This is a genomic window from Pseudomonas sp. RW407, from assembly GCF_003176655.1.
GTDB classification, from domain to species: Bacteria; Pseudomonadota; Gammaproteobacteria; order Pseudomonadales; family Pseudomonadaceae; genus Pseudomonas; species Pseudomonas delhiensis.
Window position 1 is genome coordinate 32,081 of the sequence record NZ_QGSL01000106.1, and the last position, 56,430, is coordinate 88,510.

Here is a 56,430-nt window from a genome sequence, read left to right on the forward strand (position 1 = left end):
CGAACCCCAAGCAGGAGCCACCCCATGCAAGCACGCATCCGCAACCGCCACGGCCTGAACATGCCCAGGCTCGGCCTGGGCACCTGGCCGATGACCGGCGCCGAGTGCACCGCCGCCGTGCTCCAGGCCCTGGAGCTGGGCTACCGGCACATCGACACGGCAGCCGGCTACCACAACGAGGATGCCGTCGGCCAGGCGCTGGCCGACAGCGCCGTGCCCCGCGAGGACGTCCACGTCACCAGCAAGGTCTGGTGGGACCGCCTGGCCCCGGCCGACCTCGCCCAGTCCCTGGACGACAGCCTGCGCGCGCTGCGCAGCGACTACCTGGACCTGTTCATGATCCACTGGCCGGGCCGCAACGGCAGCCTGGCCGGCGACGACCTCAAGCGCAGCGTCGAGGCCCTGGTGGCCGCCCGCGACAGCGGCAAGGCGCGCGCCATCGGCGTGGCCAACTTCCCCCTGGCGCTGCTGCGCGAGACCGTGGAAACCCTGGGCGCGCCGCTGGCGGCCATCCAGGTGGAGTACCACCTGATGCTCGACCAGCAGCCACTGCTGGACTACGCCCGCGCCCACGACATGGCCCTCACCGCCTACACCCCGCTGGGCCGCGGGCGCATGCTGGAAGAGCCGGCGATCCAGGCCATCGCCCGGCGCCACGGCGTGCTGCCCAGCCAGGTGGCCCTGGCCTGGCTGCTGGAGCAGGACGGCGTGGCCGCCATTCCCAAGGCCGCCAGCCTGGCCAACCAGCGTTCCAACCTCGCCGCCCTCGACCTGCGCCTGGACGACGCCGACCGCGCGCAGATCGCCGCCCTGCCGAAGAACGTCCGTCTGGTCAGCCCGGAATTTGCCCCACAATGGGACTGACCGTTCGCTGATCGCACACTTCCGCCCACCCCAGCAGTCGCCCGGCCCGGTCCAGAAGCCGCGCCGGGCCTTGCTGCGCCCGGCTTACAGGGCTTTCGACAGGCGTCGCGGGGGGCGATTGACGAAAGTAACTGTTTAGTACATTTTCTGATGACCGCACTCCAGCGGCGACAAGACCTACAAGAGACACCCGCATGCCCCTCCCGATCCTGATCCTCAACGGCCCCAACCTGAACCTGCTCGGCACCCGCGAACCGGCCACCTACGGCTACGAGACGCTGGCCGACGTCGAGGCGCTGTGCCACGCCCGCGCCGACGAACTGGGCCTGCAGGTGGACTTCAAGCAGACCAACCACGAGGGCCAGCTGATCGACTGGATCCACGAGGCCCGCGGCCGTTGCGCCGGCATCGTCATCAACCCGGCGGCCTGGACGCACACCTCGGTGGCCATCCGCGACGCCCTCGCCGCCGTGGAGCTGCCGGTGATCGAGGTGCACCTGTCCAACGTGCACAAGCGCGAGGAATTCCGCCACCACTCCTTCGTCTCGGGCATCGCCGTGGGTGTGCTGGCCGGCTTCGGCAGCAACGGCTACCGCCTGGCCCTCGACCACTTCGCCCACCTGCTGCGGGGTTGACGCCATGAGCCAGAAAGCCTCCATCCTCGCCGGCCTGATCGGCGCCGGCATCCAGGCCTCGCGCACCCCCGCCCTGCACGAGCACGAAGGCGACGCCCAGAGCCTGCGTTATCTGTACCGGCTGATCGACCTGGACCAGTTGAAGCTGAACCTGGACGCCCTGCCCGAACTGCTCGACGGCGCCCAGCGCCTTGGCTTCACCGGGCTGAACATCACCTTCCCGTGCAAGCAGGCGATCATCCCGCTGCTGGACGAGCTGTCCGAGGAAGCGCGCGGCATCGGCGCGGTGAACACCGTGGTGCTGAAGGACGGCAAGCGCGTCGGCCACAACACCGACTGCCTGGGCTTCGCCGAAGGTTTCCGGCGTGGCCTGGCGGACGTGAAGCGCAACCGCGTGGTGCAACTGGGCGCCGGCGGCGCCGGCGCGGCGGTGGCCCACGCGCTGCTCAGCGAAGGCGTCGAGCAGCTGAGCATCTTCGAGGTGGACGCGAGCCGCGCCCAGGCCCTGGTGGACAACCTCAACGCCCACTTCGGCAACGGCCGCGCCCTGGTCTGCGAGGACCTGCCGGCCGCCATGGCAGTGGCCGACGGCCTGGTCAACACCACCCCGGTGGGCATGGCCAAGCTGCCCGGCACGCCGCTGCCGGTGGAACTGCTGCGCGCCGAGCTGTGGGTGGCGGAGATCATCTACTTCCCGCTGGAAACCGAACTGCTGCGCCACGCCCGCAGCCTCGGCTGCCGCACCCTCGACGGCGGCACCATGGCGGTGTTCCAGGCGGTGAAGGCCTTCGAACTCTTCAGCGGCCGCCCGGCCGATGCGCAGCGCATGCAGGCCCACTTCCGCAGCCTGGATTGAGCGTAGGGCGTATAACCGTTCGCGGTTATACGCCGCTACACCTAGCGGAGCCCTGTTCTACAGCCAGCGGGCGCTCGACCGTGGTCAGGCGGCGGATAACGCGGAGCGTTATTCGCCCTACGTCCAACAAGTCCCGTGGTGTTTGCCCAGAAGAGCGCCCTCTCCCTAACCCTCGGCTGCGCGCCCCGCCCTGAAGGGAGAGGGGACCGTTGGGCAGGGTTGGATGTCATGGTGTTAGCCGGCAATCTCGGCGATATCAGGCTGAAACCATCACTTATCTCGGCACGGACTAGCCCCCTCTCCCTTCAGGGAGAGGGCTGGGGAGAGGGTTGCGGCCTCCAGCCCAGCTCCGGAGTCTAACCTGGCGTCATTGTTCGCGAGCAAGCTCGCTCCTACGAAAAACGCCCCCTATCCCCGCCAGTTCTCCCACACCAGCTGCACCCCGGTCGCCAGCAACCCCAGCCGCGCGATGCGGTAGAACCACACATGGTTGACCTTGTCCTGCAGCCAGATCCCCAGCCACACGCCCAGCACCACGATGGGTGCCAGCAGCAGGCTGGTGCCCAGGTTGCTCCAGGTGAACTGGCCGAGCAGCGCGTAGGGCACCAGCTTGATGGCGTTGGTCAGCAGGAAGAAGCAGTTCACCGTGGCGATGTAGCGCATCTTCTCCAGTTGCTGCGGCAGCAGGTACATCATCACCGGCGGGCCGCCGGCGTGGGCGACGAAGCTGGTGAAGCCGGCGATGCCCGAGAGCACCACGCCCTTGCCTACCGCCGCCGGCTTCGGCTGGGCCACGGCGCGGGCCATCAGGGCGTTGAGCAGCACGAAGGCGATGGCGATGCCGCCGATCAGCAGGGCGATGAAGCGCTCGCTGAGCAGGCCGAAGCTCAGCGCGCCCGCCGCCACGCCCAGCAGCGCGCCGGGCAGCATGATCTTCAGGTTGCGCACGTCCCACTTGCCGTAGAAGCGGCGCAGGCCGGTGACGTCGGCCATGCAGAGGATCGGCAGCATCAGCGCGGCGGCCTGGGTCGGCGGCATGGCCAGGGCCATCAGCGGCACGGCGATGCCGCCCAGGGCGCCGCCGAAGCCGCCCTTGGAGACGCCGGTGAGCAGCACGGCGGGGATCGCCACCAGGAGGAATTCGAGGGTCATCGTGGAACTCGTTGGCAAGCGGAGCCGCCGATTATGCCGCGTCAGCGCGTCTGCGCCAGGCCTTTGGGGCGATCAGCGCCCGCTCAGTCCAGCACCGGACGCAACAGCGCCTGGGCCTCGTACAGCGCCGGCAGGTAGCGCAGGCGCATCTCGTCCAGGCCCAGGCGCGAGGCGTGGGTGGTGATCGCCAGGCTGGCGCGCAGGCGCCCGCTGCGGTCCGGCAGCGGCACGCCGATCACGCGCATGCCGATCTCGTATTCCTGGTCCACCAGGCAGTAGCCCTGCTGGGCGACCTTGGCTATCTCCGCCTTCAATGCCGCCAGGTCCGTCAGCGTATAGGGCGTCAGCGCCCGTGGCGGGTTGCGCTCGAAGTAGGCATCCAGCGCCTGCTCATCCAGCGCCGCCAGCCACAGGCGGCCGCTGGCGGTGCAGTACATGGGCACCCGCGAGCCGGGGCGGATCGACAGCGAGGCGATGTGACTGTAGCGGCTGCGCACCACGTGGACGATCTCGTCGCCGTCGCGGGTGCCCACCGAGACGTGCTCCTGGGTCTGCCGCGCCACCTGCTCGACGATCGGCCGCAGCATGCGCGGCAGCTGCGCCGAGTCGACGTAGGCCTGGCCGATGCGCAGGGCCTTGGGCGTCAGCCAGTAGTGGCGGCTGTCGGTCTCGGCGAAGCCCTCGTGCACCAGGGTCAGCAGGAAGCGCCGCGCGGCACTGGGCGTGAGGCCCGACAGGCGCGCCGCCTCGGGCACGCTCAGGCGCGGGCGCTCGGCGCTGAACAGCTGCATCAGCGCCAGGCCCTTCTGCAGGCCGGCGATCAGGTCGCGGGGGTGGATGCCGGGGGTTTCCAAGGTGTGGGCTCCAGGTAATTCGGCCGAATATTGCGATTATCGCATTACTACTGCGAATAGCGCACTAAAGCGCCGTCAATCGCATTGAGCGCAAGAGCCCGCCGCCGCACCCTGGCCAGCAGAACAACGCCAAGAACCCTGGAGGTCAGCATGATTCGTGGTTCGACCGAACTGGTCGCCATCGTCGGTACGCCCATCGCTCAGGTGAAATCGCCGGAGAACTTCAACACCTGGTTCGCCCACAACGGCCAGGACCTCGCGATGATCGCCATCGACCTGGGCGCCGATGCCCTGGATGCCTTCGTCGCCACCCTGCGTGGCTGGCACAACCTGCGCGGCTGCGTGGTCACCGTGCCCTACAAGCAGGCCCTGGCGCCGCGCCTGGACGGCCTGAGCGCCCGCGCCGAGGCACTGGGCTCGGTCAATGTGATCCGCCGCGAGGCCGACGGCCGCCTGCTGGGCGACAACGTCGACGGCGCCGGCTTCCTCAACGCCGCCCGGCGCCATGGCCTGCAACCCGCCGGCAAGCGTGCGCTGGTGGTCGGCACCGGCGGCGTCGGCAGCGCCATCGCCTATGCGCTGTGCGAAGCCGGCATCGGCGAGTTGCGGCTGCGCGACCTCGACCAGGTCCGCGCCGGCGCGCTGGCCGAACGCCTGGGCGCCCTCTTCCCGGACGTGCGCATCGGCGTCGGTGGCGACGACATCGCCGGCCTCGACCTGTTGGTCAACGCATCCCCCGTGGGCATGGGCGACATCGGCGAGCTGCCGCTGCCGGGCATGCTGCTCGACGGTCTGCAGGCCCACACGCTGGTGGCCGACGTGGTCACCAAGCCCGAGATCACCCCGCTGCTGGAGCGTGCCCGCGAGGCCGGCTGCCGCATCCAGACCGGCGCCGAGATGGCCTTCGCGCAACTGGGCAACCTGGGCGCCTTCATGGGCGTCACCCCGCTGGAGATCCAGCCATGACCAGCCTCGCCACCCCGGCCTGGAGCCGCGAGTGCGATGTGCTGGTGCTGGGCAGCGGCGCCGCCGGCTTCGCCGCCGCGGCCACCGCCGCCTGCCAGGGCCTGCGCGTGCTGATGCTGGAGAAAGCCGAGAGCTTCGGCGGCACCTCGGCCATCTCCGGCGGCGCGGTGTGGATCTACGGCACCGACCAGGCCCGCGCGGCCGGCGCGAAGGATTCCGAGCAAGCCATGCGCACCTACCTGCAGCGCACCATCGGCCGGGGCTACAAGCCCGAGCTGGTGGACAGCTTCATCGGCAACGGCCACGCGGCGCTGCGCTGGCTGGAGGCCAACACCGAGCTGCGCTACGCCCTGCGCCCGCATTCGCCGGACTACTACCCCGACGAGGAAGGCGGCACCGAGTTCGGCCGCGCGCTGGAGATGGTCGAGTACGACGGCCGCCGCCTGGGCGAGCGCTTCCGCTACCTGCGCATGCCGCCGCCGGGCATGCTGCTGTTCGGCGGCATGATGGTGAACCGCGTCGACATCCAGCACTTCCTCAGCTTCCGCCGTTCGCCGAAGTCGCTCTGGCACTGCCTCAAGCTGCTGGCCCGCTACGGCATCGACCGCCTCGGGCACCACCGCGGTACGCGCCTGACCACCGGCAATGCGCTGATCGCGCGCCTGGCCACCACGGCTTTCGACAAGGGCGTGGAGCTGTGGCTGAACAGCGAGGCGCAGCAACTGCTCGTCGAGAATGGTGCCGTGGTGGGCGCGCAGGTGCTGCACGAAGGCCGCATCGAGCGCATCCGCGTGCATGGCGGGGTGGTCTGCGCCATGGGCGGTTTCGCCGCCGGCAAGCTGGCCGAACGCTTCCGCCCGGCCAGCAACACCGGGCACCTGAGCATGTCGCCGGAATGCAACGACGGCGCCGCCCTGCGCCTGGGCGAAGGCGTGGGCGCGGCGGCCGGCGAAGGGTTGGCGGCGAACTTCTTCTGGGCGCCGGTCTCCGAACTGCGCCACGCCGACGGCAGCCGCGAGCGCTTCCCGCACCTGGTCACCGACCGCGCCAAGCCGGGCGTCATCGCGGTGAACCGGGCGGGCGAGCGCTTCGTCAACGAATCCAACTCCTACCACCACTTCGTGCAGAGCATGTTCGCCACGGGCAACACCGAGTGCTGGCTGGTCTGCGACGCCACCGCCATGAACCGCTACGGCCTGGGACTGGCGCGGCCGAAGCCGGTCGACAACAGCGCGCTGATCGAGGCCGGCTACCTGCACCGCGCCGACTCGCCGCAAGCCCTGGCCCACGCCATCGGCGTGGACGTCGGCGGCCTGCGCCAGACCCTGGAGCGCTTCAACGCCAACGCGCGCAACGGCGTCGACCCGGACTTCGCCAAGGGCGGCAACAGCTACAACCGCTACATGGGCGACCCGGACCACCGCCCCAACCCCTGCCTGGCGCCGCTGGAGAAGGCGCCCTACTACGCCATCCGCCTCCACACCGGCGACCTCGGCTCGGCCCGCGGGCTGGTCACCGACGGCCAGGCGCGGGTGCTCGACGCGGCCGGCCGGCCCATCCCCGGCCTCTACGCCGCCGGCAACGACATGAACTCGCTGATGGACGGCACCTACCCCGGCCCCGGCATCACCCTCGGCCCCGGCCTGACCTTCGCCTGGCTGGCCGCCAACCATATCGCCGCGCGCCTCGCCACGCCGGCCTCGAAACAAGCAACCCTGGAGCACTGACGATGTACTACGAACTGCGCACCTACAGCATCGACCCGCTGAAACTGGCCGACTGGCTGGCCCTCTACCACAGCCACGCCTACGCGGTGCAGACCGAGCACCTGGGCAGGCTGGTGGGCTTCTTCACCACCGAGTTCGGCGAATGCAGCCAGGTGGTGCACCTGTGGGCCTACGAGAGCCTGGACGAGCGCATGCAGCGCCGCGCCAGCATGGCCGCCGACCCGCGCTGGGCCGAGTTCGGCAAGCGCAACAAGGAACTGGGCGCGGTGCTCAAGCTGGAGTCGCGCCTGCTGCGACCCACCGGCTTCTCGCCGCTGCAGTGAGCCCCATGGCGCGCGGAGCCGTTCCGCGCGCTCCATGACGACAAGAGAAACCCCATGCCCACCTTGCAACCCCTCGACTGCGACCTGCTGGTGGTCGGCTCTGGCGCCGCCGGCCTGGCCGCCGCGGTCACTGCCGCACACCATGGCCTGCGCGTGGTCGTCGCGGAAAAAGCAGCGCAACTCGGCGGAACCAGCGCCTGGTCCGGCGGCTGGCTGTGGATCCCGCGCAACCCGCTGGCCATCGCCGAAGGCCGCATCGAGCCGGAGGATGCGCCGGAGCGTTACCTGAAGGCCCAGGTCCATGCCGAGCAGCTGGACGAGCGCCAGGCCGCCTTCCTGCGCCACGGCCCGGAAATGGTCGACTTCTTCCAGCGCCATACCGCCGTGCAGTTCTTCTCCGGCACCCGCATGCCGGACATGCGCGACGGCGAAGGCGCCGCCGCCGGCGGCCGCTCGCTGTGCGCCCTGCCCTACGACGGCCGCGAACTCGGCCCCTGGCTGCACCACCTGCGCGAGCCGCTGGACGTCGTCAGCCTGGCCGGCATGGGCATCGCCGGCGGCGCCGACCTGGCCAACTTCCTCGACGCCACCCGCTCGCCCAGGGCCGCGCTCTACGTGCTCAAGCGCATCGCCCGGCATTGGTACGGGCGCCTGCGCCACGGGCGCGGCACGCAGCTGGTCAACGGCAACGCCCTGGTGGCCCGCCTGCTGCGCAGCGCGCTGGATTTGAAGGTGCAACTGCTGACGCAAACGCCGATCCACGAACTGCTCCACGAAGGCGGCCAGGTCACCGGCGCCCGCAGCGACACCCTGGAAATCCGCGCCCGCCGTGGCGTGGTCCTGGCCTGCGGCGGCTTCCCCCACGACCACGCGCGCATCGCCCAGCTGATGCCCCACGCCCCGGACGGCTGGCAGCACCGCTCCGCCGCACCGCCGCAGAACAGCGGCGACGGCCTGCGCCTGGGCGAAGCCGTGGGCGCCCGGGTGGCCGCCGACCTGGCCCACGCCGGCGCCTGGGTGCCGGTGTCGCTGGTGCCGCGCCGCGACGGCAGCGTCGGCCACTTCCCGCACCTGGTCGAACGGGCCAAGCCCGGCTTTCTCTGCGTGCGCCGCGACGGCCGGCGCTTCGTCAACGAGGCCGACTGCTACCACGACTTCATGAACGCCCTGTTCGCCGCCACGCCAGCGGGCGAGCCCCACGAGGCCTGGCTGATCGCCGACGTCCGGGCGCGGCGGCGCTACGGCATCGGCTGGGTGAAGCCCTTCCCCTTCCCGGACCTGCCCTACGAGCGCCGCGGCTACCTGGTGAAGGCCCGCAGCCTGGCGCAGCTGGCGGCGCGCTGCGGCATCGACGCCGCGCAGTTGCAGGCGACGGTGAAGCGCTTCAACGAACACGCCGCCCTCGGCGAGGACGCGGACTTCCAGCGCGGCCGCTCGGCCTACAACAAGGCCCAGGGCGAAGCGCGGCAGCGGCCCAACCCGTCGCTGCGGCCCCTGGGGAAAGGCCCCTTCTATGCGGTGAAGCTGTTGCCCGGCAGCCTCGGCACCTTCGCCGGGCTGCGCACCGATGCCCGCGCGCGGGTGCTGGACGGCAGCGGCGCGGCCATCGGGGGGCTGTACGCGGTGGGCAACGACATGGCCAGCGTGATGGCCGGCCACTACCCCAGCGGCGGCATCACCCTGGGGCCGGGCATGACCTTCGGCTACCTCGCCGGCCTGGAGCTGGCCGGGCTCAGCGCTGGATGTAGCGCAGCACCGCCTCGCAGATCATCTGCTTGTGGCGTTGCTTGACCTGCTCGTCGGTCAGGTCGATCTGGAAGATTTCGCCGAAGGTGTGCCGGTTGGAGATGCGGTAGAAGCAGAAGGAGCTGATGAACAGGTGCAGGTCCAGCGGGTCGATGCCGTCGCGGAACAGCCCCTGTTCAGCGCCGTGGCGGAGGATCTCGGCCAGCGACAGCAGCATGTTGTTGCTCATCGAGCGGATCGCCGAGGACTTCTTCACGTACTCGCCGTGGTGGATGTTCTCGATGCTGACGATGCGCACGAAGTCGACGTTGCGGTCGTGGTGGTCGAAGGCGAACTCCACGGTGCGGCGGATCGCCTCCAGTGGCGCGAGCTCCGCCAGGTGCAGCTTGTCCTCGGTGTTGCGGATGTCGCCGTAGAGCTTCTCCAGGACTTCGACGTAGAGCTGCTCCTTGCTGCCGAAGTAGTAGTAGATCATGCGCTTGGAGGTGTGCGTGCGCTCGGCGATGGCGTCCACCCGGGCGCCGGACAGGCCCTGCTGGACGAACTCGGCGATGGCCGCCTGGAGGATGCCCTCGCGGGTCTTTTCGGGATTGTTCTTGCGCCCCTTGCCGCGCACTTCCGTGACGCGGTCCAGGGGTTCGGCGAGATTCGGCATGGTTGGCTCACTGCCCTTTGGAATCCGCCGATTATGGGCCGTGGCGCGCGGCGGGGGAAGGCACCGCGCGCCTGCCCCCGCCGCTGCCCCTCAGAGCTTGGGCTTGCGCGCCGCGCCGCTGCGCGCCTGGGCCATGGCGGCCAGGCGCACTGCGACGTTGGCCGCGCCGTAGCCGACGTAGCCATTCCTGCGCTGGAGGATCTCGAAGAAGAAACGTCCCTCGAACGGCTCGGTGTACACGTGGAACAGCTCGCCGCCCTGGGCATCGCGGTCGTAGAGCACGTTGAAGTAGGCCAGCTCGCTGAGGAACTCGTCGTCGAAGTCGAAGCGCGCCGCCAGGTCGTCATAGTAGTTCAGCGGGATGTCCAGCAGCGGCACCCCGGCCTCCTTGGCGCGGGTGACCTCGGCGAAGATGTCCTCGCAGGCGAAGGCGATGTGGTGCACGCCCGAGCCGCGGTAGCTGGACAGCGCGTGGGAAATGGCGGTGTTGCGGTTCTCCGAGATGTTCAGCGGCAGGCGCAGGCTGCCGCAGCGGCTGCGGAGGGCGCGGCTCTTCACCAGGCCGTAGGGGTCGGGCAGGACCACTTCGTCGTCGGCCTCGAAGTCGAACAGCGCCTTGTAGAACAGCACCCAACTGTCCAGGCTGTCGGCCGGCAGCGCCATGGCCATGTGGTCGATGCGCTGCAGGTTGCCGCTGGCCTGCGCCTGGGCGTCGAGGCGGAAGTCGCTGTCGTAGATGGTCTGCCCCGGCTCGCCCTGCTCCACCAGGTAGATCAGGCTGCCGTCGGGGGCGCGCACCGCGGGGACTTCGCGCTCGTTGGGGCCGACCAGGCCGCGGAACGGCTGGCCCCTGAAGGCCTGGGCGCGCTCCAGGGCGCGGTTGCCGTCGCGCACCCGCAGCGCGGTGGCGCACAGCGAGGGGCCGTGGGCCTCGAAGAAGTTGTGGGCGAAGGAGTACGGCTCGGCGTTGAGCACTATGTTGATGTCGCCCTGGCGCAGCAGGCTCACCGCCTTGGAGCGGTGCTCGCCGGCGCGGGCGAAGCCGAGTTTCTCCAGCCAGCCGCCCAGGCGCGCGCCGAGGTTCTCGTCCACGGCGAACTCGAGGAACTCGATGCCGTCGTAGCGGCTGGCCGGCGGCGGCGCGAAGAGGATGCCGGGGTCGCCGGCGGGCGCGGCGTCCTGCTCCAGCAGGCGGCGCGTCTTCTCCTCCAGGTAGAGCAGCGAGCGCAGGCCGTCGGCGGCGTTGGAGCGGGTCGGCGCGGCGCGGAAGCCGTCGTTGAAGATCTCCAGCGACAGCGGGCCCTTGTAGCCGCTGCGCAGGATGGGCGCGAGGAAGCCCGCCAGGTCGAACTCGCCCTGGCCGGGGAAGCAGCGGAAGTGCCGGCTCCACTCCAGCACGTCCATGGCCAGTATCGGCGCGTCGGCCATCTGCACGAAGAAGATCTTCTCGCCGGGGATGTCGGCGATGCCGCGGGGGTCGCCCTTGATCGACAGGGTGTGGAAGCTGTCCAGCAGTACGCCCAGGGCCGGGTGGTCGGCGGCCTTCACCAGGTCCCAGACCTGCTGCCAGGTGTTGACGTGGCGGCCCCAGGCCAGGGCCTCGTAGCCGATGCGCAGGCCGCGCTTGCCGGCGCGCTCGGCCAGCTCGCGGAGGTCGTCGACGAGGATGTCGCGCTCGCCCAGGGAATCGGCGGCGGTGTTGCTGCACACCAGCACCAGGTCGGTGCCCAGTTCCTGCATCAGGTCGAACTTGCGCTCGGCGCGCTCCAGGTTGCGCCCCAGGCGGTCGCGGCGGCAGCCCTCGAAGTCGCGGAAGGGCTGGAACAGGGTGATCGCAAGCCCCAGGTCGGCGCACATCTGGCGCACGTCGCGGGGGCTGCCGTCGTAGTACAGGAGGTCGTTTTCGAAGATCTCCACGCCGTCGAAGCCGGCGGCGGCGATGGCGTCGAGTTTCTCGGGCAGGGTACCGCTCAGGGAGACGGTGGCGATCGAGCGCTGCATGCTGGGGCTCCTGTGCTGCTGGCTTCTGCGAGCCATGGCCTGGCCGCCGGCTGTCGGCGACCTTCGGAAATAGCGCCAGCCGTGGGACGCACGGCTGGTCATTGGATTATTCGCAGGGTATTTTCCAGCGGCAAGGCAAATTGTACGAACCAGTTAGTTTTGTGTTCGATCACCGAACAAAAGGCCGATCAGCGAATTGACGGTTTTTCGTCCAGTGGCCGACCATGGATTCACCGCGACACACCAGGGCCATGCCTCCCCTGGCCCGCGAGACGCCTTGCCCCATAACAATTTCAACAAAGAGTCCCTGCCCATGTTGACTGCACGCCCCCTCACCGCCGCCGTCTCCAGCCCACCACGAACGCCGGCTCGCCCGCTGCCCTGAGCCGCGTAGCCGAGCGCGACAGGCCCCCGCGAAGACTTCCAGTGCCCCGACCCGACCTGCGCACCACGCCCTGCGGCGCGGCGGCGGCGGGCAGGCACCGACTACAACAAGAAACGGAGACAACGATGGCAACTCCCTCCAGCTCCCAAGCCAAGAAAGCCACCGCCAGCGGTTGGATCGGCTCGGCTCTCGAGTACTACGACTTCTTCATCTACGCCCAGGCCGCGGCCCTGATCTTCCCGCAGCTGTTCTTCCCCTCCGCCGACCCGAAGATGGCCATAGTCGCGTCGCTTGCGACCTACGGCGTGGGCTACCTGGCCCGCCCGGTCGGCGCCTTCTTCCTCGGCCACTGGGGTGACACCCGCGGGCGCAAGAACGTGCTGCTGCTGTGCATGTTCATGATGGGCCTGTCGACCATGGCCGTGGGCCTGCTGCCGACCTACCACGACGTCGGCTTCCTCGCCCCGGCGCTGCTGGTGGTGCTGCGCCTGGTGCAGGGCTTCGCCGTGGCCGGGGAAATCTCCGGGGCCAGCTCGATGATCCTCGAACACGCCCCCTTCGGCCGCCGCGGCTACTTCGCCAGCTACACCCTGCAAGGCGTGCAGGCCGGCCAGGTGATGGCCGCCGCGGTGTTCCTGCCGCTGGCCTACTTCATGCCCAACGACGCCTTCAACGCCTGGGGCTGGCGGATTCCCTTCCTGCTCAGCGCCGTGGTGCTGATCGCCGGCCTGATCATCCGCCGCGAGGTGCACGAGACCCCGGCCTTCGTCAACGAGGAAGCCAAGCAGCAGGTGGCCAGGTCGCCGATCGCCGAGGCCTTCCGCAACAGCTGGAAGCAGATGCTGCTGGTCATGGTCATGTCGCTGATGAACGTGATCCCGGTGGTGGCCACCATCTTCGGCGCGGCCTACGCGGTGCAGCCGGCCTACGGCATCGGCTTCGACAAGAGCGTGTACCTGTGGATCCCGGTGGTGGGCAACATAGTCGCGGTGCTGGCCATTCCCTTCGTCGGCAACCTCTCCGACCGCATCGGCCGCCGCCCGACGATGATCGTCGGCGCCCTGGGCTCGGGCCTGCTCGCCTTCGGCTACCTGTACGCCATCAGCATCCAGAACGTGCCGCTGGCCTTCCTCATGTCGCTGCTGATGTGGGGCCTGGTGTACCAGGGCTACAACGCGGTGTTCCCGTCCTTCTACCCGGAGCTGTTCCAGACCCGCTACCGCGTCTCGGCCATGGCCATCGCGCAGAACATCGGCACCATGCTCACCGCCATGCTGCCGGCGCTGTTCGCCGCCGTCGCCCCGCCCGGTTCGGACAACATCCCGTGGGTGATCGGCAGCCTGGCCTTCCTCATCACCTGCCTGTGCGCCTTCGCCGCCTACCTGGCCCCGGAAACCCACCGTCTGCCGATGGAAGACCTGGGAAAGCCTGACGCCAAGCCGCTGGAAAAAGCCGAGTACGACAATGCGCGGCAGAACAGCCTGCGGGTGGCCAGCCACTGAAGGGGGTTGAACGCCTGAAATGAAGAAGGCCCCATGCGGGGCCTTTTTCTTTGCTTCTTCGTGGCATCAGCTGCTGTGCACCACCCGCACCTGGAATTCCACCCCCAGGTTGCGGCGGATGGCATCGAAGATCGCCGCCAGGTTGTCCATGCCCGGGTTGCCCGCGGGCGAGAGCATGCGATGCAGGCTCTTGCTCGGCTTCTCGGTTTCGACCGCCAGGCGCTCGAAGCCCAGGGTGGCGTTGACCAGATCGCGAAGGATCAGGCGCGCGGCGTCCGGCTCGCCGTTGAGGAACAGCGAAGCGGCCTCGTCGAGCAGCGCGGTGGCGAATGCCGGTTCACGCTGTACGCGCGCGACGACGGTCTGTTTGAAATCCCTGGTCAGTGCCATTGGAATCACCCTCTCATCTGCGGCCCGAGCCGGGCCTTCTTGCGTTGCTTGTACTCGGCGTGCAGCGCCTTCGCCTTGCGGATATCCGCTGCCTGGCCGGCCTTGCTGCCACCACCGAACAGCACGATGAGCGCCTCACCGTCCCTCGCCAGGTAGATCCGGTAGCCCGGCCCCCAGTCGATGCGGTATTCGCCGATGCCATCGAACCATTTGACGTTGGAGGTGTTGCCCACCGCCATGCGCACCTTGGCGGTGGCAACCTTGGCCGCCGCCTGGAAATGCAGGGAGTCGAACCACTCCTGATAGGGGCAGGACGCGTCTTCCCGGACATACTCGACCACCTCTATGGCCGCCATAGTAACCTCCTCGTTACCATTTACCAATAGGTATCAGACGAGGCGAGTACTGCTTCAGGAATGGAGTCCCCCTCGCCGACGTCTGTGCGAGGGAGAGAAAGTACGGTTGCCGGGCGCCCGCCCGGGGTGCGCTGCTGCACACCTGGCTATCACCCTGGAGAAAAACCGGAAATTGCCTACATCGCGAGAGCCCAGGTCAGACACCCATGACCGCCCCGCTCGCGAAAACGACGGAAAATCGCGGACAGAGTCCTACGATTCCAGGAAGCACGGACGTAGGAGCAACTGTCTATTGGGTTTGGGTGTAGCGCGCCGCTCCGAGTGCGTGGATGTCTCTCGTTTCGCCCCCTCGGGCGAGTCACTTCTTTCAAACGTCGGGAAGCCGAACCTCAAAGAAGTAACCAAGAAGGCTTGCCCCGCATACGGGCCCGATGGAGCCGGGCTACCCTCGCGAACTCCCCCGCCACGGAGGCCCGCCCCGAGGGTACGTCCCTGTAGCCCATCGGGGCTCTCGCGACATCCATGTCGCATGACCTCCTGAGCGCCGGTTTCGCTCGGCCTTCTGAAGGGGCGTTCCGGTGCGCTCGGTTGTTTCTCTGGAAACCCGTAGGGCGCATAACGCCTACGGCGTTATCCGCCAAATCGCGGACAAGGTCCGCTCCTACGGTTCCAGGAATCACGGGCGTAGGAGCGGACTCCGTCCGCGATTGGATTCACCGGCCACGCCGGACACCCCGGTGGCACGGTCAACGGCGGATAACCGCGAACGGTTATTCGCCCTACGGCCTTGCCGGCTGACGTTGTGTTATTCGCTTGCTCGGGACAGCCCCCTCTCCCTTCAGGGCGGGCCGCGTAGGCGAGGGTTGGGGAGAGGGGCGCTCTTGAACCCAGCACCTAAAGCTCTCGGAAAACCCGTAGGGCGCATAACGCCTACGGCGTTATCCGCCGAATCGCGGACAGAGTCCGCTCCTACGGTTCCAGAAAAGCACGGGCGTAAAAGCGGACTCCGTCCGCGATTGGACTAACCGACCACGCCAGACGTTCCGGTGGCACGGACAGCCCCCTCTCCCGCTTGCGGGAGAGGGTTGGGGAGAGGGCGCTCTGAAACCCAACACCTACGCCCCCGGAAAGGGACGCTTAGTCCTTGCCCAAATGAACCGCACCAGGCACCCCGAGCCGGGCCTCCCGGGCCGGCTCGGCCGCCGCGCCGGGGATAGGCGTCAGGCAGCGCAACGGGCTGTTGCCGTTGCGCACCCGGCGCATCTTCGGAGCGCCGCCGAGCACCACCGCCAGGTAATAGAGGTACGCCAGCGGCCGCGGCATGCCGGCGTCCAGCAGCATCCGCTGGAACAGGCGGTCGGCGCAGGCCTTGTCCAGCGGCGAGACGTTGAGGAACTGGTAGAGCGCGTCGTGCACCAGGCTGGCATGGTGCGCCAGGGGCCAGAACACCTGCTTGCGGCGGACCTCGCCGTCGCGGATGCAGGCCAGGTCCTCCAGGTGCTCCCACCAGTCCGGGGTGCCGAAGATCGCCAGCCAGTAGAAGGGCACCTTCGGCGAGCAGCCGTCCCAGGCGTAGGTGCGCGGCCGGTCGAAGTGGTAGCGCACCTCGCCGCGCGCCAGGTCGACCTCGCTGTGCCCGGGGTTGACGATGATGCGCCCGTCGTGGACCACCAGCCATTCGCTATAGAAGAAGCAGCCACGGGCTTCCTCGCAGGCCACCGTGAGCGGGAAGTCGATGTAGTTGACCCAGGGCCCGGGGCGGTCGCGGCTGCAGAAGCCCCAGCGCTCCACCGAGGCCGCCCGCGCGGCACGGATGCGCCGCAGGCGCTCGCGGCGGCCCACCAGTTGCGGCAGCAGCACGCCCAGGTACACCGGCAGCGCGCCGGCCAGCAGGTACTGCACCAGCAGCGGCTGCAGCAGCCAGGCCAGGCCCAGCAGCACCAGGCCCAGGGCGGTGACCAGCAGGTTGGCGAGGTGGCGCAGCAGCGGGCGGTTCAGCGGTGGGGCGGCTTGCATGGCATCCTCCGTGATGTCTGGAGGATGCCATTGTGCCATTGCTGCTCGCCGGCTTCAGTCGACCTGTCGCCATTGCGCCAACAGGCGCCGGTGCGCTTCCAGCGCCGCGGGCTGCACGCTGGGCCGCAGGCGCAGCTCGGCGCCCGGCAGGCATTGCGCCAGGCGCGCCAGGGCCCTGGGGCTGAGGGCGCCCAGGCGCGGGTAGCCGCCGATGGTCTGGCGGTCGTTGAGCAGCACGATTGGCTGGCCGTCCGGGGGCACCTGCACGGCGCCCAGGGGGATGCCCTCGGAAATCATCGGCCTGCCCAGGTAGTGCAACGGCGGGCCGAGCAGGCGCATGCCCATGCGGTCGGCGCGCTGGTCGAGGCTCCAGGTGGCCTCGAAGGCGTCGAACAGGCTCTGCCCGGCGAAGTCGCCGGCCTGGGCGCCGAGGATCAGTTCCAGGTGCGCCGGGCCGTCGTAGCACGGCCGCTGGTGGGCCTGCATGTGGCGTTGCGGGGGCGTTCCGCCGGCGGCGCGCAGCGCGTCCCCGGCCGCCAGCGGCTTGCCCTGGCCGTCGAGGCCGCCGAGCCCTTCGCGGACCACGGTGGCGCAGCTGCCCAGCACCGCTTCGCCGAGGAAGCCGCCGGGGGCCGCCAGGTAGGCGCGGGCGCCGCTGCGCGGCTGGTGGAAGCCCAGGCGCTGGCCGGCGCGCATGGCGAAGGCCTGCCAGGGGGCCAGCGGCTGGCCGTCGAGTTCGGCGGCCAGGTCGGCGCCGGCCAGGGCCAGCTGTGTGTCGGCGTTGGCGCGCAGGACCACGCCGCCCAGGGGAATCTCCAGCACTGCCGCGTCCAGGCGGTTGCCCAGCAGCCAGTTGGCCCAGGCCTGGGCTTCCCAGTCCAGGGCGCCGCCCTGGGTCACGCCCAGGTGGCGCACGCCGAAGCGGCCGCCGTCCTGCAGCTGGGCCAGCGGGGTGCTCTTTTCCACGTGCAGCACGGTCATGCCAGGCCCTCCTCGGCGGGCATGGGCGTGTCGTCGCCGCCCAGGCGGATGAATTCGGCGCGGTCGATGGCCTCGAAGCGCACCCGGTCGCCGGGTTGCAGCAGGCTGTAGCCGTCGCGTTCGCGGTCGAACAGGCGCGCCGGGGTGCGCCCGATGAGGTTCCAGCCGCCGGGGGAGGCCAGCGGGTAGGCGGCGGTCTGGCGCTCGGCGATGCCGACGCTGCCGGCCGCCACCCGTTGCCGCGGGGTGGCCAGGCGCGGGCAGGCCAGGGCCGGTTCGACCAGGCCCATGAAGGCGAAGCCCGGAGCGAAGCCGAGGGCGAACACCTGGTAGGCGCGGCCGCTGTGGCGGCGGATCACCTCGGCCGCATCCAGCCCGCTGTGCCGCGCCAGGCGGGCCAGGTCGGGGCCGACGCCGGGGTCGTACCACACCGGCAGCACCTGCTCGCGGCTGCTCTCGCCGGGCAGCGGCTGCAGGCCGTCGAGGGCGGCGAACAGGCGTTCGCGGAGCGCCAGCGGCTCCAGCCGCAGCGGGTCGAAGCGCAGCATCAGGGTGGTGTAGGAAGGCACCAGCTCCAGCAGCTCGTCGCCGAAGACCTCGTCCAGGCGCCGCGCGGCGGCCAGCAGCCAGGGCATGTTGGCTTCGTCGATGGCGTCGAACAGGCGCAGCATGTAGCTGTCCAGGGCGACCACTTCCAGGCGCGGCCTCATGCCGGCACCAGGGCGTCCAGGGCCGCGCGCAGCTGGCGCACGGCCTCCACCGAGCCGGGGTTGTCGCCGTGCACGCAGAGGGTGTCGGCGCGCAGGCGCAGCGCGCCGCCGTCGCTGGCGGTGAGCGCCTCGCCGCGGGCCAGGGTCAGCGCCTGGGCGATCACCTGGCGGCTGTCGTGGTGCACCGCGCCGGGCAACTGGCGCGACACCAGGTGGCCCTCGGGGGTGTAGGCACGGTCGGCGAAGGTCTCGAACCACAGGCGCAGGCCGAACTCGGCGGCCATGGCCAGGGCACCCTGGTTGTCGCGGGTGGACAGCAGCATCAGCGGCAGCTCGCGGTCGTAGGCCGCGACCGCGCGCATCACCGCGCGCAGTTGCTCGGGCTTGCGCATCATGTCGTTGTACAGCGCGCCGTGTGGCTTGATGTAGCTCACGCGGGCGCCCTGGGCGCGGCAGATGCCGTCGAGGGCGCCGACCTGGTAGTGCAGCATGTCCTCGACCTCCTGCGCGCTGCACTCCAGGGAGCGGCGGCCGAAGCCGAGCAGGTCGGGGTAGCCGGGGTGGGCGCCGATGCGCACGCCGTGTTCCAGCGCCAGGGCCACGGTGCGGCGCATGCTGCCGGGGTCGCCGGCGTGGTAGCCGCAGGCGATGTTGGCGCAGTCGATGTGCGGCATGACCTCGGCGTCCAGGCCCATCTTCCAGGCGCCGAAGCTTTCGCCGATGTCGCAGTTGAGCAGGGGAAGGTGCATGGTCGTCCTCGGTCCGGTGGCGGTAGGACGAAATTCTTCGAGGCCGCCGGGCGCGCGTCCAACTAATAAATGCGGTCGCCGGTGACAGGTTTTTCCGATACCGGCGCCTGACCGCCGTGCACGTCGGGGTTATGCTTGCGCATCGCTGCGCGGTACTGGCCATGAACCTGAAATTCCTCGAAACCTTCGTCTGGGTCGCCCGCCTGAAGAGCTTCCGCCTCACCGCCGAGAAGCTCTTCAGCACCCAGGCCTCCATCTCCAGCCGCATCGCCGTGCTCGAGGGCGAACTGGGAGTGAAGCTGTTCGTCCGCGACTCGCGTGGGGTGAGCCTGACGCCCCAGGGCCAGCAGGTGCTCGAGTACGCCGAGCGCATGCTCGATACCGCGCAGGCGCTGCGCCAGGCCATCGACGCCGGCCGCGTCGGCCAGGGGCGGGTGCGCATCGGCGCCATGGACACGGTCGTGCATACCTGGCTCAGCCCGCTGGTGGCGCGGGTGACCGAGCGCTTCCCGGAGGTGGAGGTGGAGCTGATGGCCGACACCGCGATCAACCTGGCCGAGCAGTTGCGCAAGGGCTACCTCGACCTGGTCTTCCAGACCGACCCGATCCGCCACGAGTCGGTGCTCAACCTGGAACTGGGCAGCTATCCGCTGCGCTGGGTGGCCGCGCGCGGCTCGGCATACGAGCGTGGCTATGCCGGCCTGGAGGAACTGGCCGGCGAGCGCGTGGTGACTTTCTCCAAGCATTCGCGCCCGCACCTGGACCTGTTGACCATGCTGCAGGCCCGGGGCGTCAGCCTGCCGCGGCTGAGCTGCATCAACTCGGTGGCGGCCATGACGCGCCTGGTGCGCGACGGCTTCGGCATAGGCGCGCTGCCGCCGGCGCTGGTGGCCCGGGAACTGGCGCGTGGCGAGCTGGTCGAGCTGTGCGTCGAGCCGCCGCCGCCGGACCTGCCGCTGCTGGCTTCCTGGCGCGGCGGCAGCGGCCTGGAACTGGTGGAGCAGGTGCTGGAGATGGGCCAGGCGGCGCTGGCCGACTACGCGCAGCAGGCTGGTGGCACCTGCTTCGCGCTGCCGTCCGCGGCCGCTCGCTGAGCCTTGCCGAGCCGGCACGGCGCCCTCGGCCTTGCCGTAGTGTTACCGATCGCCCTCGGCCGCGCGGCCGGCTGCCCGCCTGGCTTGCCGCTGTTCCCGCCGGGGCGCTGGGTAGCCTTTCGATAGCACGCTGCTCCATTTGGTAACGCCTGCCCCGTAACAGCGCACGTGGACGCGGGAACTTCCTCCGAGAGAACGGATTTTTTCCTGCCGAAGGCCATTTTCAGGCGGCCTTTTTCTGAGTTGGCATCAAGTTTGATTACTCATAATGGAAAGATTGTTGAACAATCACTCTGCGAGGGCATCACCATGAAACAGCGAATTGTGGGCAGGAAGGCGGGCTGGCTGGCGGCACTGGCGTTGCCCGGCGTGCTGGCGCTGGCCGCGCCGGCCATGGCGGCGGTCACCGGCACCCTGGAGGAGGGGCGGCTGAGCGTCGGCTCGGACCTCACCTACCCACCCTATGCCTACCTCGAACAGAGCCAGCCCGCGGGCTTCGACCCGGAGTTCATGAAGGGCCTGGGCGAGCACCTGAAGCTGCAGACGGAGTTCCGCGACACCCGCTTCGCCAACCTGGTGATGGGCGTCAACGCGCGGCGCTTCGACGTGGTCGCCTCGGCGCTCTACGTCACCCCGGAGCGCGCCCGCCAGGTGGACTTCCTGCCCTACCTGAAGAGCGGCGCCTCGCTGCTGGTGCGCAGCGACGACGACTTCCGCCCGCAGCGCGCCGAGGATCTGTGCGGCAAGCGCGTGGCCTCGATCAAGGGCGGCTCGTGGATTCCCCGGCTGCTGGAGGTCTCGCGCGACTACTGCGTGGCCCAGGGCAAGCCGGCGATCCAGTCGCGCGAGTTCCCCACCTCGCCGGAAGCCGCCCAGGCCCTGCTGGCCAAGGCGGTGGACGTGCAGTTCGAGAACGCCGCGGTGGCCAAGATCACCGCCGAGAAGCTGCAGGGCCGCCTGCAGATCGCCTCCCGCGAGCTGATCTACCCGGTGGTCATCGGCCTGGCCGTGCGCAAGGGCAATGGCGAGCTGCTCGACGGCCTGCGCCAGGGCTTCGAGGCCATGAAGCAGGACGGCGAATACCAGGCCCTGCTGCAACGCTACAACCTCGCCGAGCCGACCGCGGCGGACGTCGCCCAGGCGCTGGGCAACTGAACCGACGGCCGGCCAGCCGGCCGGCCGAGCAACACGGAGCACGAACATGCATTTCGACTGGCACTATGCCCTGGGCCTGCTGTGGAACGCCGACTTCTGGCGCGCGGTGGGCACCGTGGTGGAGCTGAGCCTGGAGACCTGGCTGCTGGGCATCGCCCTCGGTTTCCTGGTGGCCCTGGCCCGGCAATCCTCGCGGCGCTACCTGCGCGACGCGGCGGCGCTGTACATCTGGTTCTTCCGCAGCCTGCCGCTGCTGGTGCTGCTGATCTTCGTCTACAATCTGCCGCAGGTGTTCCCCGGCACCAGCGCGCTGCTGTCCAACCCCTACGGCGCCGGGCTGATCGCCATGGTCCTGAGCGAGACGGCCTACATCGCCGAGATCCACCGCGGCGGCCTGCTGGCGGTCGCCAAGGGCCAGCTGGAGGCGGGCAAGGCGCTGGGCATCGGCTACCGCGGCGTGCAGTGGCTGATAGTGATCCCCCAGGCGCTGCGCGTGGCGCTGCCGACCCTGGCCAACGAATACATCACCATCGTCAAGCTGACCTCGCTGGTCTCGGTGATCTCCCTCAGCGAGATCCTGCTGGTCGGCCAGCAGCTCTACACGCAGAACTTCCTGGTGATGGAGACCATGCTGGCGGTGGCCTTCTACTACGTGCTCATCGTCACCCTGTTCAGCTACCTGCTGCGGCGCCTGGAGAACCACCTCGACGTCACCCGCCGCCAGCCGCGCCCGGTGCCGGTGGGCGACCTGCCGGCGGTGCTGCCGCGGCGCAACGAGGGCGCCGCGGGGCAGGGCGCCTTCGCCCTGCAGGTGCGTGGCGCGCGCAAGCACTACGGCGAGCTGGAAGTGCTCAAGGGCATCGACCTGGACGTGCGCTGGGGCGAGGTGGTGTCGATCATCGGCCCCTCGGGCTCCGGCAAGACCACCCTGATCCGCACCCTCAACGGCCTGGAAGCGCTCGACCAGGGCGAGGTGACCCTCTGCGGCAAGCCGTTCCTGCGCGGCGCGCGCGAACCGGGCGGGCCGTTGGGCAACAAGGTGCACATGCAGGGCATCGTGCAGGTCGGCATGGTGTTCCAGGGCTTCAACCTGTTCCCGCACAAGACGGTGCTGGAGAACGTCATGCTCGCCCCGCACCACCACAGCCACGCCAATGCTGCCGAACTGCGCCAGCTGAGCCTGGCGCTGCTGAACAAGGTGGGCATGCTGGCGCACGCCGGCAAGTACCCGCACCAGCTCTCCGGCGGCCAGCAGCAGCGCGTGGCCATCGCCCGCGCGCTGGCCATGCGCCCGGCGGTGATGCTGTTCGACGAGCCGACCTCGGCCTTGGACCCGGAGCTGGTCGGCGACGTGCTGGCGGTGATCGAGGAGCTGGCGAAGGAGGGCATGACCATGGTCATCGTCACCCACGAGATGAACTTCGCCTTCCGCCTGTCCGACCGCGTGGTGTTCATGGAGGCCGGGCGCATCGTCCAGGCCGGGCCGCCGCGTGAGCTGCTGGAGCAGCGCAGCGAGCGCATGGGGCGCTTCCTCAAGGACGTCCAGCTGGCCTGAGGAGGGCCGTAGATGAAAAGCAAAGACGCCGGCGGCCTGTCGCTGTCGGCCCAGGTGGCCAACGAACTGCGCGAGGACATCATCGGCGGGCGCCTGCTGCCGGGCATGGCGCTGGTCGAGAGCGAGCTGGTCAAGGCCTACAACGCCTCGCGCAACACCATCCGCGAGGCCCTGCACCAGCTCGGCCGCGAGGGCCTGGCCACCTACGTGCGCAACAAGGGGGTGATGGTGCGCCGCCTGGGCCTGGCCGAGGTGCGCGACATCTTCCTGGTGCGGCGCACCCTGGAGCTGCAGGCGATCCTCGCCAGCAAGCCGCTGCGCGAGTACCAGTCCGACCGCATGCTCGAGGCCATAGAGGCCGCCGAGCTGGCCCAGGACCGCGAGGACTGGCAGGCCTTCGGCACCCACAGCCTGCACTTCCACCAGCACATCGTCGGGCTGATGCGCAGCCCGCTGTTCGACGAGTTCTTCGCCAACGTCGCGGCGCAGATGCGCCTGGTGTTCTCCCTCGCACCCAACGAGGAGAACTTCCAGCGCCCCTGGATCGACCGCGACCGGCACATCCACGACCTGCTTGGCGCCGGTCGCAAGCACGAGGCTGCGGAGGCCATGGCCAGCTACCTCGAGGATTCCGAAAACGCGCTGCTGGACCTGCTCAGCACGCCCCATTCCCTCTGAACCAGGAGACACCGAACATGTACAAGGACTATCCCGCCGCCTACCAGGCCAACAAGGGTTCCGCCCTGCAGGTGGACAAGGCGTTCTACGACCGCCTGCGCGAGGACAAGGGTGCGCGCACCCTGATCGAGCAGTTCGAGGTGCCGATCCGCACCGGCCGCGCCTGGAAGGTGCCGGCCGGGCACCTGTTCCGCGTCACCACCCCGGTGGGCCCGCAGGTCGGCGACTTCAACGTGTGGAACGCCAACGACCCGCGCGAGCGCATGTGGGCCGCGCGCACCCGCCAGCTGCAGGGCGCCCACGTGACCACCTACGACCGCCTGTGGTCCAACCTGCCGTTCCTGCGCCCGCTGCTGACCATCACCGACGACAGCCTGGCCGCCTACGGCATCGACGAGCACGGCGGACGCCTCCACGACCTGCTCGGCACCCGCTGCGACCCCTACGTCAACAAGATGCTCACCGGCGAGGACTTCCACCACCACTGCCACTCGAACCTGACCCGCGCGGTGCTGCCCCACGGGCTGACCGAGTTCGACGTGCACGACGTGCTGAACATCTTCCAGTGCACCGGCCTGAACCACGACGACATGTACTTCATGAAGGCCTGCCCGGCGAAGCAGGGCGACTACCTGGAGTTCTTCGCCGAGATCGACGTGCTCTGCGCGCTGTCCACCTGCCCGGGCGGCGACCTGTCGCTGCCGATGTGGGGCCCCGAGGCCCAGGACCCGCTGAGTGTCTGCCGCCCGCTGGGGGTGGAGATCTACCGCGTCGAGCGGGCCCTGCTCGAAGGCTGGCAGCCGCCGCAGCGTGCGGCCTACGACGGCCTCCACGGCCTGCGCCTGCAGAAGCCCGACTGGGAGCGCTGAGCCGGCGACGGGCGTGCCGGCCGCCGGCCGGCACGCCTCCGGGCAGGGCCGCCGCTACCCCTGCATGAACGAATATGTCGCGGCGTGGTAATCCCATCGCCCCGCCGTCTCGTTAAGCTCCGCAAGTGAATCGTGACCGGGCGGTCCGGCCGCCATCCTGGATGCTTCCCCTGCCTGGATTAATGCCCAGCATCTGCTGAACTTCATCGGAAGACGGCGGCCCGGCGCCGCCCCCGGGGCGATTCGCAGCTCGAGAAAGCCCTTGCTTCACCCAATGACAAGCCAAGCGGAGCATTGACCATGGCGTTCTTCACCGCGGCCAGCAAAGCCGATTTCCAGCAGCAACTGCAATCGGCGCTGGCGCAGCACGTCGGCGAAAAGGTGCTGCCACAAGTAGCCCTGTTCGCCGAACAGTTCTTCAGCCTCATCTCCCTCGACGAATTGACCCAGCGCCGCCTGTCCGACCTGGTCGGCTGCACCCTGTCCTCCTGGCGCCTGCTGGAGCGCTTCGACCCGGCCGAGCCGGAAGTGCGCGTGTACAACCCCGACTACGAGAAGCACGGCTGGCAGTCCACGCACACCGCCGTGCAGGTGCTGCACCCGGACCAGCCGTTCCTGGTCGACTCGGTGCGCATGGAGCTGAACCGCCGCGGCTACAGCATCCACACCCTGCAGACCACCGTGGTCAGCGTGCGCCGCAATGCCAAGGGCGAGCTGCTGGAAGTGCTGCCGAAGAACAGCCAGGGCAAGGACGTGGGCCATGAGTCGCTGATGTACCTGGAGATCGACCGCGCCTCCCACGTCGGCGAGCTGCGCACCCTGGAGAAGAGCCTGCTGGAGGTGCTGGGCGAAGTGCGCCTGGCGGTGGCCGACTTCCCGGCCATGCGCGGCAAGGCCGAGGAACTGCTGGCCTGGCTCGGCAAGTCGAAGGCCAAGGCCCGCGCCGAGGAGACCGCCGAGGTCCGCGCCTTCCTCGAATGGCTGCTGGACAACCACTTCACCTTCCTCGGCTACGAGGAATTCACCGTGGTCGACGAGGGCGACGGCGGCCGGGTGAACTACGACGAGAAGTCCTTCCTCGGCGTGACCAAGCTGCTGCGCACCGGCCTGAGCAAGGAAGAACTGCACATCGAGGACTATGCGGTGGCCTACCTGCGCGAGCCGCTGCTGCTGTCCTTCGCCAAGGCCTCGCACCCCAGCCGCGTGCACCGCCCGGCCTACCCGGACTACGTGTCCATCCGCGAGATCGACGCCAAGGGCAAGGTGCTGCGCGAGTTCCGCTTCATGGGCCTGTTCACCTCCTCGGTGTACAACGAGAGCGTCAACCACATCCCCTCGATCCGCGGCAAGGTCGCCGAGGTCGAGCGCCGCTCCGGCTTCGACGCCAACGGCCACCTGGGCAAGGAACTGGCCCAGGTGCTGGAGGTGCTGCCGCGCGACGACCTGTTCCAGACCCCGGTGGACGAGCTGTTCAGCACCGCCATGGCCATCGTGCAGATCCAGGAACGCAACAAGATCCGCCTGTTCCTGCGCAAGGACCCGTACGGCCGCTTCGCCTACTGCCTGGCCTACGTGCCGCGCGACATCTATTCCACCGAGACGAGGATCAAGATCGAGCAGGTCCTGCGCGAGCGCCTGAAGGCCAGCGACTGCGAGTTCTGGACCTTCTTCTCCGAATCCACCCTGGCGCGGGTGCAGTTCATCCTGCGGGTGGACCCGAAGACGCGCATCGACATCGACACCAAGCTGCTCGAGGAAGAGGCCATCCAGGCCTGCCGTTCCTGGCAGGACGACTACGCCGCGCTGGTGGTGGAGAACTTCGGCGAAGGGCAGGGCACCAACCTCCTCGAGGACTTCCCCAAGGGCTTCCCGGCCGGCTACCGCGAGCGCTTCGCCCCGCACTTCGCGGTGGTCGACCTGCAGCACCTGCTCAGCCTGTCCGACGCCCGCCCGCTGGTGATGAGCTTCTACCAGCCGCTGGCGCAGAGCGAGCAGCAGCTGCACTGCAAGCTGTACCACGCCGACGCGCCCCTGGCGCTGTCCGACGTGCTGCCGATCCTGGAGAACCTCGGCCTGCGCGTGCTCGGCGAGTTCCCCTACCGCCTGCGCCACGCCAACGGCCGCGAGTACTGGATCCACGACTTCGCCTTCACCTACGCCGAAGGCCTGGACGTGGACATCCAGCAGCTCAACGAGGTCCTCCAGGACGCCTTCGTCCACATCGTCAACGGCGACGCCGAGAACGACGCCTTCAACCGCCTGGTGCTGACCGCCAGCCTGCCGTGGCGCGACGTCGCCCTGCTGCGGGCCTACGCGCGCTACCTCAAGCAGATCCGCCTGGGCTTCGACCTGGGCTACATCGCCAGCGCGCTGAACGCCCACGTGGACATCGCCCGCGAGCTGGTGCGGCTGTTCAAGACGCGCTTCTACCTGGCCCGCAAGCTCGCCGCCGAGGACCTGGAAGACAAGCAGCAGAAGCTGGAGCAGGCCATTCTCGCGGCCCTGGACAACGTCCAGGTGCTCAACGAGGACCGCATCCTGCGGCGCTACCTGGACCTGATCAAGGCCACCCTGCGCACCAACTTCTACCAGCCCGACGCCGCCGGCCAGAACAAGAGCTACTTCAGCTTCAAGTTCAACCCCAAGGCGATCCCCGAACTGCCCAAGCCGGTGCCCAAGTACGAAATCTTCGTCTACTGCCCGCGCGTCGAGGGCGTTCATTTGCGCGGAGGCAAGGTCGCCCGCGGCGGCCTGCGCTGGTCCGACCGCGAGGAGGACTACCGCACCGAGGTGCTCGGCCTGGTCAAGGCCCAGCAGGTGAAGAACGCGGTGATCGTCCCGGTGGGCGCCAAGGGCGGCTTCATCCCGCGGCGCCTGCCGGTGGGCGGCAGCCGTGACGAGATCCAGGCCGAGGCCATCGCCTGCTACCGCATCTTCATCTCCGGCCTGCTGGACATCACCGACAACCTGAAGGAAGGCGAGGTGGTGCCGCCGGCCAACGTGGTGCGCCACGACGAGGACGACCCCTACCTGGTGGTGGCCGCCGACAAGGGCACCGCGACCTTCTCCGACATCGCCAACGGCATCGCCGCCGAGTACGGCTTCTGGCTGGGCGACGCCTTCGCCTCCGGCGGCTCGGCCGGCTACGACCACAAGGGCATGGGCATCACCGCCCGCGGCGCCTGGGTCTCGGTGCAGCGGCACTTCCGCGAGCGCGGCATCGACGTGCAGAGGGACAACATCACCGTCATCGGCATCGGCGACATGGCCGGCGACGTGTTCGGCAACGGCCTGCTGATGTCCGACAAGCTGCAACTGGTGGCCGCCTTCAACCACCTGCACATCTTCCTCGACCCCAACCCGGACCCGGCGCTGAGCTTCGTCGAGCGCCAGCGCCTGTTCAACCTGCCGCGCTCGGCCTGGTCGGACTACGACGCCGCGCTGATCTCCGCCGGCGGCGGCGTCTTCCCGCGCAGCGCCAAGAGCATCACCCTGAGCCCCGAGGTGCGCGCGCGCTTCGACATCCAGGCCGAGCGCCTGACCCCCACCGAGCTGATCAACGCGCTGCTCAAGGCGCCGGTGGACCTGCTGTGGAACGGCGGCATCGGCACCTACGTCAAGTCCAGCAAGGAGAGCCACGCCGACGTCGGCGACAAGGCCAACGACGCCCTGCGCGTGGACGGCCGCGAGCTGCGCGTGAAGGTGGTGGGCGAGGGCGGCAACCTGGGCGTGACCCAGCTGGGCCGCGTCGAGTTCGGCCTGAACGGCGGCGCCTGCAACACCGACTTCATCGACAATGCCGGTGGCGTGGACTGCTCCGACCACGAGGTCAACATCAAGATCCTGCTCAACGAGGTGGTGGCCGCCGGCGACATGACCGGCAAGCAGCGCAACAGCCTGCTCGCCGAGATGACCGAGCAGGTCGGCGACCTGGTGCTGGGCAACAACTACAAGCAGACCCAGGCGCTGAGCCTGGCCGAACGCCGCGCCCGCGAGCGCATCGCCGAGTACAAGCGGCTGATGAACGACCTGGAGGCCCGCGGCAAGCTCGACCGCGCCCTGGAGTTCCTGCCCACCGACGACGGCCTGGCCGAACGCATCGCCGCCGGCCAGGGGCTGACCCGCGCCGAGCTGTCGGTGCTGATCTCCTACAGCAAGATCGACCTCAAGGAGTCGCTGCTCAAGTCCCAGGTGCCGGACGACGACTACCTCACCCGCGACATGGAGACGGCCTTCCCGCAGACCCTGGTGGCCAAGTTCGGCAGCGCCATGCGCAGGCACCGGCTGAAGCGCGAGATCGTCAGCACCCAGATCGCCAACGACCTGGTCAACCACATGGGCATCACCTTCGTGCAGCGCCTGAAGGAATCCACCGGCATGACCCCGGCGAACGTCGCCGGCGCCTATGTGATCGTCCGCGACGTGTTCCACCTGCCGCACTGGTTCCGCCAGATCGAGCAGCTCGACTACCAGGTGCCGGCGGAAGTCCAGCTGACCCTGATGGACGAACTGATGCGCCTGGGCCGCCGCGCCACCCGCTGGTTCCTGCGCAGCCGCCGCAACGAGCAGGACGCTGCCCGCGACGTGGCCCACTTCGGCCCGCGCATCGCGGCCCTGGGGCTGAAGCTCAACGAGCTGCTCGAAGGCCCGACCCGCGAGCTGTGGCAGGCGCGCTACCAGGCCTACGTCGATGCCGGCGTGCCGGAACTGCTGGCGCGCATGGTCGCCGGCACCAGCCACCTCTATACCCTGCTGCCGATCGTCGAGGCGGCGGACGTCACCGGCCGCGACCCGGCCGAGGTGGCGCGCGCCTACTTCGCCATCGGCAGCGAGCTGGAGCTGACCTGGTACCTGCAGCAGATCAGCAACCTGCCGGTGGAGAACAACTGGCAGGCGCTGGCCCGCGAAGCCTTCCGCGACGACCTCGACTGGCAGCAGCGGGCGATCACCGTCTCGGTCCTGCAGATGCAGGACGGTCCGCAGGACATGGGCGAGCGCGTGGCCCTGTGGATCGAGCAGCACCGTGAAATGGCCGAGCGCTGGCGCGCCATGCTGGTGGAGCTGCGCGCCTCCACCAGCACCGACTACGCCATGTACGCGGTGGCCAACCGCGAACTGCTGGACCTGGCGCAGAGCAGCCAGCACGCCACGAGCATCGCCTGATGCCCGCCAGCTGAACCCATTGTCGATACTGAGCCCCGCCTTGTGCGGGGCTTTTTTTCATCGCATGTGACCATGGCGCGCTGTGGCCTCGGCGCATCGGCGGATAACCGCGAACGGTTATTCGCCCTACGTCATGGTCGGGCCTGGCGTAGGGCGAATAACGCCTACGGCGTTATCCGCCGTTTGGCCATGATTCTCGGCGGCTCCGGGGTTGACCTGGGCGTTGGCCGCGGCCTCGGCGCATCGGCGGATAACCGCGAACGGTTATTCGCCCTACGTCATGGTCGGGCCCGACGTGGGGTGGATAAATCCGCGCCTACAGGGAAACTCCCCGCACATCCCCCAACGAACCCCCCTTGAGATCCTTTCGCGTTACGGTCGATTTCGAAATGTTTGGTTACATTTCTGTTCGCGCTTTCAGAAGGAGCGGCTATGGTCAATGGCTATTAGCCATCTCTCGACGGTTTTTCCGGAAGGCAAGAATAGATATCGATATTTATCGGTATTTAAGGTCCCGTATGGCCTGACTGGCCCCGCCATAGCCCGCTTCCGTCAAAAAATCGCTTCCCCAGCTTTTGCCTTTGTTCGTCAATTTCCTGGCTTTTATTGGCGTGAAATCAGCCATTAGTCGTAGGACGTCAGCGTTTTTTCACGAACGGCAGTTGACTAAATTCTGACGGAAAGCTTTTCTTCTCGCCTTGAATGTCAATAAACCGGCATGCGGCGGCTGCGTCAGTTTTCGACAGAGTGTCGGCTTTCGCGCGGCTTCCATGCAGTTAGGGATGATTGCTCGTGCTGTCCAAGACCCCCTTGTCCTTTCTCGCTTCGCAGCTTTTCCAGCGGCGGCTGCCCATGGGCGGCTGCCTGGCCGTGCTGCTGCTCGGCAGCGCCTGGGCCCAGGCCGCGGAAGACTACGACCAGCTCGTGCGCGAAGCCCGCGCCGGCAACTACCAGCCGGCCTTGCAGCGCCTGCGGCAGAACCCCGACGACCTCGCGCACCTGGACGACCACCTGGTCATCGCCGGGTGGGCGGGGCTGGACGAGGAAGTGCTGCAGACCTACCAGCGCCACCCCCAGGCCCGGCTGTCCAGCGGCGCCTGGGCCGCGGTGGCGCGGGCCTATCGCAACCTCAAGCGCTGGCCCCAGGCGCTTGAGGCCTACCGCCGCGGCCTGGCTGCCCATCCCGGCGACCCGGCCCTGCAACAGGGCCAGGCGATGACCCTGGTGGATGCCGGCCGCGGCCCCGAGGCGCTGCAGAAGGCCGCGGCCCTGGTCGCCGCCGCGCCGCGCGACGCCGAGCGGCGCCTGGCCCTGGCCTATGTCCACCAGCAGATGGGCGAGCCCTACGCGGCACTGTTCCAGGTGGACCAGGCCCGCCAACTGGCCCCGCGGCAAAGCCGTGTGCTGAGCGAATACGTCGATGCCCTGCAGGCCGCCGGCCTGCCGCGCCAGGCCCTGGCTTTCGGCGAGCGCCACCCCGGCGTGCTGTCGGCGGCGCAGCAGCGCAGCCTGCAGGCCGACCGCGTCGCCGAGCTGGTGCGCCTGGCGGAAGTGTCGCCGCTGCGCGACAGCGAGCGCTTCGTGGTCGCCGACCGGGCCATCGCCGAGGCGGACCGGTTGCTCGCGCAATGGGCCGGCGATCCGGCCGCGGCGCAGGAGGTGCGCCGGGTGCGCGTCGACCGCCTGGGCGGCCTCTATGCCCGGGCGCGCATGGCCGAGGTGGTCGAGGAATACGAGCGCCTGCATGCCGAGGGTGCGGAGCTGCCGCCCTACGCCCTGCGCTGGGTCGCCGGCGCCAGCCTGTACCAGCGCCAGCCGGAGCTGGCCGCCGAGCTGTACCGCCAGGTGATCGCCAGCGAGAACGCCAAGGACAGCGACTGGATGGACGACCACCAGGGGCTGTTCTACGCCCTGGTGGAAAGCGAACGGCTCGACGAGCTGCCCACCCTGGCCGATGGCCTGGTGGCGCAGCAGCCGGTGCGCCTGCATCCGCCGGGCATGGGCGTGGCCGTGCCCAACGACGACTGGCTGGAGGCCCGCCTGTTGCAGGCCAACGGCCGGCTGTACCGCAACGACCTGCCGGCGACGCAGCAGGACTACGAAAGCCTGGTGGCGAGCGCGCCGGACAACTCGCGGCTGCGCACCGGCCTGGCCAGCACCTACCTGTCCCGCGGCTGGCCGCGGCGCGCGGAGGACCAGCTGAAGATCGCCGAAAGCACCGACCCGCGCGGCGTGGCCCTGGAAACCGAACAGGGCATGGTGGCGCGCGAGCTGCAGGAATGGCGGCAGCTGGACCTGCTGGCCGACGACGTCATCCAGCGCTTCCCCGAACAACTGCAGGCCCAGCGCCTGGACTACCTGCGCCAGGTGCACCACATGGCCGAGCTTCGCATCAGCGCCTACGGCGGCCATGCCAATGGCGGCGAGGTCAACGGCAGCCGCGACCTGGGCTTCGACAGCGTGCTCTACAGCCCGCCCATCGCCGACCACTGGCGCCTGTTCGGCGGCGCCGGCTATGCCACCGGCGACTTCGAGGAAGGCACCGGCCACTACCGCTGGCAGCGCGTGGGCACCGAGTGGACCGGGCGCAACACCACGCTGGAGGCGGAGGTGTCGCACAACGACTACGGCGATGGCGACAAGCTGGGCCTGAGGCTGTCCGGCGTCCACGACATCGACGACCAATGGCAGTACGGCTGGAGCGCCGCGCGCCTGTCCCGGGAGACGCCGCTGCGGGCGCTCAACAGCGGCATCCGCGCCGACCGCCTGGACGGCTTCCTGCGCTGGCGCCAGAGCGAGCAGCGCGAATGGCGCCTGGCCTACGCGCCCTCGCACTTCAGCGACGGCAACATGCGCCACGAACTCGCCCTCACTGGCAGCCAGCGCTTCTACAGCTCGCCCTACCTGGTGGCGGACCTCGGCCTGGAGGTGTCCGGCAGCCGCAACAGCAAGTCGGAGGACGTCCCCTATTTCAACCCGAAGTCGGACCTGCTGCTGCTGCCCAGCCTGAACCTGGAGCACACCCTCTACCGCCGCTACCAGACACGCTGGACCCAGCAGGGCCAGCTCGGCGCCGGCAGCTACAGCCAGCAGCACCACGGCACCGGCGCCGTCGGCCTGATCGGCTACGGCCAGCGCCTGAGCCTGGACGACCGCTTCGACGCAGGCCTCGCCCTGTCCGCCGTCAGCCGCCCCTACGACGGCGACCGCGAACTGGACTACCGCCTGGTCTTCGACCTCAGCTACCGCTTCTAGGACCCGAACATGAGAGCCACCTACCATTTCCTGCTGCTGGGGCTGGCGCTGCTGCTCGGGGCTTGCGCCAGCGAGGCGCCCCCCTTCGTCGAGCCGGCGCAGCGCACCCTTGCCGCCAACGAGAAGCCCTGGCCGCCGGGGCGCATCCTGACCCTGGCCTACCACGAGGTCGCCGACCGCGACGCCGACCAGGCCTTCATGAGCGTGCGCACCGCCAACCTGGTGGACCAGCTGGCCTGGCTGCACGAGCAGGGCTTCCAGGCGATCTCCGTGGACCAGCTGCTGGCCGCCCGCGCCGGCCGCGGCAGCCTGCCGGAGAAACCGCTGCTGCTGAGCTTCGACGACGGCTACAGCAGCTTCTACCAGCGCGTGCTGCCGATCCTGAAGGCCTACGACTGGCCGGCGATCATGGCGCCGGTGGGCGTCTGGCTGGATACCCCGGACCAGCAGCGCGTGGACTTCGGCGGCCTGGCGGTGGAGCGCCGGCGCTTCCTCACCCGCCAGCAACTGGCGGAAATCGCCAAGTCCGGCCTGGTGGAAATAGGCGCGCACACCGAGGCCCTGCACTTCGGCGGCCCCGGCAACCCGCAGGGCAGCCAGCTGCCGGCGGCGGCCAACCGCCTGTACCTGGCCAATGCCGGGCGCTATGAAACCGAGGCCGAATACCGCAACCGCGTGGGCATCGACGTCAAGCGCATCAGCCGCACCCTGCAGAGCATCACCGGCAAGCCGCCACGGGTGTGGGTATGGCCCTATGGCGCGGCCAGCGGTACCGCCCTGCAGGTGGTCGGCGACGACGGCTACGCCCTGGCCCTGACCCTCGAGGACGGCCTGGGCAGCATCGACCACCTGGACAACCTGCCGCGCTTCCTGCTCAACGGCGACCCCGACCTGCACCGCTTCACCTCGGCCATCAGCCGCGTCCAGGCGCAGGACAACCTGCGCGTCGCCCACGTCGACCTGGACTACGTCTACGATCCCGACCCGCGGCAAATGGAGGCCAACCTCGGGCAACTGGTGCAGCGTATCGCCGACCTGCGCATCAACACCGTGTTCCTCCAGGCCTATGCCGACCCGGTAGGCGATGGCACGGTGAAAGCGCTGTACTTCCCCAACCGCCACCTGCCGATGCGCGCCGACCTGTTCAACCGCGCCGCCTGGCAACTGCGTACCCGCGCCGGCGTGGAAGTGTTCGCCTGGATGCCGGTGCTGGCCTTCGACCTGTCGCCGCAGCTGCCGCGGGTGCAGCGCTGGGACCCGCGCAGCGGGCGCCTGGAGATCGACCCGCAGCAGTACCGGCGGCTGTCGCCGTTCGACCCCGAGGTGCGCCGGCAGATCACCGAGATCTACGAGGACCTGGCCGGGCACGCCGCCTTCGCCGGCCTGCTGTTCCACGACGATGCGCTGCTCTCCGACTTCGAGGACGCCGGGCCCCAGGCGCTGGCGGCCTACCGCGCGGCCGGCCTGCCGGGCGACATCGCCGGCCTGCGCGGCGATGCGCAGACGCTGCAGCGCTGGACGCGCTTCAAGAGCCGCTACCTGGTGGACTTCACCCGCCAGCTCGCCGAGCGCGTGCGCGCCATCCGTGGCCCGCAGGTGCAGACGGCGCGCAACCTCTATGCGCTGCCGATCCTCGAGCCGCAGAGCGAGGCCTGGTTCGCGCAGAACCTGGACGACTTCCTGGCCGCCTACGACTGGACCGCGCCCATGGCCATGCCGCTGATGGAGGGCGTGCCCGCGGAGCAGTCCGAGGCCTGGCTGCAGCGCCTGGTGCGCGAGGTGGCCAAGCGCCCCGGTGCGCTGCAGCGCACCGTCTTCGAGCTGCAGGCGCGCGACTGGCGCGAAGGGCGCGAGGCGCCCGTCGATGCCGCCCAGCTGCGGCGCTGGATGCACCGCCTGCAGTGGGAGGGCGTGCGCAGCTTCGGCTACTACCCGGACGATTTCGTCAACGACCAGCCCCCGCTCGAGGCGCTGCGTCCGGCCATCTCCAACGCCTGGTACCCCGAGCCATGATCGATCGCATCGTTGCCCTGCTGGTCCTGCTGCTGTTGCTCGGCGGCCCGATCGGCGTAGCCATAGTCCTCACCGGCGAGATACTGCTGAACTTCGTGTTCTTCTATCCGCTGTTCATGTCGGCCCTGTGGATGGCCGGCGGCGCCTACTTCTGGCTGCACTGGGAGCGCCACTGGGCCTGGCGGCAGGACGTCCCGCGCCTGGAGGGCGAGCCGCTGGTGTCGATCCTCATCCCCTGCTTCAACGAGGGCGACAACGCCGCCGACACCATCGGCGCCGCCCTGGCGCAGCACTACCCGAACATCGAGGTCATCGCCATCAACGACGGCTCCTCGGACAACACCGCGCAGGTGCTCGATGCCCTGGCCGAGGGCGAGCCGCGGCTGCGCGTGCTGCACCTGGCGCAGAACCAGGGCAAGGCCGTGGCCCTGCGCATGGGGGCGCTGGCCGCACGCAGCGAGTACCTGGTGTGCATCGACGGCGACGCGCTGCTCGACCCCGACGCCGCGGCCTACCTGGTGGCCCCGCTGATCGACAACCCGCGGGTCGGCGCGGTGACCGGCAACCCGCGCATCCGCACGCGCTCGACGCTGATCGGCCGCGTCCAGGTCGGCGAGTTCTCCTCCATCATCGGCCTGATCAAGCGTACCCAGCGCGTCTACGGGCGGGTCTTCACCGTCTCCGGCGTGGTCGCCGCGTTCCGCCGCACCGCCCTGGCGCGGGTGGACTACTGGAGCACGGACATGATCACCGAGGACATCGACATCAGCTGGAAGCTGCAGCTGGACCACTGGTCGATCTTCTACGAGCCCCGCGCGCTGTGCTGGATCCTCATGCCCGAGACCCTGCGCGGGCTGTGGAAGCAGCGCCTGCGCTGGGCGCAGGGCGGGGCGGAGGTGCTGCTGAAGAACATCCGCAGCATCTGGACCTGGCGCTACCGCTACATGTGGCCGCTGCTCATCGAGTTCAGCCTGTCGGCGGCCTGGGCCTTCACCTTCCTGCTGTCGATCCTGCTCTGGGCGCTGGGCCTGGTGGTCGAGCTGCCGCCCAGCCTGCGCGTCGCCGACATAGTGCCGCCGGCCTTCACCGGGCTGCTGCTGGCCTGCGTGTGCCTGCTGCAGTTCGCCCTGAGCCTGCTGATCGAGCGGCGCTACGAGCGCCACCTGGCCAGTTCGCTGTTCTGGGTGATCTGGTACCCCTTCGCCTTCTGGCTGGTCACCCTGCTGACCACCCTGGTGAGCTTCCCCAAGGTCATGCTCCGGGCGCGCCAGGGCCGCGCGCGCTGGACCAGCCCCGACCGCGGCATCAAGAGGAGTACGTGATGGAACTGATCAAGACACCGCAGCACTGGCTGCCCCGCACCTTGGACGTACTGCTGACGCTGTGCGCCTGGACGGTCTTCGCCTGGCTGATGGTGCGCGGCATGACGGCCCTGCTCGCCAGCGGCTGGCAGGGGCCGCGCCTGGACTGGGGCGGCAAGCTGCTGCAGACCCTCGACACGCTGATGGTCTACGTGCTGTGCAGCGCCCTGATCGCCGCGCTGCTGGTTTCCTGGGCCCGCTACAACCAACTGCGCGCGGCGCGCTACGAGCGGCGCTCGCGCATGCCCGACCTGTCGCGCCAGGCGCTGTCGCGCAGCTTCAATATCAGTGGCGATACCCTGGCCCGCCTGCATGGCGCCCAGGTGGTGACCCTGCACAACGACGAGCACGGCAACCTGGTGTGGGTGGAGAACCCGGCGGAAATGGAAGTCGAGGCGCCCTGAACGGCCTCAGCTGCCGCTGTCCTCGTTACGCGCGTGGCGCGGCTCGGTGAGGGCGCGGCGGTAGCGCGCGTAGAGGTCGCTGTCCATGTTGCTGGCGCTGAGGATCTTCAGCGCGAAGGCCTTGACCTCGGCGTCGCTGTACGCCCGCTGGGGCTCGCTGGCGGGCGGTTGCGCGGCGCAGCCCACCAGCACGGGGACGGCCAGCACCAGGCTGGAAAGGGATCGGAACATGGCGGGTTCACCCGGGGCGTGGAAAGTGGGGGTGGACAAAGGCTATCGAGGGCCCGGCATCCAGGGAAATCATCCCGGTCGATAGTCGCTATCGTCCGGGCCGAGTTCCGACACCCGGGGCCGCCATAGGTTCCGGCGGCCCAGCAGGCCGGGCCGATTCGGGGTATCCTTCGCGGCTTTCGCAATCTCCCGGGACCGCGCCATGAAAGAGCAGCTCGCCGAACTCCTCACCCTGATCAGCTCGGGCTGCATGGGCGAGGAGGAAATCCGCCGGATCGCCGAGGAGGCCGCCGCGGCCTACGCCGACCCCGAGGCCTTCCTCGCCGCCAACCCGGACATCAACTACGACGACAGCTTCCCCATCCCGCTGGGCGAATGGGTGGTGGTCGGCAGCCTGCCGGACATCGTGCTGTTCCAGGCCGACGACTACAAGGAACTGTTCGAGGGCATCCGCGCCTCGTTCGATGCGAGCGTGAACTTCGTGCTGCAGGCCAAGCAGTTGCAAAAGGCCGACCCGCTCACTGCGCTGAAGCGCATCCAGGTGCAGCTGGGCGCGCTCTATCCGGAAAAGGGCGGCTACGTGCTGCTGGACTTCAGCGAGCCGCTGGACGACGAGCTGCAGGCGGTGCTGGTGTACGGCTGCGACCTGGAAAGGGTCATGGCCCTGTGCCTGGAGATCGGCATTCCGGCGGCACCGGCCTACGAGCGCCTGGTCGAGGCCAGCCGGGAAGACTGACGCCCCTCGGACGCGCTTCCAGCAACCCCCTGTCGAATGAAGGCGCCCTTGCCGGCACGGCGGACGGCCGTGCCGCGGGGCAGCGAGCGGCTCGCGTTCGTGGGAGCCCTGGCGTGTTCAGGGTTTGGGTTTCCCTTCCGCGCGTAGGAATGCTCTGAGGTCAACCAGGCGATGTCCGGCGATCTCCCGCATGGGCAGCTTGCCGCTGGCGATCCAGGCCTCCAGAACCTCCGGCTGATCGGACATCCCGAGCCATTCGGCGAAACGCTCGAGGCTCAGGTAGTAGGTTTCATCCTCGGGAGCGGGGGAGAAGGGTTCTTCCACTTTCATGTGGTGTCCTGCACCATGACCAGCGCTGTTGGGAGAGAGGCGATACGGATCTCCCGGCGACAATACACTAAATATTAGTGTTTTTGTATGGTGCTTCGAATGTCCGGAAATGGATTACAGATCGTGAAGAAACGTTTCCTTTTTACCGCTGGGGAAAGACTGCGTGGCCTGCGTGAGCTGACCGGGCTCAAGCGCCCGGAATTCGCCAGGATCGTCGGCATGAAGGCCAAGACCGTGGAGAACATCGAGTTCGGCCGCCAGCGCATGCGCGACGAGGATTTCGAGAAGGTCTGCAGCGTCTATCCGGATTTCGCCCGCTGGATCACCTACGAAGGGCCCATCGATCCGGTATCCGTGGCCTGGGAAATCGCCGATTCGGCGCAGTCCGCCGCCGTCTACCTGGTGGAGCAGAACCCCTCGCTGCTGGCCAGCAGCAATCTCAGCCTGGAGGAGTGGCGCAGCCGCCACCACGACGTGCTCGAACGCCTTCGCCAGGAGCCGGGGCGGGAAATCTGCGAGGAAACCGACGACGACCCCGAAGACGGCCCCGACGGCGAAGAGGCGCGCGACTAGGCAGCGCAGCCGCGCAGGTAGCCCAGCAGGTCGGGGGCGCCGATGCTGCGCAGGCCGTTGCCGAATTCATCGGCTTGCGGGTGGTCCTTGGGCAGCAGCAGGGTTTCCGGCGTTTCGCTGTTGAACAGGCCGAAGCGCGCATAGGGCAGGCCGGTGTCCAGCAGCAGGCCCATGAACCCGGCGTCGCTCCAGGCCTGGGTCGGCATCGCCAGCACGTGGTAGCGCCGCTCCAGGTCGTCCAGGGCGCTGCCCTGCAGGCTGAACTGGCGCACCCGGGCCGGCAGGCGCAGTTCGAGGCCGCGGCGGCGCGCATAGGCCACCGCGCAGGCGAAGGCTTCGACGTGGTTGTCCAGCTCCAGGAACAGCCGCTGGCCATGCCAGTCGGCCCGCCGCAACTGCAGCTCGATGCCACGCTCGAAGCCGGGCAGGGCCTGCCCGAGCGCCTTGCCGAAGTCGCGGTAGCTGATGATCCGCACCTGGCGCCCGGCATCGCTGGCCGCCAGCGCCTCGAAGTCGGGCAGCGCGGAATTCGCCAGGGGGCCGCGGGTGTACAGGCCGTCCACCGCGCGCAGGTCGACTTCTTCGAGTTCCAGCAGGCGCGAGCCGACCAGCTTCTTCAGTGCGGCATGGGCGCGCGCCTTGTCTTCCTGCACCGGCCCGGACAAGGCGCCGCGCGGCAGGTCGACCAGGCGGTAGAGCGGCGCGCCGGACTGCCAGCCGATGCCGCCGGGCGGGCTCGCCGGGGCGCTGAAACTCAGCGCCAGGGAACGGGTGCGCTGCGCGACCTTGTGCTGGTCGGTGCCGCCCAGCCCCAGGCGCTGGGCGATGGCCGCGAGGCGCTGGGCCATGTTGCGGGGTGGATTCATGGTCGACGGCAAACTCCCGATGCCCGGCGGACAGCCTTAAGCATAGGTAAGCCAGTAGCGCTTGTGCGTCCGGGCAGTGACAAATCTTGCTTCCTTCCTTCGATGGCGAGCGCCACGCGGGCGCGGGCTCGACCGCGGCGGCCGCGCCTCGCCTAGGGGCTGGCCGGCCGGCTATACTAGCGCCCCATTTTGCCGACCGATGCCCGACCATGTATAGCCTGGCCCGCGAGCTGCTGTTCAAACTCTCCCCGGAAACCTCCCACGAGCTGTCCATCGACCTGATCGGCGCCGGCGGCCGCCTGGGGCTCAACGGCCTGTTCTGCCCGAAGCCGGCCAGCCTGCCGGTGCAGGTCATGGGCATCGACTTCCCCAACCCGGTGGGCCTGGCCGCCGGCCTGGACAAGAACGGCGACGCCATCGATGGCTTCGCCCAGCTGGGCTTCGGCTTCGTCGAGATCGGCACCGTCACCCCGCGCCCGCAGCCGGGCAACCCCAAGCCGCGGCTGTTCCGCCTGCCGCAGGCCACCGCCATCATCAACCGCATGGGCTTCAACAACCTGGGCGTCGACCACCTGGTGGAGCGGGTCAAGGCCGCGAAGTACCGCGGCGTGCTGGGCATCAACATCGGCAAGAACTTCGACACCCCGGTCGAGCGCGCGGTGGACGACTACCTGATCTGCCTGGACAAGGTCTACGCCCACGCCAGCTACGTCACGGTCAACGTCAGCTCGCCCAACACCCCGGGCCTGCGCAGCCTGCAGTTCGGCGACTCGCTCAAGCAGTTGCTGGAAGCCTTGCGCCAGCGCCAGGAGGACCTGGCCGAGCAGCATGGCCGGCGCGTGCCGCTGGCGATCAAGATCGCCCCGGACATGACCGACGAGGAGACCGCCATGGTCGCCGTAGCGCTGGTGGAGGCGGGGATGGACGCGGTGATCGCCACCAACACCACCCTGGGCCGCGAAGGCGTCGAGGGGCTGCCGTTCGGCGACGAGGCCGGCGGCCTGTCGGGTGCGCCGGTGCGCGAGAAGAGCACCCACACGGTCAAGGTCCTGGCTGGCGAGCTGGGCGGGCGCCTGCCGATCATCGCCGCCGGCGGCATCACCGAGGGTGCCCACGCGGCGGAGAAGATCGCCGCCGGGGCGAGCCTGGTGCAGATCTACTCGGGCTTCATCTACAAGGGGCCGGCGCTGATCCGCGAGGCGGTGGACGCCATCGCCCAGACGCAGCGCACCGAGCGCTGAGGACAAATAAAAAAGGGCTCCTTTCGGAGCCCTCGGGCTTGCGCCCTGCCGCCCGGATGGGACGGCCTTGGGGAAATCGGTGTGATCCTTGGTCAGCTAGTGGCGTGTTGCATCTGGTTCAGACGTTGCAGGCCGGCAGTGCCGGTGAGGCCATCCCAGTTGTCGCCGCGACCCTCGCGCCAGCCATTGAGCCAGGACTGCCGGGTGGTGGGATGGGTGAAAGGACAGAGATCGCGAGACTTGCCACTGAGGCCGTACTGGTAACCGCGCATAAAGGCTCTTTCCAACGGATCACGCTTGAGTCTTCTCATAGGGTGTTGCCCTCACTTGTTGACTGTTATGTCCCGTTGGCCCCCTGGGGAGGCCTGGCGGACAATTCCGCCAAAAGGGGTCCGTTGCCGGCGTGACAGACCCCGCCCGACACCTTTGCGGCGACGGGTTAAGCTGAGTTCTAAACCATGGGCTTCGAGCCTGTGAACAACCAATTTGTCATAAAGACTTAACTCTTATGGGCTCAGGCCATAAGTTTTCCCCGCAGGCGGCTCGGGCAAATTGCCCGAAACCGCATGTTCAGGGGCTTGTGCAACGGAAGCTGGCAAGCTGCCAGGAAATTGAGAGGTTCTCTCATCCCGACGAGCGGGCCAGTGCCTGCGACCTCGGGTCGCGGGTTGGTGAAACCTCTTGAAATGAATCATGGCCGGGTGCCAGCGTCTGGCGCGGTATCCGGTACCGGGGGCCAAGGCCCCCCTGGAAAGGGCTTCGGCCCGGGAATCGCGATGTCGGAACACTACGAACTCTTCCTCACCTGTCCCAAGGGCCTCGACGGCCTGCTGCTGGACGAGGCGCAGGCGCTGGGTCTGATCGATGCGCGGGCGCAGGTGTCCGCCGTGCGCGGCCGCGGCGACCTGGAGACGGCCTACCGGCTGTGCCTCTGGTCGCGCCTGGCCAACCGCGTGCTGCTGGTGCTGGCGCGCTTCCCGGTGGCCAACGCCGAGGAGCTGTACCTGGGCGTGAACGCGGTCAACTGGAGCGACCACCTCGACCCCGGCGGCAGCCTGGCGGTGGAGTTCAGCGGCAAGGGCTCGGGCATCGACAACACCCACTTCGGCGCGCTCAAGGTCAAGGACGCCATCGTCGACAACCTGCGCGCCGAGTTCGGCCGGCGGCCGACGGTGGACAAGGTCAACCCGGACATCCGCGTCCACCTGCACCTGGACCGCGGCCAGGCGGTGCTGTCCCTGGACCTCTCCGGGCACAGCCTGCACCAGCGCGGCTACCGCCTGCAGCAGGGCGCCGCGCCGCTGAAGGAAAACCTCGCCGCGGCCATCCTGATCCGCGCCGGCTGGCCGCAGCTGGCCGCCGAGGGCGGGGCGCTGTCCGACCCCATGTGCGGCGTCGGCACCTTCCTCATCGAGGCCGGCCTGATGGCCGCCGACATCGCCCCCAACCTCAGGCGCGAGCACTGGGGCTTCGACAAGTGGCTGGGCCACGTCCCGGCGCTGTGGCGCAAGCTGCTGGCCGAGGCCGAGCAGCGCGCCGCCGCCGGCCTTGCGCGCACGCCGCTGTGGATCCGCGGCTACGAGGCGGACCCGCGGCTGATCCAGCCGGCGCGCAACAACATCGAGCGCGCCGGGCTGGGCGAGTGGGTGAAGGTCTACCAGGGCGAGCTGGCCACCTTCGAGCCGCGCCCGGACAAGGGCCAGCGCGGCCTGCTGGTCTGCAACCCGCCCTACGGCGAGCGCCTGGGCGACGAGGCCAGCCTGCTGTACCTCTACCAGCACCTGGGCGAGCGCCTGCGCCAGGCCTGCCTGGGCTGGAACGCCGCGGTCTTCACCGGCGCGCCCGAGCTGGGCAAGCGCATGGGCATCCGCAGCCACAAGCAGTACGCCTTCTGGAACGGCGCGCTGCCGTGCAAGCTGCTGATGTTCGAGGTGGAGCCGCGGCAGTTCGTCACCGGCGAGCGTGGCGCCGAACCCCGCCAGGCGTCCGCCGGGGCCCCGGCCCCGGTCGTCGAGCAGGCGCGCTTGAGCGAAGGCGGGCAGATGTTCGCCAACCGCCTGCAGAAAAACCTCAAGCAGTTGGGCAAGTGGGCCAGGCGCGAGAAGATCGAATGCTACCGCCTGTATGACGCCGACATGCCCGAGTACGCCCTGGCCGTGGACCTGTACCGCGACTGGGTGCACGTGCAGGAGTACGCCGCGCCCAAGTCCATCGACCCGGCCAAGGCCCAGGTGCGCCTGCTCGATGCCCTGGCGGCGCTGCCCCAGGCCCTGGGCATCCCCAGCGAACGCATCGTCATCAAGCGCCGCGAACGCCAGGGCGGCAAGCGCCAGTACGAGCGGCAGAACAGCGAAGGCCGGTTCATGGAAGTGGAGGAGGGCGGCGTGCGCTTGCTGGTCAACCTGACCGACTACCTGGACACCGGGCTGTTCCTCGACCACCGGCCGATGCGCCTGCGCCTGCAGCGCGAGGCCGCCGGCAAGCGCTTCCTCAACCTGTTCTGCTACACCGCCACGGCCACCGTGCATGCGGCCAGGGGCGGCGCGCGCAGCACCACCAGTGTCGACCTGTCGAAGACCTACCTGGACTGGGCGCGGCGCAACCTGTCGCTCAACGGTTTCTCCGACAAGCAGAAACTGGTGCAGAGCGACGTCATGGAGTGGCTGCGGGCGGACCGCGGCGAGTACGACCTGATCTTCATCGACCCGCCGACCTTCTCCAACTCCAAGCGCATGGAGGGGGTGTTCGACGTGCAGCGCGACCAGGTCGAGCTGATCGACCTGGCCATGACGCGCCTGGCCAAGGGCGGCGTGCTGTACTTCTCCAACAACTTCCGCAAGTTCGAACTGGACCCGGGCCTGGCGGCGCGCTACCAGGTCGAGGACATCAGCGCCCAGACCCTGGACCCGGACTTCGTGCGCAATCCGAAGATCCATCGGGCCTGGCGCATCAGCGCACGCTGATTCGCCAGGCCCCCGCGGCCAGCATCACTGGCCGCGGGTGGAGGCGTGGAGGTCCAGCAGCACCTGGTCGAGGATGGACGAGGCGCCCCACGGCCGGTTGCTGTTGAGGATGGCCACCACCACCCAGTTGTTGCCGCGGGCGTCGCGGCTGAACCCGGCCAGGGCGCGGACGGTGTTGAGGGTGCCGGTCTTGACGTGGGCCTCTCCGGTCATGGGGGTGTGGCGCAGGCGCTTGCGCATGGTGCCGTCGACGCCGACGATCGGCAGCGAGGAGATGTACTCCGAGGCGTAGGGGCTGTGCCAGGCGGCCTGCAGCATGGCGGCCATCTCGCGGGCGCTGACGCGCTCGTCACGGGACAGGCCCGAGCCGTTCTCCATCACCAGGTGCGAGGCGGTGATGCCCTTGCGCGCCAGCCACTGGCGGATCACCCGCTGCGCCGCCAGGCCGTCGTTGGCGTCCGCGCTGGTGCGGTTCTGCGCGCCGATGCTGAGGAACACCTGGCGGGCCATGGTGTTGTTACTGTATTTGTTGATGTCGCGGATGATGTCCACGGTGTCCGGCGACAGCGCGCGGGCCAGCAGGGTGGCGTTCTTCGGCACGCTGCCCTGGCGGTCGGCGCCGCTGATGCTGCCGCCCAGTTCCTGCCAGATGCCGCGGATGGCGCCGGCGGTGTAGCCCGGGTGGTCGAGCAGCGACATGTAGGTCTGCGCGCTGCAGCCGCGGGGAATCTCGCCGGCGGCGACCAGCACGGTGCCCTCGGCGCGGGTCTCCGGCACGAAGCGCAGCTTCGGCCAGGCCGGGCAGTTGGCCGGGCCGCTGACCTTGATCTGGTTCTCCAGGCGCACGTTGGCCAGCGGCGGGTCCATCATCACCGAGGCCTGGTTGCCTTCGCTGCGCACCACCAGGCGCACGCTCTTGAGGTTGACCATGGCGGCGTCGGGGCCGACCAGGAACGGCTTGTTGTCGTCGCCGCCGTCATCGTTGAACACCGGCAGCTGCGGCTGGTTGAAGTAGCTGCGGTCCAGCACCAGGTCGCCGTTGACCTTGAGCACGCCGTTGGCGCGCAGGTCGCGCATCATCAGCCAGAGCTTCTCCAGGTTCAGCTTGGGGTCGCCGCCGCCCTTGAGGTAGAGGTTGCCGTTGAGCACGCCGTCCTGCAGCTTGCCGTCGGTGTAGAACTCGGTCTTCCACTGGTAGGTGGGGCCCAGCAGCTCCAGGGCGGCATAGGTGGTGAACAGCTTCATGGTCGAGGCCGGGTTCACCGAGACGTCGGCGTTGAAGTAGGTCGGCGTACCCGGGCCGTCCAGGGGGATCATCACCAGCGACAGGGCGTCGTTGGTCAGCTTGCTGGCCTTGAGGGCCTTCTCCACCCGTTCGGGCAGGACGGACTTGATCGGGGCGGCCAGGGTGGGCAGGGCGAAGGGCAGCAGGGTAGCGAAGGCGAGAACACGCAGTGACTTGAACATAGTTGAAGTGAAATCCCGGTTCAGGGCATAGACATGACTAAGGTGACGAAAGCAGACACTGACGATAGACGATTGCGCCAGTGGCGCGGCAACGCGCCGGCGCATTATGCCGCAAGCCGTTGTCGGATGCGCTGGGGTTTGCACGCGATGCGCGTGTGAGTGCCACCTTCGAGCTGCTAGAGTCTGTGCGGGGCGGCGCCCGCCGTGCCCCGCATGCCGTCATCAATCGAGGAGATCCGCCCCATGGCCAGCAACCGTTCCCGTCGTCTGCGCAAGAAGCTCTGCGTCGATGAGTTCCAGGAGCTGGGGTTCGAGCTGTCGCTCGACTACCGCGAAGGGCTCCCCGCGGAGCAATTGCAGGCCTTCCTCAAGCGCTTCGTGGAGCAGGCCATCACCGCCAATGGCCTGGCCTACACCGGTTGCGACGACTTCGGCTTCGTCTGCCTGGCGCGCCGCGGCTCGGTCACCGAGGCGCAGCGCAAGGCCGTGGAGGACTGGCTGAAGCAGCAGGGCGAGCTGGGCGGCAGTTCGGTCAGCCCACTGCAGGACGCCTGGTATCCGGAGCAGCCCATTCACCAGCCTGTCTGAGGGCGGGCCTGGCATACGCCCCGCGGCTCAGCCCGGCGGGGTGTGCGCGCCCTCCAGTTCCAGTTCGGCGCCGGCCTCCGGCGCGGGCGCCGGCAGGTCGACGCCCGCCCAGCGGCGATAGTCGTCCTCCGACATCGGCTGCGAGAACAGGAAGCCCTGGCCGAAGCGGCAGCCCAGTTCGCGCATGCGCTGCAGCTGCTGGCAGGTCTCGATGCCCTCGGCGATCACCCGCAGCTGCAGGTGGCGCGCCAGCACCAGGGTGCTGGCGACCGACTCGTGGGTGCGCGGGTTGTGCTGCATGTCGCGGATGAAGGAAGCGTCCAGCTTGATCTCGTTGCAGGGCAGGTCGCAAAGGCGCTGCAGCGAGGAGTAGCCGGTGCCGAAGTCGTCGATGGCGACGTTGCAGCCGAGCAGGCGCAGGCGGGTGAGGTTCTCCAGGCTGGCCAGGGGCGTGGTCGCCAGCCCCCCTTCGATGATCTCTATGGTCAGGCTGGCGGGATCGATGCCGGTCTGCCGCAGCTTTTCCTTCAGGTGGGTGGCCAGGTCGCGCTGCTGCAGCACCTCCAGGTCGATGTTGATCGACAGCGCCCGCTGGGTGCCCTGGCGCAGTTCGCGGCGGGCGAAGTCCAGGGCCTGGTCCAGGATCAGGTCGAAGAGGTCGGGCAGCAGTTTCATCCGGCGGATCGCGGCGAGGAAGTAGGCCGGGCGCAACAGCCCGTGGACCGGGTGGTCCCAGCGCACCAGCACCTCGGCGCCGACCTCCTGCAGGGTGTCGAGGTCGACCTTGGGCTGGTAGTAGGCCTTCAGTTCGCGGTTGCGCATGGCCTGCCAGACCTCCAGCGCCGAGGGCGTCGGCCGCGGTAGCGGCGGGGCGGCGGCGGGCGTGGCGCTGTAGTGGCGCAGGCGCGCCTGCAGGCTGGACATCTGCAGCGGCTTGGTCAGCTCGCCGAGCACCGACAGGCCGTACAGCGTGGCGATGTGGGCGATGGCCCGGCGCAGGTCGGCGGGAATCTCGCTGACCACGATGATCGCCCGCAGCAGCTTCTCCTGGGCCGCCAGGCGCAGGAACCCGAGCAGGTCCATGCCCGGCGGGAGCACGTCGCAGATGCAGATGTCGACTCCGCCTTCCCGCCTCAGCAGCTCGATGGCGCTGTCCCCGTCGCCGGCGGCCAGGACCTGCTCGTAGCCGAGGACCCGCAGGCCGTGCACGGTCGCCTCGCGCAGAAATGCATGGTCCTCCAGCACCAGCAGGCTGGATGGGATCGATCTGTTCATGGTCGCGCGTACCGAATTGGATAACGGGCGAAGTGTGCCGGCTGGCGGGCGCCATTTATTTAAAGAACTTCCATTTTTCTTGTGGGAATTTGCATCAGGGAATGTTGAAAAAGACCGATCGGAAAGTTAGGGGAAGTTGCCCAATCAAGTTTGTGTAGGAATTTATCCTTTGATGTATGGGAATTTACTTAAGATGTTAAAAGTGGCCCCAGTTAATCTCGACACCGATTCCCTAGACGATATCTTACGGCGCACTCTTGGGAAGTCTGTCGGAGATTGAAAATTGAGCAAGGTTCTTATCGTCGATGACCATCCGGTAATACGGATGGCAATGCGCGTCCTGCTGGAAAAGGAAGGTCACACCATCATCGGGGAGACCGATAACGGCGTGGACGCCCTGTCCCTGGTGAAGGATCTGCTGCCGGAGCTGGTGGTGCTGGACATCGGCATCCCCAAGCTGGACGGGCTCGAGGTCATCAGCCGCCTCACCGCGTTCAACCTGCCCCTGAAAATTCTCGTGCTGACCGGCCAGAGCGCCTCGCTCTATGCCATGCGCTGCATGCAGGCCGGGGCATCGGGGTTCGTCTGCAAGCAGGGCGGGCTGGCCGAACTGATCAGCGCGGTCAACGCGGTGATCGCCGGGTACAATTATTTCCCCAGCACCGCCGTGCGCCCGGCGCGCAAGAACAACGGCAGCATGGACGACCATGAACTCATCCAGCGGCTTTCCGACCGGGAAATGTCGGTATTGCAATACCTGGCCAATGGTTATTCGAACAAGGACATCTCCGAGCAGATGTTCATCAGCAACAAGACCGTCAGTACCTACAAGACGCGCCTGCTGCTGAAGCTCAATGCCCATTCGCTGGTCGACCTGATCGAGTTCGCCAAGCGCAACGCACTGGTCTGAGATGTCCGCCATGGGGTCGAGGTGCAGGGCGCTGCTGGGTGCCGTTCTCGGTGCGATGCTGGCGATGGGGGCCTGGGCCGACGAGGCCCAGGCCCCCGCGCCCTGGACGCAGCTCGCGTTGCTGGCCCGCACGGCGGCGCTTCCCGAGAGACCGCGGGTCGAGCTGCCGGAGTCGGACTGGCAGTGGCTGCGCGAGAAGCGCACGCTGGTGGTGGGGGTGGCCGCGCCGGACTACCCGCCGCTGATCGTCACCGTCAGCGGCAGCGAGCTGGAGGGCGTCACCGCCGACTACCTCGGGCTGATCGGCGAAGCGCTCAACGTGCGCATCGAGATGCGCCGCTACCCGTCCAGGCGCCAGACCATCCAGGCGCTGGTGGACGGCGAGATCGACCTGATCGGCCGCGCCACCGGCTTCGAGGCGGAAATCCCCGAGCTGTTGCTGTCGCGCCCCTATTCCCTGAACCAGCCGGTGATCGTCGGGCCGCAGGACATGCGCCTGGAAGGCGACCTGCAGCTGACCGGCAAGCGGCTCGCGGTGGTGGGCGACTACTTCTCGCCGCAGGAGCTGGTCGAGCATTTCCCCGATGCCGAGGTCGTGCATTTCGACTCGCTGCGCCGCGCCCTGGAGTCCGTCGCCCTCGGGCAGGTGGACGCCTACGTCGGCGACGCCCTGAGCGCGCAGTACCTGATCAGCCAGGGCTACCTGGTCAACCTCAAGCTGCTGAACTTCGCCAACTTCAACGGCATCGGCTTCTCCTTCGCCGCGCGCAAGGACGGCAGCCCGCTGCTCTACAGCGTCAACGAGGCGCTGCAGAGCGTCAGCGCCCAGCAGCAGCTGTCGATCCAGCGGCGCTGGAGCGTGGGCGGGGTGTTCTCCATCTCCAACCACCGGCTGAACCTCACGCCCCAGGAGCTGCGCTGGCTGGAGCGCAACCCGCGGCCGCGGCTGGGCATCGACCAGTCGCTGGCGCCGCTGACCTTCTTCGACTCCCAGGGCAATTTCCGCGGCATAGTCGCCGACCTGCTGGACCTGATCCGCACGCGCACCGGCCTGCAGTTCGAGGTGCTGCCGACTTCGTCCATCCCCGGCATGTTCACCCAGGTGCGCCGGGGCCAGGTCGACGCCCTGGCGACCATGACGCCCACCGTCGAGCGCGAGGCGCAGGTGGACTTCACCCGGCCCTACCTGAGCACCTCCTTCGTGCTGCTCTCGCGCAAGGACGACACCCGCCAGGACCTCGCGGACCTCGACGGCAAGCGTGTGGCGGCGCCCCATGGCAGCGTGGTGGGGGCCTACGTGCGCGAGCACTTCCCGCAGGTGAAGCTGGTGGAGGTGGACAACTACAGCGACGCCCTGCCGCTGCTGGAGGAAGGGCGGGTGGACGCCGCCCTGCAGCCGATGCTCACCGCCACCTTCCTGGTCAACCGCTACTACCGCGACCTGCGCATCGCCGCGACCCTGGACCTGGAGCCGGCGCAGATATCCCTGGGGGTCTCGCGGGCCGACCCGGAGCTGCTGAGCATCCTCAACAAGGCCCTGCTGGCGATCTCGCCGGAGGACATGGCCAGCATCATCAGCCGCTGGTCCACCAGCGGCGCCTCGCCGGACAGCATCTGGGAAGGCTACCGCTCGCAGTTCTACTGGTTGCTGTGGGGCGGCCTGGTGCTGCTCGGGCTGATCCTGCTGTGGAACTGCTACCTGCTGTTCAGGGTGCGCGCGCGCCAGCACGCCGAGCAGGAACTGCAGGACCGCCTGGCATTCAAGCGCGCGCTGATCGACGGCATTCCCCAGCCGGTCTCGGTACGCGACGCCGAAGGGCGCCTGATCACCTGCAACCGGGCCTTCCGCGAGGCCACCGGGCTGTCGGAGGAGACGGCGGCGGGGTCGCTGCTGCGGGACTGCATCTGGCTCTCCGCCGAACAGGCCGAGGGCCTGCACCGGGAATACCTCCAGGTGATGGCCAGCGGCGAACCGGTCGCCGTCGACCGGGTGCTGGAGATCAACGGCGAGCCGCGCCAGGTGCACCATTGGCTCACGCCCTACCGGAGCGCGTCCGGCAAGGTTCGCGGCCTGGTCTCCGGCTGGGTCGACGTCACCGAGCGCGAGCGCCTGCACCAGCAGCTGGAGATCGCCAAGGAGCAGGCCGAGGAAGCCAGCCGGGCGAAGAGCACCTTCCTGGCGACCATGAGCCACGAGATCCGCACGCCGATGAATGCGGTGATCGGCATGCTCGAACTGGCGCTGACGCGCAACCGTTGCAGCGGTTGCGGCGAGCAGGGGCCCATCGAGGTGGCCTACGAGTCGGCCAAGTCGCTGCTGCTGCTGATCGGCGACATCCTCGACGTCGCCAAGATCGAGTCCGGCCGCCTGACGCTGCTGCCCGAACGGGCGCGCCTGCGCGAGCTGATCGAGTCGGTGGCCCGCGTCTTCGACGGCCTGGCCAGGCAGAAGGGCCTGCTGCTGAAGCTGGAGATCGAGACCGAGGCCGCCTGCGACGTGCTCATCGACCCGCTGCGCTTCAAGCAGATCCTCTCCAACCTGGTGAGCAACGCCATCAAGTTCACCGACCAGGGCAGCGTCTGGGTGCGGGTCTCGGGCGAGCCGCTGCCCAACGAGCGGCTGGCACTGGAGGTGTGCGTCGAGGACAGCGGCATCGGCATCGCCGAGGAAGACCAGAAGCAGCTCTTCGAACCCTTCAGCCAGGTGCAGCGCGAAGGGCGCGCCAACCACGGCGGCACGGGGCTGGGGCTGACCATCTGCCGCAAGCTGGCGGAAATGATGGGCGGCTCGGTGCGCCTGGAGAGCGTGGCCGGCGTGGGCACCAAGGTGCACGTCAGGCTGGTGCTGCAGGTGCTGGAGCCCCTCGCGCCGGAAGAGGATTCGATCATCCTGCGCCGCCCGGTGGAGCAGCGGACATTGCACGTGCTGGTGGTCGATGACCACCCGGTCAACCGCCTGCTGCTGGCGCAGCAACTGGAGCACCTGGGGCACACCGTGGCCATGGCCACGGATGGCGGCGAAGCCCTGCAGCTATGGCGGCCCGGCGAGTTCGACCTGATGATCACCGACTGCAACATGCCGGTACTCAGCGGCTACAGCCTGGCCAGGCGAGTCCGCGAGATCGAGCGGGAGACCGGCGCGGCGCATTCCCCCATCCTCGGCTTCACGGCCAATGCCCAGCCCGACGAGATCGCGCGCTGCAAGGAGGCCGGCATGGACGATTGCCTGTTCAAACCGATCAGCATCGAGCAATTGCGCGACCAGCTGGAGCAACTGCAGTGCGGCGAGATGATGCCGCCGGCGCCGGTCCCGGCAGCGGCTCCGCAGGAGGAGGGCGACCTGGACATCGGCGCGTTGCTGGAGATGACCGGCGGCAACGCCCAACTGACGCGCAACCTGATGGCCGAGCTGATGTCCAGCAACGAGGCGGACGCCGAACAGCTCGAACCCCTGCTGCACGCGCAGGACCGGCGGCGCCTGGCCGAGCTGGCCCACCGCATCAAGGGCGCGGCGCGGCTGGTGGGCGCCATGGCCCTGCACGACCGCTGCGCGGAGCTGGAGAAGGCCTGCGCCGAGCGCGCCGAGTTCTCGACGCTGCGCAGTGCCGTGGAGCAACTGCGCAGGGCGCTGGATGCGCTGCAGGCCAGCCTGCATGGCCATCTGAAGCGGCTGGACGAGGAAGGCTGCATCCGGCCGGCGCCGTCGGCCACCGAGAACGACCCGGCCTAGGGCCGGGCTTCCCCGCGGGCGCGGCGCAACCTCGACGCCTCACACCGGGCTGGAGCGCCCGGTCATCTCCCGCGCCATTTCGGTGGCATAGCTGTCGGTCATCCCGGCGATGAAGTCGATGACCCGCAGGAAGGCCTTGTGCAGCGGCCAGTCGGGGTCGGGGGCGTTGTGCCCGAGCAGGTCGAGGATGCGCTGGTTCTTGAACGACGGGCTGCGGCCGCCATGCTGTTCCAGGGCTGCGCCGCAGAAGGAGTTGAGCAGGATTTCCAGGGTGGTGTAGGCGCCGATCTCGTGCAGCGTCTTGCGCTTGTCCTGGAAGATCTTCTGCCGCGCCAGGGCCTTGGCCTGCTGCACGCAGCGCTTGGCCGGGCCGCTCATGTGCTCCACCAGGTCGCCACCCAGGCCGCCCTCCAGCAGGGCCCGCTTCTGCTCGACGAAGGCCCGCGCGGCGGCGTTGCTCAGGTGCTCGATGGCCTTGCCGCGGAGGATCGCCAGGCGCCGCCGGCGGGAGTCGCTGGGGCCGAGCTGGCGATAGGTCTCGGGAATGTCGTCGCCGACCAGGTCCAGCAGCAGGGCCTCCACCTCGGGGTAGTCGAGCAGTTCCATCTCCAGGCCGTCCTCCAGGTCGATCAGGCCGTAGCAGATGTCGTCCGCCGCCTCCATCAGGTAGACCAGCGGGTGGCGCGCCCAGCGCTCGTCGTCGAGCTTGGGCATGCCCAGCTTCTCGGTGATCTGCTCCAGCAGCGGCAACTCGCTCTGGTAGCAGCCGAACTTGTGCTTCTTGTAGCCGAGAGAGTCGGCATGGCGCGCGGTCCAGGGGTACTTCAGGTAGCTGCCCAGGGTGGCGTAGGTCAGGCGCATGCCGCCGTCGAACTGGTGGTACTCCAGCTGGGTGAGCACTCGGAAGCCCTGGGCGTTGCCCTCGAAATTGAGGAAGTCGGCGCGCTCGTCGGCATCCATGGCGTCGAGCCAGCCGCGCGCGGCGGCCTGCTGGAACCAGTGGCGGATGGCGTCCTCGCCGGAGTGGCCGAAGGGCGGGTTGCCGATGTCGTGGGCCAGGCAGGCCGACTGCACGATCACCCCGAGGTCGCTGGGGTCGCACCATTCCGGCAGCTCGCCGCGCAGCATCTCGCCGACGCGCATGCCCAGGGAGCGGCCGACGCAGCCGACCTCCAGGGAGTGGGTCAGGCGCGTGTGGATGTGGTCGTTGCTCGACACCGGGTGGACCTGGGTCTTGCGCCCCAGGCGGCGGAAGGCGCCGGAGAAGATGATGCGGTCGTGGTCCTTGTGGAAGGCGCTGCGGCCCAGTTCCGCGCTGCTGTGCACGGGTTTGCCGAGGCGCTCGCGGGGGAGCAGGGTATGCCAGTCCATTCGCTCGTCCGATTGCTCGTGGTGGGGCCAACGCTACCCCTTGCCCGCGGCAATCTCAATCGCGGCCTGTCACAGACCTTCGGCGTCGATGTCGATCAGCAGCAGGCGGCGGCCCTGGTCGATGAACTGCCCGGCGGTCATGCAGTACTGGTTGGTGGTGGCGTCGCGGTAGGTGTTGGACAGCGTCAGCCGGCGTTCTTCCCAGCCCTCGGCGAGCAACTGGTAGAAGTAGGGGCGCCAGGACCAGTTGTGGCCGACGTAACGCCGGTCTTCCTTCCAGAACAGGCCGTTCCATTCCAGGTTGGGCGAGATCTGCGTGCCGTGGCGGTCGCACTGGTACACCCGCAGCAGGCGCGGGAAGGCGTCGGGGGTGGGCAGGCTGGCCAGGCGCGCGCCGCCCTCGGCCCAGGGGCGCAGGCTGGCGACCAGTTCGGCCAGTTGCTGGCGCAGCTGCACCAGCCGGGCGCGCTCTTGCAGCTTGCGCTGTACGTAGCGGTCGCGCCACTGGCCGAAGGCGTCGAGGTAAGCGTCGCTGGCGGGGAAGTCCAGGGCCGGGCGGGCGAACAGGTAGCCCTGGACGAAGCGCGCGCCGCACTCCAGGGCGAAGTCCAGTTCCGCCTCGGTCTCCACCCCTTCGGCGATGATCCAGCAGCCGGTCTTCTCGGCCATCTGCGCCAGGGCCTTGACCACCTCGCCGCTGGGGCCGCCACGGGCCGCCTGCTGGAACAGGCGCATGTCCAGCTTGAGGATGTCCGGCTGCAGCGCCAGGACGCGGTCGAGCTGGGAGTAGCCGGCGCCGAAATCGTCGATGGCGATGCGCGCCCCGGCCTCGCGGTAGCGCGCCACCACCTCGGGCAGGCGCTGGTTGCCGCCGCCCAGTTCGGTGATCTCGAAGACCACCCGATGCGGGTCGACGCCGTGCTGCTGCAGTTGCTTGAGGCTGGGCAGCGGCTGGTTGGGGCGCAGCCGGCTGATCCAGCGCGGCGAGATGTTCAGGCTGAGGAACCAGTCCGCGGGCGCTTCCGGCAGGCGCGCCAGGGCGTCGTCGCGGATCTGCCGGTCGAGGCGGCGCAAGGTCGCCGGGGGAATCTTCGGATCGACGAACATCGGGCCCACCGAGAGCAGCTGGCCGTCGGCCTGGCGCATCCGGCCGAGGGCCTCGACCCCGGCGATCAGGCCGGTGGCGGTATCGATGAAAGGCTGGAAGCAGGCGACCGGTTGCCCGTCGATCAAGGGACACATCCTTAGTGAAGGGGAAGGGAGGGCGTTGCCGCCGGCCCGGGATTGCCTCCTAGCAAGAATGTAGCCAGGGCGCTCAGTCGCCCTGGCCCGCCGACGGCTTCTCCGGGCTGCCCGCGGCCGGCTGGCGCAGCTTCAGCAGCAGCGGCGCGAGCACGATGGCCAGGCGCAGCAGGCGCACCAGGCCACGTTTGCGGCGCAGCATCAGGGCGGCCGCGGCCGCCGCGCCGCCGGCGGCCCACAGCGAGGCGCCGCCGCGCAGTTGCTGGCGCACGCCCTGGCCCAGGTCGCGGGCCTGGCGCAGCGGCTGCAGGAGCTTCTCGCTTTCCTGGCGCAACTGCTGGCGCTGGACTTCCAGGCGCAGGCGCAGCACGGCCTTGCGCAGTTCCTGCCGCGTGGGGCGGGGGGAGAGTTGCGGCAGTTCACTCATGGCAGCAGTTGCTCCCGGTCACGGGCCAGTTCTTCCAGGGTGGCGCTGAATGGCGAACTGTCGTCGTCCACCAGCTGGTACAGGCGCCAGGCGCACAGCCCGCCACCCAGCGCATAGAAGGCGCACAGGCCGAGCACGGCGGCCAGCCGGTCGCTGTCCCAGAACAGCACCAGCACCAGCAGCGACAGGCCCAGTATCAGCAGCAGGGCGAACAGCAACGCCAGCCCGGCGAACAGCAGCAGCGCCAGGGTACGGCTCTTCTGCTCCTGCAGCTCCAGGCCGAAGAGTTCGACGTGGCCATGCAGCAGGCCCAGCAGTGCGGCGCCGAAGCGCCGCACGGAAGGGCCCTGGTGTGGCGGGGCGTCCTTGGCGTCGCTCATCGGTCAGCGCCGCCCGACCAGCAGGCCGAGCAGGAAGCCGACGCCCGCGGCCAGGCCCACGGCCTGCCAGGGATGCTCGCCGACATAGTCCTCGGTGGCGTCCACCGCGGCGCGGCCCTGGTCGCGCACGGCGCTCTGCGCGGCGTCGATGCGTTCGCGGGCCCGGCCCAGCCCGGAGCGCAGCTGTTCGCGCAGGGCATCGGCTTCCTCGCCGGCCAGTTCCGCGGAGGTCTGCAGGAGTTTCTCGGTGTCGGCCACCAGGGCCTGGAACTCGGCCAGCAGCTCGTCCTTGGTGGTATTCGCGGTGCTCTTGCGGGGCATTGTGAGGCTCCTTGTGTTTGCGAGGGGTTCACTGGTTTCTGAGCCCCAGGGCGTTGGGAAGTTTCCCATAAATCGACGGCGAAGCGGCGACGTAGAGCAGGACTCAGGCCCGTTCAGTGAAGACCAGTCTGCGCCGCTTCGCCCGTCGGGCGCATGGTATGCCGCTTGCAACGCCGTGGTGCGTCATCCGGTGCGAGTGCCCCAGACAGGGGCGTTCAGGGACGTCCGAAGACCGCCGGAAAATCCATTAACCAACTGAAAGACAAAAGAAAAATCAAAAAAACAGAGGTGCCCCTCCGCGCTCTCGTGTGCCGTGTGGAGCAGGGGGCTGGACCTTATCGGTGCGCCTGCGCTTCATGCTGGTGCGGCGCGCCGGGGCGATGAGCTGTTTTGGTGCTTTTTCGGTCTGATCCGGGGCTGCCTGATTCATGGAAAACCTCAACAGTGCCGTGGAAACCCTGATCCACGGTTCCAATACCCTGTTCATCCTGCTGGGCGCCGTGATGGTGCTGGCCATGCATGCCGGCTTCGCCTTCCTCGAGGTCGGCACGGTGCGCCTGAAGAACCAGGTCAACGCCTTGTCGAAGATCCTCTCGGACTTCGCCGTGTCCTGCCTTGCGTACTTCTTCATCGGCTACTGGATCGCCTACGGCGTGGATTTCCTCAAGCCGGCCAGCGAGCTGAGCGCGGAGAACGGCTATGCGCTGGTCAAGTTCTTCTTCCTGCTGACCTTCGCCGCCGCCATCCCCGCGATCATTTCCGGGGGCATCGCCGAGCGCGCCCGGTTCGCCCCGCAACTGTGCGCCACGGCGCTGATCGTGGCCTTCGTCTACCCCTTCTTCGAGGGCATGGCGTGGAACGGCAACCACGGCCTGCAGGCCTGGCTGGCCCTGAAGTTCGGCGCGCCCTTCCATGATTTCGCCGGCTCCGTGGTGGTGCACGCCTTCGGTGGCTGGCTGGCGCTGGCCGCGGTGCTGCTGCTGGGCCCGCGCAACGGCCGTTACCGCGAGGGCCGGCTGGTGGCCTTCGCGCCGTCGAACATCCCCTTCCTGGCCCTGGGCGCCTGGATCCTGGTGGTCGGCTGGTTCGGCTTCAACGTGATGAGCGCGCAGACCCTGGACCACGCCAGCGGCCTGGTGGCGGTGAACTCGCTGCTGGCCATGGTCGGTGGCACCATCGCCTCGTTGCTGGTGGGGCGCAACGACCCCGGCTTCCTGCACAACGGCCCGCTGGCCGGCCTGGTGGCGGTGTGCGCCGGCTCCGACCTGATGCACCCGGTCGGTGCACTGGCCACGGGCCTGGTGGCCGGCGCGCTGTTCGTCTGGGTGTTCACTGCGGCGCAGACGCGCTGGAAGCTCGACGAC

General features: G+C 68.8%; 47 protein-coding genes (1 of these 47 running past the window's edge). 26 read left to right on the forward strand and 21 right to left on the reverse strand.

All coding sequences use genetic code 11. The annotated features are described in order from the left end of the window. Nucleotides 1–24 precede the first annotated feature (24 nt). The 3 genes from DK254_RS17045 (at nt 25) to DK254_RS17055 (ending at nt 2,355) form a co-directional block, all read left to right on the forward strand. On the forward strand, nt 25–864 hold the full coding sequence (locus DK254_RS17045) for an aldo/keto reductase (RefSeq protein WP_109934728.1): 840 nt from the start codon (nt 25–27) through the stop codon (nt 862–864). A gap of 194 nt (nt 865–1,058) precedes the next feature. Continuing rightward, nucleotides 1,059–1,499, forward strand: a complete 441-nt coding sequence (gene aroQ, locus DK254_RS17050) for a type II 3-dehydroquinate dehydratase (RefSeq protein WP_109934729.1) — start codon at nt 1,059–1,061, stop codon at nt 1,497–1,499. 4 nt (nt 1,500–1,503) lie between these two features. Beyond that, the gene (locus tag DK254_RS17055) at nt 1,504–2,355 is read left to right on the forward strand and encodes a shikimate dehydrogenase (protein WP_109934730.1); all 852 of its coding nucleotides are present in this window, start codon (nt 1,504–1,506) and stop codon (nt 2,353–2,355) included. Nucleotides 2,356–2,763: 408 nt separating this feature from the next. Here the strand turns inward: DK254_RS17055 and DK254_RS17060 are convergent, their stop codons facing one another. Both DK254_RS17060 and DK254_RS17065 read right to left on the reverse strand, forming a co-directional pair. Continuing rightward, on the reverse strand, nt 2,764–3,507 hold the full coding sequence (locus tag DK254_RS17060; protein WP_109934731.1) for a sulfite exporter TauE/SafE family protein: 744 nt from the start codon (nt 3,505–3,507) through the stop codon (nt 2,764–2,766). An 83-nt stretch (nt 3,508–3,590) separates the two neighbouring features. Then, on the reverse strand, nt 3,591–4,361 hold the full coding sequence (locus DK254_RS17065; protein ID WP_109934732.1) for an IclR family transcriptional regulator C-terminal domain-containing protein: 771 nt from the start codon (nt 4,359–4,361) through the stop codon (nt 3,591–3,593). A 150-nt stretch (nt 4,362–4,511) separates the two neighbouring features. On the opposite strand from DK254_RS17065, the gene DK254_RS17070 reads away from it, so the two are divergent. From DK254_RS17070 to DK254_RS17085, 4 genes are all read left to right on the forward strand, one after another. Continuing rightward, a complete protein-coding gene (locus DK254_RS17070; RefSeq protein WP_109934733.1) occupies nt 4,512–5,327 on the forward strand; it encodes a shikimate dehydrogenase in 816 nt (271 codons plus the stop codon). Further along, nucleotides 5,324–7,054, forward strand: coding sequence for an FAD-dependent oxidoreductase (locus DK254_RS17075; RefSeq protein WP_109934734.1), 1,731 nt, complete (start codon nt 5,324–5,326; stop codon nt 7,052–7,054). The genes DK254_RS17070 and DK254_RS17075 overlap by 4 nt, the downstream gene beginning before the upstream one ends. A gap of 2 nt (nt 7,055–7,056) precedes the next feature. After that, complete coding sequence (locus tag DK254_RS17080; protein WP_109934735.1) at nt 7,057–7,377, forward strand: NIPSNAP family protein; 321 nt, start codon at nt 7,057–7,059, stop codon at nt 7,375–7,377. Between the two features lie 63 nt (nt 7,378–7,440). Continuing rightward, nucleotides 7,441–9,168 (forward strand): FAD-dependent oxidoreductase, encoded by a 1,728-nt coding sequence (locus DK254_RS17085; RefSeq protein ID WP_109935770.1) that lies wholly within the window; start codon nt 7,441–7,443, stop codon nt 9,166–9,168. On the opposite strand, the gene DK254_RS17090 is transcribed toward DK254_RS17085, so the two are convergent. Beyond that, the gene (locus DK254_RS17090; protein ID WP_089393551.1) at nt 9,110–9,778 is read right to left on the reverse strand and encodes a TetR family transcriptional regulator; all 669 of its coding nucleotides are present in this window, start codon (nt 9,776–9,778) and stop codon (nt 9,110–9,112) included. The two genes, DK254_RS17085 and DK254_RS17090, sit on opposite strands and share 59 nt — an antisense overlap. Before the next feature lie 90 nt (nt 9,779–9,868). After that, entirely contained in the window at nt 9,869–11,779 is a 1,911-nt protein-coding gene (gene quiC, locus DK254_RS17095) for a 3-dehydroshikimate dehydratase QuiC (protein ID WP_109934736.1), read from the reverse strand. 510 nt (nt 11,780–12,289) lie between these two features. Between quiC and DK254_RS17100 the strand changes: the two genes are divergently transcribed. Next, the gene (locus DK254_RS17100; protein ID WP_109934737.1) at nt 12,290–13,666 is read left to right on the forward strand and encodes an MFS transporter; all 1,377 of its coding nucleotides are present in this window, start codon (nt 12,290–12,292) and stop codon (nt 13,664–13,666) included. Nucleotides 13,667–13,732: 66 nt separating this feature from the next. Here the strand turns inward: DK254_RS17100 and DK254_RS17105 are convergent, their stop codons facing one another. The 6 genes from DK254_RS17105 to DK254_RS17130 all read right to left on the reverse strand — a co-directional run bounded on the left by DK254_RS17105 (nt 13,733) and on the right by DK254_RS17130 (nt 18,868). Then, nucleotides 13,733–14,056 (reverse strand): DNA-binding protein, encoded by a 324-nt coding sequence (locus DK254_RS17105; RefSeq protein ID WP_089393554.1) that lies wholly within the window; start codon nt 14,054–14,056, stop codon nt 13,733–13,735. Between the two features lie 5 nt (nt 14,057–14,061). Next, nucleotides 14,062–14,412, reverse strand: a complete 351-nt coding sequence (locus tag DK254_RS17110) for a type II toxin-antitoxin system RelE/ParE family toxin (protein ID WP_109934738.1) — start codon at nt 14,410–14,412, stop codon at nt 14,062–14,064. 1,137 nt (nt 14,413–15,549) lie between these two features. Continuing rightward, nucleotides 15,550–16,428, reverse strand: a complete 879-nt coding sequence (locus DK254_RS17115; protein WP_109934739.1) for a DUF1353 domain-containing protein — start codon at nt 16,426–16,428, stop codon at nt 15,550–15,552. A 54-nt stretch (nt 16,429–16,482) separates the two neighbouring features. Continuing rightward, nucleotides 16,483–17,409 (reverse strand): biotin-dependent carboxyltransferase family protein, encoded by a 927-nt coding sequence (locus DK254_RS17120; protein WP_109934740.1) that lies wholly within the window; start codon nt 17,407–17,409, stop codon nt 16,483–16,485. After that, the gene (gene pxpB, locus DK254_RS17125; RefSeq protein ID WP_109934741.1) at nt 17,406–18,119 is read right to left on the reverse strand and encodes a 5-oxoprolinase subunit PxpB; all 714 of its coding nucleotides are present in this window, start codon (nt 18,117–18,119) and stop codon (nt 17,406–17,408) included. The genes DK254_RS17120 and pxpB overlap by 4 nt, the downstream gene beginning before the upstream one ends. Next, nucleotides 18,116–18,868 carry a 5-oxoprolinase subunit PxpA gene (locus DK254_RS17130; protein WP_109934742.1) on the reverse strand — a complete coding sequence of 251 codons (753 nt, stop codon included), beginning with the start codon at nt 18,866–18,868 and terminating at the stop codon, nt 18,116–18,118. The genes pxpB and DK254_RS17130 overlap by 4 nt, the downstream gene beginning before the upstream one ends. 161 nt (nt 18,869–19,029) lie before the next feature. On the opposite strand from DK254_RS17130, the gene DK254_RS17135 reads away from it, so the two are divergent. From DK254_RS17135 to pgaD, 10 genes are all read left to right on the forward strand, one after another. Next, nucleotides 19,030–19,962: a LysR family transcriptional regulator gene (locus DK254_RS17135; RefSeq protein WP_109934743.1), complete on the forward strand. Its 933-nt coding sequence runs from the start codon at nt 19,030–19,032 to the stop codon at nt 19,960–19,962. 309 nt (nt 19,963–20,271) lie between these two features. Beyond that, entirely contained in the window at nt 20,272–21,117 is an 846-nt protein-coding gene (locus DK254_RS17140; protein ID WP_109934744.1) for an ABC transporter substrate-binding protein, read from the forward strand. A 46-nt stretch (nt 21,118–21,163) separates the two neighbouring features. Continuing rightward, the gene (locus tag DK254_RS35050; protein WP_109934745.1) at nt 21,164–22,672 is read left to right on the forward strand and encodes an amino acid ABC transporter permease/ATP-binding protein; all 1,509 of its coding nucleotides are present in this window, start codon (nt 21,164–21,166) and stop codon (nt 22,670–22,672) included. A 12-nt stretch (nt 22,673–22,684) separates the two neighbouring features. After that, nucleotides 22,685–23,350, forward strand: coding sequence for a GntR family transcriptional regulator (locus tag DK254_RS17150; RefSeq protein ID WP_109934746.1), 666 nt, complete (start codon nt 22,685–22,687; stop codon nt 23,348–23,350). Between the two features lie 17 nt (nt 23,351–23,367). Beyond that, the gene (locus DK254_RS17155) at nt 23,368–24,219 is read left to right on the forward strand and encodes a DUF1989 domain-containing protein (protein ID WP_109934747.1); all 852 of its coding nucleotides are present in this window, start codon (nt 23,368–23,370) and stop codon (nt 24,217–24,219) included. Between the two features lie 300 nt (nt 24,220–24,519). Next, nucleotides 24,520–29,382 carry an NAD-glutamate dehydrogenase gene (locus DK254_RS17160; protein ID WP_109934748.1) on the forward strand — a complete coding sequence of 1,621 codons (4,863 nt, stop codon included), beginning with the start codon at nt 24,520–24,522 and terminating at the stop codon, nt 29,380–29,382. Nucleotides 29,383–30,174: 792 nt separating this feature from the next. Continuing rightward, nucleotides 30,175–32,637 carry a poly-beta-1,6 N-acetyl-D-glucosamine export porin PgaA gene (gene pgaA, locus DK254_RS17165; RefSeq protein WP_109934749.1) on the forward strand — a complete coding sequence of 821 codons (2,463 nt, stop codon included), beginning with the start codon at nt 30,175–30,177 and terminating at the stop codon, nt 32,635–32,637. A gap of 9 nt (nt 32,638–32,646) precedes the next feature. Beyond that, on the forward strand, nt 32,647–34,650 hold the full coding sequence (gene pgaB / locus DK254_RS17170) for a poly-beta-1,6-N-acetyl-D-glucosamine N-deacetylase PgaB (protein WP_109934750.1): 2,004 nt from the start codon (nt 32,647–32,649) through the stop codon (nt 34,648–34,650). Continuing rightward, the gene (gene pgaC / locus DK254_RS17175; protein WP_109934751.1) at nt 34,647–35,972 is read left to right on the forward strand and encodes a poly-beta-1,6-N-acetyl-D-glucosamine synthase; all 1,326 of its coding nucleotides are present in this window, start codon (nt 34,647–34,649) and stop codon (nt 35,970–35,972) included. Before pgaB ends, pgaC begins: the two co-directional genes overlap by 4 nt. Next, complete coding sequence (gene pgaD, locus DK254_RS17180; protein WP_109934752.1) at nt 35,972–36,415, forward strand: poly-beta-1,6-N-acetyl-D-glucosamine biosynthesis protein PgaD; 444 nt, start codon at nt 35,972–35,974, stop codon at nt 36,413–36,415. Before pgaC ends, pgaD begins: the two co-directional genes overlap by 1 nt. Before the next feature lie 6 nt (nt 36,416–36,421). Here pgaD and DK254_RS17185 read toward each other — a convergent pair whose 3' ends face one another. Continuing rightward, on the reverse strand, nt 36,422–36,646 hold the full coding sequence (locus DK254_RS17185) for a hypothetical protein (protein ID WP_089392671.1): 225 nt from the start codon (nt 36,644–36,646) through the stop codon (nt 36,422–36,424). Between the two features lie 202 nt (nt 36,647–36,848). On the opposite strand from DK254_RS17185, the gene DK254_RS17190 reads away from it, so the two are divergent. Next, a complete protein-coding gene (locus DK254_RS17190; RefSeq protein ID WP_109934753.1) occupies nt 36,849–37,382 on the forward strand; it encodes a hypothetical protein in 534 nt (177 codons plus the stop codon). Between the two features lie 117 nt (nt 37,383–37,499). Here the strand turns inward: DK254_RS17190 and DK254_RS17195 are convergent, their stop codons facing one another. Further along, nucleotides 37,500–37,712 (reverse strand): DNA-binding protein, encoded by a 213-nt coding sequence (locus DK254_RS17195; protein ID WP_109934754.1) that lies wholly within the window; start codon nt 37,710–37,712, stop codon nt 37,500–37,502. Between the two features lie 123 nt (nt 37,713–37,835). Between DK254_RS17195 and DK254_RS17200 the strand changes: the two genes are divergently transcribed. Beyond that, complete coding sequence (locus tag DK254_RS17200; RefSeq protein WP_256595895.1) at nt 37,836–38,285, forward strand: helix-turn-helix transcriptional regulator; 450 nt, start codon at nt 37,836–37,838, stop codon at nt 38,283–38,285. Here the strand turns inward: DK254_RS17200 and DK254_RS17205 are convergent. Beyond that, nucleotides 38,282–39,151 carry a DUF6685 family protein gene (locus DK254_RS17205; protein WP_256595896.1) on the reverse strand — a complete coding sequence of 290 codons (870 nt, stop codon included), beginning with the start codon at nt 39,149–39,151 and terminating at the stop codon, nt 38,282–38,284. The genes DK254_RS17200 and DK254_RS17205 overlap by 4 nt on opposite strands. Before the next feature lie 209 nt (nt 39,152–39,360). Here DK254_RS17205 and DK254_RS17210 point away from each other — a divergent pair, with 209 nt between their 5' ends. Beyond that, nucleotides 39,361–40,392: a quinone-dependent dihydroorotate dehydrogenase gene (locus DK254_RS17210; RefSeq protein ID WP_109934757.1), complete on the forward strand. Its 1,032-nt coding sequence runs from the start codon at nt 39,361–39,363 to the stop codon at nt 40,390–40,392. A gap of 92 nt (nt 40,393–40,484) precedes the next feature. On the opposite strand, the gene rmf is transcribed toward DK254_RS17210, so the two are convergent. After that, nucleotides 40,485–40,703 carry a ribosome modulation factor gene (gene rmf / locus DK254_RS17215; RefSeq protein ID WP_109934758.1) on the reverse strand — a complete coding sequence of 73 codons (219 nt, stop codon included), beginning with the start codon at nt 40,701–40,703 and terminating at the stop codon, nt 40,485–40,487. A gap of 465 nt (nt 40,704–41,168) precedes the next feature. Between rmf and rlmKL the strand changes: the two genes are divergently transcribed. Continuing rightward, nucleotides 41,169–43,355, forward strand: coding sequence for a bifunctional 23S rRNA (guanine(2069)-N(7))-methyltransferase RlmK/23S rRNA (guanine(2445)-N(2))-methyltransferase RlmL (gene rlmKL / locus DK254_RS17220; protein ID WP_109934759.1), 2,187 nt, complete (start codon nt 41,169–41,171; stop codon nt 43,353–43,355). A gap of 24 nt (nt 43,356–43,379) precedes the next feature. Here the strand turns inward: rlmKL and dacB are convergent, their stop codons facing one another. Beyond that, nucleotides 43,380–44,822: a D-alanyl-D-alanine carboxypeptidase/D-alanyl-D-alanine-endopeptidase gene (gene dacB, locus DK254_RS17225; RefSeq protein WP_109934760.1), complete on the reverse strand. Its 1,443-nt coding sequence runs from the start codon at nt 44,820–44,822 to the stop codon at nt 43,380–43,382. Nucleotides 44,823–45,065: 243 nt separating this feature from the next. Between dacB and DK254_RS17230 the strand changes: the two genes are divergently transcribed. Beyond that, entirely contained in the window at nt 45,066–45,410 is a 345-nt protein-coding gene (locus DK254_RS17230) for a YggL family protein (RefSeq protein ID WP_109934761.1), read from the forward strand. Between the two features lie 27 nt (nt 45,411–45,437). Here the strand turns inward: DK254_RS17230 and DK254_RS17235 are convergent, their stop codons facing one another. Next, a complete protein-coding gene (locus DK254_RS17235) occupies nt 45,438–46,685 on the reverse strand; it encodes an EAL domain-containing protein (RefSeq protein ID WP_109934762.1) in 1,248 nt (415 codons plus the stop codon). A 283-nt stretch (nt 46,686–46,968) separates the two neighbouring features. Between DK254_RS17235 and DK254_RS17240 the strand changes: the two genes are divergently transcribed. After that, nucleotides 46,969–47,595, forward strand: coding sequence for a response regulator transcription factor (locus DK254_RS17240; protein WP_024128782.1), 627 nt, complete (start codon nt 46,969–46,971; stop codon nt 47,593–47,595). Nucleotides 47,596–47,659: 64 nt separating this feature from the next. After that, nucleotides 47,660–51,325 (forward strand): transporter substrate-binding domain-containing protein, encoded by a 3,666-nt coding sequence (locus DK254_RS17245; protein WP_256595897.1) that lies wholly within the window; start codon nt 47,660–47,662, stop codon nt 51,323–51,325. A gap of 39 nt (nt 51,326–51,364) precedes the next feature. Here the strand turns inward: DK254_RS17245 and DK254_RS17250 are convergent, their stop codons facing one another. From DK254_RS17250 to DK254_RS17270, 5 genes are all read right to left on the reverse strand, one after another. Further along, entirely contained in the window at nt 51,365–52,696 is a 1,332-nt protein-coding gene (locus tag DK254_RS17250) for a deoxyguanosinetriphosphate triphosphohydrolase (RefSeq protein WP_109934763.1), read from the reverse strand. A gap of 69 nt (nt 52,697–52,765) precedes the next feature. Further along, on the reverse strand, nt 52,766–53,929 hold the full coding sequence (locus tag DK254_RS17255; protein WP_109934764.1) for an EAL domain-containing protein: 1,164 nt from the start codon (nt 53,927–53,929) through the stop codon (nt 52,766–52,768). An 82-nt stretch (nt 53,930–54,011) separates the two neighbouring features. Next, on the reverse strand, nt 54,012–54,365 hold the full coding sequence (locus DK254_RS17260; protein WP_109934765.1) for a hypothetical protein: 354 nt from the start codon (nt 54,363–54,365) through the stop codon (nt 54,012–54,014). Then, complete coding sequence (locus DK254_RS17265) at nt 54,362–54,745, reverse strand: phage holin family protein (RefSeq protein WP_089392658.1); 384 nt, start codon at nt 54,743–54,745, stop codon at nt 54,362–54,364. Before DK254_RS17265 ends, DK254_RS17260 begins: the two co-directional genes overlap by 4 nt. A gap of 3 nt (nt 54,746–54,748) precedes the next feature. Continuing rightward, a complete protein-coding gene (locus DK254_RS17270; protein ID WP_089392657.1) occupies nt 54,749–55,066 on the reverse strand; it encodes a YqjD family protein in 318 nt (105 codons plus the stop codon). 428 nt (nt 55,067–55,494) lie between these two features. Here DK254_RS17270 and DK254_RS17275 point away from each other — a divergent pair, with 428 nt between their 5' ends. Beyond that, nucleotides 55,495–56,430 carry the 5' portion of an ammonium transporter gene (locus DK254_RS17275; protein ID WP_109934766.1) on the forward strand. It continues 273 nt past the right edge of the window, so the window shows 936 of its 1,209 coding nt (coding positions 1–936); it begins with the start codon at nt 55,495–55,497; the stop codon falls past the right edge of the window.

What these genes read in the sequence shown, in the direction of transcription:
- DK254_RS17270 (WP_089392657.1), bottom strand. Translation starts at nt 55,066, where the DNA reads ATGCCCCGCAAGAGCACCGCGAATACCACCAAGGACGAGCTGCTGGCC.
- DK254_RS17235 (WP_109934762.1), bottom strand. Translation starts at nt 46,685, where the DNA reads ATGAACAGATCGATCCCATCCAGCCTGCTGGTGCTGGAGGACCATGCA.
- DK254_RS17055 (WP_109934730.1), top strand. Translation starts at nt 1,504, where the DNA reads ATGAGCCAGAAAGCCTCCATCCTCGCCGGCCTGATCGGCGCCGGCATC.
- DK254_RS17100 (WP_109934737.1), top strand. Translation starts at nt 12,290, where the DNA reads ATGGCAACTCCCTCCAGCTCCCAAGCCAAGAAAGCCACCGCCAGCGGT.
- pgaC (WP_109934751.1), top strand. Translation starts at nt 34,647, where the DNA reads ATGATCGATCGCATCGTTGCCCTGCTGGTCCTGCTGCTGTTGCTCGGC.
- DK254_RS17150 (WP_109934746.1), top strand. Translation starts at nt 22,685, where the DNA reads ATGAAAAGCAAAGACGCCGGCGGCCTGTCGCTGTCGGCCCAGGTGGCC.
- DK254_RS17160 (WP_109934748.1), top strand. Translation starts at nt 24,520, where the DNA reads ATGGCGTTCTTCACCGCGGCCAGCAAAGCCGATTTCCAGCAGCAACTG.
- DK254_RS17205 (WP_256595896.1), bottom strand. Translation starts at nt 39,151, where the DNA reads ATGAATCCACCCCGCAACATGGCCCAGCGCCTCGCGGCCATCGCCCAG.
- dacB (WP_109934760.1), bottom strand. Translation starts at nt 44,822, where the DNA reads ATGTTCAAGTCACTGCGTGTTCTCGCCTTCGCTACCCTGCTGCCCTTC.
- DK254_RS17060 (WP_109934731.1), bottom strand. Translation starts at nt 3,507, where the DNA reads ATGACCCTCGAATTCCTCCTGGTGGCGATCCCCGCCGTGCTGCTCACC.
- DK254_RS17090 (WP_089393551.1), bottom strand. Translation starts at nt 9,778, where the DNA reads ATGCCGAATCTCGCCGAACCCCTGGACCGCGTCACGGAAGTGCGCGGC.
- rlmKL (WP_109934759.1), top strand. Translation starts at nt 41,169, where the DNA reads ATGTCGGAACACTACGAACTCTTCCTCACCTGTCCCAAGGGCCTCGAC.
- DK254_RS17185 (WP_089392671.1), bottom strand. Translation starts at nt 36,646, where the DNA reads ATGTTCCGATCCCTTTCCAGCCTGGTGCTGGCCGTCCCCGTGCTGGTG.
- quiC (WP_109934736.1), bottom strand. Translation starts at nt 11,779, where the DNA reads ATGCAGCGCTCGATCGCCACCGTCTCCCTGAGCGGTACCCTGCCCGAG.
- DK254_RS17070 (WP_109934733.1), top strand. Translation starts at nt 4,512, where the DNA reads ATGATTCGTGGTTCGACCGAACTGGTCGCCATCGTCGGTACGCCCATC.
- DK254_RS17110 (WP_109934738.1), bottom strand. Translation starts at nt 14,412, where the DNA reads ATGGCGGCCATAGAGGTGGTCGAGTATGTCCGGGAAGACGCGTCCTGC.
- DK254_RS17130 (WP_109934742.1), bottom strand. Translation starts at nt 18,868, where the DNA reads ATGCACCTTCCCCTGCTCAACTGCGACATCGGCGAAAGCTTCGGCGCC.
- DK254_RS17140 (WP_109934744.1), top strand. Translation starts at nt 20,272, where the DNA reads ATGAAACAGCGAATTGTGGGCAGGAAGGCGGGCTGGCTGGCGGCACTG.
- pxpB (WP_109934741.1), bottom strand. Translation starts at nt 18,119, where the DNA reads ATGAGGCCGCGCCTGGAAGTGGTCGCCCTGGACAGCTACATGCTGCGC.
- DK254_RS17135 (WP_109934743.1), top strand. Translation starts at nt 19,030, where the DNA reads ATGAACCTGAAATTCCTCGAAACCTTCGTCTGGGTCGCCCGCCTGAAG.
- DK254_RS17155 (WP_109934747.1), top strand. Translation starts at nt 23,368, where the DNA reads ATGTACAAGGACTATCCCGCCGCCTACCAGGCCAACAAGGGTTCCGCC.
- rmf (WP_109934758.1), bottom strand. Translation starts at nt 40,703, where the DNA reads ATGAGAAGACTCAAGCGTGATCCGTTGGAAAGAGCCTTTATGCGCGGT.
- DK254_RS17245 (WP_256595897.1), top strand. Translation starts at nt 47,660, where the DNA reads ATGGGGGCCTGGGCCGACGAGGCCCAGGCCCCCGCGCCCTGGACGCAG.
- DK254_RS17080 (WP_109934735.1), top strand. Translation starts at nt 7,057, where the DNA reads ATGTACTACGAACTGCGCACCTACAGCATCGACCCGCTGAAACTGGCC.
- aroQ (WP_109934729.1), top strand. Translation starts at nt 1,059, where the DNA reads ATGCCCCTCCCGATCCTGATCCTCAACGGCCCCAACCTGAACCTGCTC.
- DK254_RS17210 (WP_109934757.1), top strand. Translation starts at nt 39,361, where the DNA reads ATGTATAGCCTGGCCCGCGAGCTGCTGTTCAAACTCTCCCCGGAAACC.
- DK254_RS17265 (WP_089392658.1), bottom strand. Translation starts at nt 54,745, where the DNA reads ATGAGCGACGCCAAGGACGCCCCGCCACACCAGGGCCCTTCCGTGCGG.
- DK254_RS17195 (WP_109934754.1), bottom strand. Translation starts at nt 37,712, where the DNA reads ATGAAAGTGGAAGAACCCTTCTCCCCCGCTCCCGAGGATGAAACCTAC.
- pgaB (WP_109934750.1), top strand. Translation starts at nt 32,647, where the DNA reads ATGAGAGCCACCTACCATTTCCTGCTGCTGGGGCTGGCGCTGCTGCTC.
- DK254_RS17260 (WP_109934765.1), bottom strand. Translation starts at nt 54,365, where the DNA reads ATGAGTGAACTGCCGCAACTCTCCCCCCGCCCCACGCGGCAGGAACTG.
- DK254_RS17045 (WP_109934728.1), top strand. Translation starts at nt 25, where the DNA reads ATGCAAGCACGCATCCGCAACCGCCACGGCCTGAACATGCCCAGGCTC.
- DK254_RS17075 (WP_109934734.1), top strand. Translation starts at nt 5,324, where the DNA reads ATGACCAGCCTCGCCACCCCGGCCTGGAGCCGCGAGTGCGATGTGCTG.
- DK254_RS17120 (WP_109934740.1), bottom strand. Translation starts at nt 17,409, where the DNA reads ATGACCGTGCTGCACGTGGAAAAGAGCACCCCGCTGGCCCAGCTGCAG.
- DK254_RS17105 (WP_089393554.1), bottom strand. Translation starts at nt 14,056, where the DNA reads ATGGCACTGACCAGGGATTTCAAACAGACCGTCGTCGCGCGCGTACAG.
- DK254_RS17115 (WP_109934739.1), bottom strand. Translation starts at nt 16,428, where the DNA reads ATGCAAGCCGCCCCACCGCTGAACCGCCCGCTGCTGCGCCACCTCGCC.
- DK254_RS35050 (WP_109934745.1), top strand. Translation starts at nt 21,164, where the DNA reads ATGCATTTCGACTGGCACTATGCCCTGGGCCTGCTGTGGAACGCCGAC.
- DK254_RS17250 (WP_109934763.1), bottom strand. Translation starts at nt 52,696, where the DNA reads ATGGACTGGCATACCCTGCTCCCCCGCGAGCGCCTCGGCAAACCCGTG.
- DK254_RS17190 (WP_109934753.1), top strand. Translation starts at nt 36,849, where the DNA reads ATGAAAGAGCAGCTCGCCGAACTCCTCACCCTGATCAGCTCGGGCTGC.
- DK254_RS17230 (WP_109934761.1), top strand. Translation starts at nt 45,066, where the DNA reads ATGGCCAGCAACCGTTCCCGTCGTCTGCGCAAGAAGCTCTGCGTCGAT.
- pgaD (WP_109934752.1), top strand. Translation starts at nt 35,972, where the DNA reads ATGGAACTGATCAAGACACCGCAGCACTGGCTGCCCCGCACCTTGGAC.